General features: G+C 72.9%; 57 protein-coding genes, 1 pseudogene and 1 riboswitch (1 of these 59 only partly in view). Of the genes and pseudogenes, 18 read left to right on the top strand and 40 right to left on the bottom strand.

Annotated features, from left to right (window positions below; translation table 11 throughout):
- Positions 1-295 precede the first annotated feature (295 nt).
- Entirely contained in the window at positions 296-1,933 is a 1,638-nt protein-coding gene (locus ACZ38L_RS22160) for a DNA repair helicase XPB (protein ID WP_465696197.1), read from the top strand.
- Between the two features lie 18 nt (positions 1,934-1,951).
- On the opposite strand, the gene ACZ38L_RS22165 is transcribed toward ACZ38L_RS22160, so the two are convergent.
- Positions 1,952-2,170 (bottom strand): hypothetical protein, encoded by a 219-nt coding sequence (locus tag ACZ38L_RS22165; protein ID WP_465696199.1) that lies wholly within the window; start codon positions 2,168-2,170, stop codon positions 1,952-1,954.
- A gap of 311 nt (positions 2,171-2,481) precedes the next feature.
- Here ACZ38L_RS22165 and ACZ38L_RS22170 point away from each other — a divergent pair, with 311 nt between their 5' ends.
- A complete protein-coding gene (locus tag ACZ38L_RS22170; RefSeq protein ID WP_465696201.1) occupies positions 2,482-4,557 on the top strand; it encodes a HelD family protein in 2,076 nt (691 codons plus the stop codon).
- Positions 4,558-4,595: 38 nt separating this feature from the next.
- Here ACZ38L_RS22170 and ACZ38L_RS22175 read toward each other — a convergent pair whose 3' ends face one another.
- Together ACZ38L_RS22175 and ACZ38L_RS22180 are read right to left on the bottom strand one after the other, a co-directional pair.
- On the bottom strand, positions 4,596-5,282 hold the full coding sequence (locus tag ACZ38L_RS22175) for a copper homeostasis protein CutC (protein WP_465696203.1): 687 nt from the start codon (positions 5,280-5,282) through the stop codon (positions 4,596-4,598).
- Between the two features lie 51 nt (positions 5,283-5,333).
- Entirely contained in the window at positions 5,334-5,531 is a 198-nt protein-coding gene (locus ACZ38L_RS22180; RefSeq protein ID WP_465696205.1) for a hypothetical protein, read from the bottom strand.
- Here ACZ38L_RS22180 and ACZ38L_RS22185 point away from each other — a divergent pair.
- Positions 5,521-6,180 (top strand): annotated as a pseudogene (locus tag ACZ38L_RS22185) (HD domain-containing protein); the annotation flags it as partial. The gene ACZ38L_RS22180 and the pseudogene ACZ38L_RS22185 overlap by 11 nt on opposite strands.
- A gap of 14 nt (positions 6,181-6,194) precedes the next feature.
- On the opposite strand, the gene ACZ38L_RS22190 reads toward ACZ38L_RS22185, so the two are convergent.
- From ACZ38L_RS22190 to thrC, 6 genes are all read right to left on the bottom strand, one after another.
- Entirely contained in the window at positions 6,195-6,551 is a 357-nt protein-coding gene (locus tag ACZ38L_RS22190; RefSeq protein WP_465696207.1) for a hypothetical protein, read from the bottom strand.
- Between the two features lie 19 nt (positions 6,552-6,570).
- Positions 6,571-7,143, bottom strand: a complete 573-nt coding sequence (locus ACZ38L_RS22195) for a Uma2 family endonuclease (protein WP_465696323.1) — start codon at positions 7,141-7,143, stop codon at positions 6,571-6,573.
- A gap of 196 nt (positions 7,144-7,339) precedes the next feature.
- Positions 7,340-8,962 (bottom strand): chaperonin GroEL, encoded by a 1,623-nt coding sequence (gene groL, locus ACZ38L_RS22200; RefSeq protein WP_396566635.1) that lies wholly within the window; start codon positions 8,960-8,962, stop codon positions 7,340-7,342.
- A gap of 315 nt (positions 8,963-9,277) precedes the next feature.
- On the bottom strand, positions 9,278-9,481 hold the full coding sequence (locus tag ACZ38L_RS22205) for a cold-shock protein (protein WP_030289665.1): 204 nt from the start codon (positions 9,479-9,481) through the stop codon (positions 9,278-9,280).
- Between the two features lie 504 nt (positions 9,482-9,985).
- Entirely contained in the window at positions 9,986-10,264 is a 279-nt protein-coding gene (locus ACZ38L_RS22210) for a MoaD/ThiS family protein (RefSeq protein WP_465696210.1), read from the bottom strand.
- Positions 10,265-10,307: 43 nt separating this feature from the next.
- Positions 10,308-11,588 (bottom strand): threonine synthase, encoded by a 1,281-nt coding sequence (thrC, locus tag ACZ38L_RS22215; protein ID WP_465696212.1) that lies wholly within the window; start codon positions 11,586-11,588, stop codon positions 10,308-10,310.
- 17 nt (positions 11,589-11,605) lie between these two features.
- Positions 11,606-11,736: riboswitch (SAM riboswitch) on the bottom strand.
- A 162-nt stretch (positions 11,737-11,898) separates the two neighbouring features.
- On the opposite strand from thrC, the gene ACZ38L_RS22220 reads away from it, so the two are divergent.
- Both ACZ38L_RS22220 and ACZ38L_RS22225 read left to right on the top strand, forming a co-directional pair.
- Positions 11,899-12,879 (top strand): glucosyl-3-phosphoglycerate synthase, encoded by a 981-nt coding sequence (locus ACZ38L_RS22220; RefSeq protein ID WP_465696325.1) that lies wholly within the window; start codon positions 11,899-11,901, stop codon positions 12,877-12,879.
- 54 nt (positions 12,880-12,933) lie between these two features.
- Complete coding sequence (locus ACZ38L_RS22225; protein ID WP_465696214.1) at positions 12,934-14,388, top strand: alpha,alpha-trehalose-phosphate synthase (UDP-forming); 1,455 nt, start codon at positions 12,934-12,936, stop codon at positions 14,386-14,388.
- A 13-nt stretch (positions 14,389-14,401) separates the two neighbouring features.
- Here the strand turns inward: ACZ38L_RS22225 and otsB are convergent, their stop codons facing one another.
- The 4 genes from otsB to ACZ38L_RS22245 all read right to left on the bottom strand — a co-directional run bounded on the left by otsB (position 14,402) and on the right by ACZ38L_RS22245 (position 17,761).
- Complete coding sequence (gene otsB / locus ACZ38L_RS22230) at positions 14,402-15,259, bottom strand: trehalose-phosphatase (protein WP_465696216.1); 858 nt, start codon at positions 15,257-15,259, stop codon at positions 14,402-14,404.
- Between the two features lie 37 nt (positions 15,260-15,296).
- Positions 15,297-15,524 (bottom strand): DUF3263 domain-containing protein, encoded by a 228-nt coding sequence (locus tag ACZ38L_RS22235; protein WP_396566625.1) that lies wholly within the window; start codon positions 15,522-15,524, stop codon positions 15,297-15,299.
- Between the two features lie 28 nt (positions 15,525-15,552).
- Complete coding sequence (locus ACZ38L_RS22240; RefSeq protein ID WP_465696219.1) at positions 15,553-16,815, bottom strand: extracellular solute-binding protein; 1,263 nt, start codon at positions 16,813-16,815, stop codon at positions 15,553-15,555.
- A gap of 151 nt (positions 16,816-16,966) precedes the next feature.
- Positions 16,967-17,761: a DeoR/GlpR family DNA-binding transcription regulator gene (locus ACZ38L_RS22245; RefSeq protein ID WP_465696221.1), complete on the bottom strand. Its 795-nt coding sequence runs from the start codon at positions 17,759-17,761 to the stop codon at positions 16,967-16,969.
- A gap of 166 nt (positions 17,762-17,927) precedes the next feature.
- On the opposite strand from ACZ38L_RS22245, the gene ACZ38L_RS22250 reads away from it, so the two are divergent.
- The 4 genes from ACZ38L_RS22250 to ACZ38L_RS22265 all read left to right on the top strand — a co-directional run bounded on the left by ACZ38L_RS22250 (position 17,928) and on the right by ACZ38L_RS22265 (position 22,054).
- Positions 17,928-18,893, top strand: a complete 966-nt coding sequence (locus tag ACZ38L_RS22250) for an SIS domain-containing protein (RefSeq protein ID WP_465696223.1) — start codon at positions 17,928-17,930, stop codon at positions 18,891-18,893.
- Positions 18,894-18,982: 89 nt separating this feature from the next.
- Positions 18,983-19,930: an ROK family protein gene (locus ACZ38L_RS22255; protein ID WP_465696225.1), complete on the top strand. Its 948-nt coding sequence runs from the start codon at positions 18,983-18,985 to the stop codon at positions 19,928-19,930.
- On the top strand, positions 19,927-21,120 hold the full coding sequence (nagA, locus tag ACZ38L_RS22260) for an N-acetylglucosamine-6-phosphate deacetylase (RefSeq protein ID WP_465696227.1): 1,194 nt from the start codon (positions 19,927-19,929) through the stop codon (positions 21,118-21,120). Before ACZ38L_RS22255 ends, nagA begins: the two co-directional genes overlap by 4 nt.
- A 64-nt stretch (positions 21,121-21,184) precedes the next feature.
- A complete protein-coding gene (locus tag ACZ38L_RS22265) occupies positions 21,185-22,054 on the top strand; it encodes a class II fructose-bisphosphate aldolase (protein ID WP_465696229.1) in 870 nt (289 codons plus the stop codon).
- On the opposite strand, the gene ACZ38L_RS22270 is transcribed toward ACZ38L_RS22265, so the two are convergent.
- The gene (locus tag ACZ38L_RS22270) at positions 22,051-23,085 is read right to left on the bottom strand and encodes a carbohydrate-binding protein (RefSeq protein WP_465696231.1); all 1,035 of its coding nucleotides are present in this window, start codon (positions 23,083-23,085) and stop codon (positions 22,051-22,053) included. The two genes, ACZ38L_RS22265 and ACZ38L_RS22270, sit on opposite strands and share 4 nt — an antisense overlap.
- 76 nt (positions 23,086-23,161) lie before the next feature.
- Positions 23,162-25,138, bottom strand: a complete 1,977-nt coding sequence (locus ACZ38L_RS22275) for a GGDEF domain-containing protein (RefSeq protein WP_465696234.1) — start codon at positions 25,136-25,138, stop codon at positions 23,162-23,164.
- A gap of 301 nt (positions 25,139-25,439) precedes the next feature.
- On the opposite strand from ACZ38L_RS22275, the gene ACZ38L_RS22280 reads away from it, so the two are divergent.
- Positions 25,440-25,970, top strand: coding sequence for a flavin reductase family protein (locus ACZ38L_RS22280; RefSeq protein WP_465696327.1), 531 nt, complete (start codon positions 25,440-25,442; stop codon positions 25,968-25,970).
- Between the two features lie 5 nt (positions 25,971-25,975).
- Here ACZ38L_RS22280 and arfB read toward each other — a convergent pair whose 3' ends face one another.
- A complete protein-coding gene (gene arfB / locus ACZ38L_RS22285; protein WP_465696236.1) occupies positions 25,976-26,407 on the bottom strand; it encodes an alternative ribosome rescue aminoacyl-tRNA hydrolase ArfB in 432 nt (143 codons plus the stop codon).
- Between the two features lie 92 nt (positions 26,408-26,499).
- On the opposite strand from arfB, the gene ACZ38L_RS22290 reads away from it, so the two are divergent.
- Positions 26,500-26,994: a hypothetical protein gene (locus ACZ38L_RS22290; protein WP_396566605.1), complete on the top strand. Its 495-nt coding sequence runs from the start codon at positions 26,500-26,502 to the stop codon at positions 26,992-26,994.
- Between the two features lie 131 nt (positions 26,995-27,125).
- Entirely contained in the window at positions 27,126-27,701 is a 576-nt protein-coding gene (locus tag ACZ38L_RS22295) for a TerD family protein (protein ID WP_465696238.1), read from the top strand.
- A 69-nt stretch (positions 27,702-27,770) separates the two neighbouring features.
- On the opposite strand, the gene ACZ38L_RS22300 is transcribed toward ACZ38L_RS22295, so the two are convergent.
- From ACZ38L_RS22300 to ACZ38L_RS22330, 7 genes are all read right to left on the bottom strand, one after another.
- The gene (locus ACZ38L_RS22300; RefSeq protein WP_465696240.1) at positions 27,771-28,883 is read right to left on the bottom strand and encodes a hypothetical protein; all 1,113 of its coding nucleotides are present in this window, start codon (positions 28,881-28,883) and stop codon (positions 27,771-27,773) included.
- A gap of 134 nt (positions 28,884-29,017) precedes the next feature.
- Positions 29,018-29,524, bottom strand: coding sequence for a DUF3180 domain-containing protein (locus ACZ38L_RS22305; RefSeq protein WP_396566599.1), 507 nt, complete (start codon positions 29,522-29,524; stop codon positions 29,018-29,020).
- A 130-nt stretch (positions 29,525-29,654) separates the two neighbouring features.
- Entirely contained in the window at positions 29,655-30,254 is a 600-nt protein-coding gene (gene folK, locus ACZ38L_RS22310; RefSeq protein ID WP_465696242.1) for a 2-amino-4-hydroxy-6-hydroxymethyldihydropteridine diphosphokinase, read from the bottom strand.
- A gap of 85 nt (positions 30,255-30,339) precedes the next feature.
- Positions 30,340-30,699 carry a dihydroneopterin aldolase gene (gene folB / locus ACZ38L_RS22315; RefSeq protein ID WP_396566724.1) on the bottom strand — a complete coding sequence of 120 codons (360 nt, stop codon included), beginning with the start codon at positions 30,697-30,699 and terminating at the stop codon, positions 30,340-30,342.
- Positions 30,700-30,908: 209 nt separating this feature from the next.
- The gene (locus tag ACZ38L_RS22320) at positions 30,909-31,388 is read right to left on the bottom strand and encodes a nuclear transport factor 2 family protein (RefSeq protein ID WP_465696244.1); all 480 of its coding nucleotides are present in this window, start codon (positions 31,386-31,388) and stop codon (positions 30,909-30,911) included.
- 41 nt (positions 31,389-31,429) lie between these two features.
- Positions 31,430-32,284, bottom strand: coding sequence for a dihydropteroate synthase (gene folP / locus ACZ38L_RS22325; protein WP_465696246.1), 855 nt, complete (start codon positions 32,282-32,284; stop codon positions 31,430-31,432).
- 56 nt (positions 32,285-32,340) lie between these two features.
- Positions 32,341-34,191, bottom strand: a complete 1,851-nt coding sequence (locus ACZ38L_RS22330; protein WP_465696248.1) for a phosphatidylglycerol lysyltransferase domain-containing protein — start codon at positions 34,189-34,191, stop codon at positions 32,341-32,343.
- A 369-nt stretch (positions 34,192-34,560) separates the two neighbouring features.
- Between ACZ38L_RS22330 and ACZ38L_RS22335 the strand changes: the two genes are divergently transcribed.
- Positions 34,561-35,745, top strand: a complete 1,185-nt coding sequence (locus ACZ38L_RS22335; RefSeq protein WP_465696250.1) for an alpha/beta hydrolase — start codon at positions 34,561-34,563, stop codon at positions 35,743-35,745.
- Positions 35,746-35,752: 7 nt separating this feature from the next.
- On the opposite strand, the gene folE is transcribed toward ACZ38L_RS22335, so the two are convergent.
- From folE to dacB, 6 genes are all read right to left on the bottom strand, one after another.
- Positions 35,753-36,358, bottom strand: a complete 606-nt coding sequence (gene folE, locus ACZ38L_RS22340) for a GTP cyclohydrolase I FolE (protein ID WP_396566587.1) — start codon at positions 36,356-36,358, stop codon at positions 35,753-35,755.
- A gap of 115 nt (positions 36,359-36,473) precedes the next feature.
- Positions 36,474-38,525, bottom strand: a complete 2,052-nt coding sequence (ftsH, locus tag ACZ38L_RS22345; RefSeq protein WP_465696253.1) for an ATP-dependent zinc metalloprotease FtsH — start codon at positions 38,523-38,525, stop codon at positions 36,474-36,476.
- A gap of 262 nt (positions 38,526-38,787) precedes the next feature.
- The gene (gene hpt / locus ACZ38L_RS22350; RefSeq protein WP_465696329.1) at positions 38,788-39,327 is read right to left on the bottom strand and encodes a hypoxanthine phosphoribosyltransferase; all 540 of its coding nucleotides are present in this window, start codon (positions 39,325-39,327) and stop codon (positions 38,788-38,790) included.
- A gap of 55 nt (positions 39,328-39,382) precedes the next feature.
- A complete protein-coding gene (gene tilS / locus ACZ38L_RS22355; protein WP_465696255.1) occupies positions 39,383-40,534 on the bottom strand; it encodes a tRNA lysidine(34) synthetase TilS in 1,152 nt (383 codons plus the stop codon).
- A 202-nt stretch (positions 40,535-40,736) separates the two neighbouring features.
- Positions 40,737-41,936 carry a zinc-dependent metalloprotease gene (locus tag ACZ38L_RS22360; protein WP_465696257.1) on the bottom strand — a complete coding sequence of 400 codons (1,200 nt, stop codon included), beginning with the start codon at positions 41,934-41,936 and terminating at the stop codon, positions 40,737-40,739.
- A gap of 115 nt (positions 41,937-42,051) precedes the next feature.
- Positions 42,052-43,536 (bottom strand): D-alanyl-D-alanine carboxypeptidase/D-alanyl-D-alanine endopeptidase, encoded by a 1,485-nt coding sequence (dacB, locus tag ACZ38L_RS22365; protein ID WP_465696259.1) that lies wholly within the window; start codon positions 43,534-43,536, stop codon positions 42,052-42,054.
- A 76-nt stretch (positions 43,537-43,612) separates the two neighbouring features.
- Here dacB and ACZ38L_RS22370 point away from each other — a divergent pair, with 76 nt between their 5' ends.
- Positions 43,613-44,107: an inorganic diphosphatase gene (locus ACZ38L_RS22370; protein ID WP_465696331.1), complete on the top strand. Its 495-nt coding sequence runs from the start codon at positions 43,613-43,615 to the stop codon at positions 44,105-44,107.
- Positions 44,108-44,225: 118 nt separating this feature from the next.
- On the opposite strand, the gene ACZ38L_RS22375 is transcribed toward ACZ38L_RS22370, so the two are convergent.
- Together ACZ38L_RS22375 and ACZ38L_RS22380 are read right to left on the bottom strand one after the other, a co-directional pair.
- A complete protein-coding gene (locus ACZ38L_RS22375) occupies positions 44,226-45,182 on the bottom strand; it encodes an asparaginase (RefSeq protein ID WP_465696261.1) in 957 nt (318 codons plus the stop codon).
- A 56-nt stretch (positions 45,183-45,238) separates the two neighbouring features.
- Positions 45,239-45,793 carry an RsiG family protein gene (locus tag ACZ38L_RS22380; RefSeq protein WP_465696263.1) on the bottom strand — a complete coding sequence of 185 codons (555 nt, stop codon included), beginning with the start codon at positions 45,791-45,793 and terminating at the stop codon, positions 45,239-45,241.
- Between the two features lie 361 nt (positions 45,794-46,154).
- On the opposite strand from ACZ38L_RS22380, the gene dtd reads away from it, so the two are divergent.
- A complete protein-coding gene (gene dtd, locus ACZ38L_RS22385; protein WP_465696265.1) occupies positions 46,155-46,589 on the top strand; it encodes a D-aminoacyl-tRNA deacylase in 435 nt (144 codons plus the stop codon).
- Between the two features lie 18 nt (positions 46,590-46,607).
- Here the strand turns inward: dtd and ygfZ are convergent, their stop codons facing one another.
- From ygfZ to ACZ38L_RS22400, 3 genes are all read right to left on the bottom strand, one after another.
- Positions 46,608-47,573, bottom strand: a complete 966-nt coding sequence (gene ygfZ, locus ACZ38L_RS22390; protein ID WP_465696267.1) for a CAF17-like 4Fe-4S cluster assembly/insertion protein YgfZ — start codon at positions 47,571-47,573, stop codon at positions 46,608-46,610.
- Between the two features lie 10 nt (positions 47,574-47,583).
- Positions 47,584-48,039, bottom strand: coding sequence for a Fur family transcriptional regulator (locus tag ACZ38L_RS22395; RefSeq protein WP_465696269.1), 456 nt, complete (start codon positions 48,037-48,039; stop codon positions 47,584-47,586).
- 88 nt (positions 48,040-48,127) lie between these two features.
- Entirely contained in the window at positions 48,128-48,712 is a 585-nt protein-coding gene (locus ACZ38L_RS22400) for a heme-binding beta-barrel domain-containing protein (protein WP_465696271.1), read from the bottom strand.
- A 348-nt stretch (positions 48,713-49,060) separates the two neighbouring features.
- Between ACZ38L_RS22400 and ACZ38L_RS22405 the strand changes: the two genes are divergently transcribed.
- The gene (locus ACZ38L_RS22405; RefSeq protein WP_396566565.1) at positions 49,061-49,423 is read left to right on the top strand and encodes a DsrE family protein; all 363 of its coding nucleotides are present in this window, start codon (positions 49,061-49,063) and stop codon (positions 49,421-49,423) included.
- 4 nt (positions 49,424-49,427) lie between these two features.
- On the opposite strand, the gene ACZ38L_RS22410 is transcribed toward ACZ38L_RS22405, so the two are convergent.
- The 6 genes from ACZ38L_RS22410 to ACZ38L_RS22435 all read right to left on the bottom strand — a co-directional run bounded on the left by ACZ38L_RS22410 (position 49,428) and on the right by ACZ38L_RS22435 (position 52,459).
- On the bottom strand, positions 49,428-49,700 hold the full coding sequence (locus ACZ38L_RS22410) for a DUF3099 domain-containing protein (RefSeq protein WP_465696274.1): 273 nt from the start codon (positions 49,698-49,700) through the stop codon (positions 49,428-49,430).
- 71 nt (positions 49,701-49,771) lie between these two features.
- Complete coding sequence (locus ACZ38L_RS22415; RefSeq protein WP_465696276.1) at positions 49,772-50,062, bottom strand: DUF1416 domain-containing protein; 291 nt, start codon at positions 50,060-50,062, stop codon at positions 49,772-49,774.
- A gap of 34 nt (positions 50,063-50,096) precedes the next feature.
- Positions 50,097-50,939, bottom strand: a complete 843-nt coding sequence (locus ACZ38L_RS22420) for a sulfurtransferase (protein ID WP_465696278.1) — start codon at positions 50,937-50,939, stop codon at positions 50,097-50,099.
- Between the two features lie 217 nt (positions 50,940-51,156).
- A complete protein-coding gene (locus ACZ38L_RS22425) occupies positions 51,157-51,237 on the bottom strand; it encodes an Ms5788A family Cys-rich leader peptide (protein ID WP_354645012.1) in 81 nt (26 codons plus the stop codon).
- Positions 51,238-51,375: 138 nt separating this feature from the next.
- Entirely contained in the window at positions 51,376-52,068 is a 693-nt protein-coding gene (locus ACZ38L_RS22430; protein ID WP_465696280.1) for an LmeA family phospholipid-binding protein, read from the bottom strand.
- Positions 52,069-52,192: 124 nt separating this feature from the next.
- Positions 52,193-52,459, bottom strand: coding sequence for a MoaD/ThiS family protein (locus ACZ38L_RS22435; RefSeq protein WP_465696282.1), 267 nt, complete (start codon positions 52,457-52,459; stop codon positions 52,193-52,195).
- A gap of 359 nt (positions 52,460-52,818) precedes the next feature.
- Between ACZ38L_RS22435 and ACZ38L_RS22440 the strand changes: the two genes are divergently transcribed.
- Both ACZ38L_RS22440 and ACZ38L_RS22445 read left to right on the top strand, forming a co-directional pair.
- Positions 52,819-53,559, top strand: coding sequence for a response regulator transcription factor (locus ACZ38L_RS22440; RefSeq protein WP_465696284.1), 741 nt, complete (start codon positions 52,819-52,821; stop codon positions 53,557-53,559).
- Between the two features lie 73 nt (positions 53,560-53,632).
- Positions 53,633-54,129 carry the start of a LacI family DNA-binding transcriptional regulator gene (locus ACZ38L_RS22445; RefSeq protein WP_465696285.1) on the top strand. It continues 547 nt past the right edge of the window, so 497 of the gene's 1,044 nt are visible here — the first part of the coding sequence; the start codon lies at positions 53,633-53,635; the stop codon falls past the right edge of the window.

Genomic DNA, 54,129 nt, shown 5'->3' on the forward strand with positions numbered 1-54,129 from the left:
TACCCCACCAAACTCCCAGAAAGCGCCCCCGCGCTACCCAACACCACCAACGCGCCCGCTGATTGATCGGCTACACCACGAAGGGGGACATGACCCTGCCCTCGGGAAAGCACTCGCGTTTTTCATGCTGTCCTCGTCGTTATTTGGCGATACAGACCGCTTGACTGCATGTCTCTAGCAGTTTCACTCTTCAGCGTGAAGCGTCGATCGCGGGCTTCCGCCGCTCCTGAACCACCACGCGCCACCATGCGGGACACTGGAGGGTCTGCGCCGAACCGAGGGAGGACTGCTCACCGTGAACGACGGGCCACTGATCGTCCAGAGCGACAAGACCCTGCTGCTGGAGATCGACCACCCCAGGGCCGCCGACTGCCGCCGGGCCATCGCGCCGTTCGCCGAGCTGGAGCGGGCACCCGAGCACGTCCACACGTACCGGGTGACCCCGCTCGGGCTGTGGAACGCGCGGGCGGCCGGACACGACGCCGAGCAGGTGGTCGACGCCCTGGTCAGCTACTCCCGCTACCCGGTGCCGCACGCGTTGCTGGTGGACGTCGCCGACACGATGGCCCGGTACGGGCGGCTCCAGCTGCTCAAGCACCCGGTGCACGGCCTGGTGCTCAGCACCACCGACCGCCCGGTGCTGGAGGAGGTGCTGCGCTCCAGGAAGATCGCGCCGCTGGTCGGCGCCCGGGTCGAGCCGGACACCGTGATCGTGCACCCGTCCGAGCGCGGCCAGATCAAGCAGGTGCTGCTCAAGCTCGGCTGGCCGGCCGAGGACCACGCCGGGTACGTGGACGGCGAGGCGCACCCGATCGAGCTGGAGCAGGACGGCTGGCAGCTGCGCCCGTACCAGCGGCAGGCGGTCGAGGGCTTCTGGCACGGCGGCAGCGGCGTGGTCGTGCTGCCCTGCGGCGCCGGCAAGACGCTGGTCGGCGCGGCGGCGATGGCGGAGGCCAAGTCGACCACGCTGATCCTGGTCACCAACACCGTCTCGGCCCGGCAGTGGAAGCACGAGCTGGTGAAGCGCACCTCGCTGACCGAGGACGAGATCGGCGAGTACAGCGGCACGCGCAAGGAGATCCGCCCGGTCACCATCGCCACCTACCAGGTGATGACCACCAAGCGGAAGGGCGTCTACGCCCATCTGGAGCTGTTCGACGCCCGCAACTGGGGCCTGGTGGTCTACGACGAGGTGCACCTGCTGCCCGCGCCGGTCTTCAAGTTCACCGCCGACCTGCAGGCCCGCCGCCGGCTCGGGCTGACCGCGACCCTGGTCCGCGAGGACGGCCGGGAGGGCGACGTCTTCTCGCTGATCGGCCCCAAGCGCTTCGACGCGCCGTGGAAGGAGATCGAGGCCCAGGGCTACATCGCGCCCGCCGACTGCTGCGAGGTGCGGGTCACCCTGAGCGACTCCGAGCGGCTCGCCTACGCCACCGCCGAGCCGGAGGAGCGCTACCGGTTCTGCTCGACCACGGCGACCAAGCGCCGGGTGGTGGAGGCGCTGGTGAAGAAGCACGAGAAGGACCAGACGCTGATCATCGGGCAGTACATCGACCAGCTGGACGAGCTGGGCGAGGCGCTGGACGCCCCGGTGATCAAGGGCGAGACCAGCAACGCGCAGCGGGAGAAGCTCTTCGACGCGTTCCGAACCAAGGAGATCAGCGTGCTGGTGGTGTCGAAGGTGGCCAACTTCTCGATCGACCTGCCGGAGGCCACCGTGGCCATCCAGGTCTCCGGGACCTTCGGCTCACGCCAGGAGGAGGCCCAGCGGCTGGGCCGGGTGCTGCGCCCGAAGGCGGACGGGCACGCGGCGCACTTCTACTCGGTGGTGGCCCGGGACACCGTGGACCAGGACTTCGCCGCCCACCGGCAGCGCTTCCTGGCCGAGCAGGGCTACGCCTACCGGATCATCGACGCGGACGACGTCCGGTAGCGGGGGCCGAGCGGTGGGTCACATCCGGACGCCGTCGCGCCCGAGGAGGACCACGCGGGCGGCGGTGTCCAGCAGGATGCCGGTGTTGCGCACGGCCCGGGCCAGCGGGCCGTCGCGGTGGCCGGTGGCGGCGGTACTGCCGTGGGTCGGGGTGGGAACGGACTCGGACTGCTGCGGAGTGCGCGCCCGGGGGGTCTTGGTCGCTCCCGGGGACGCCGTCAGGTGAACGGAACTCATACCTCCACGGTAGTTTTCCACCCGGTCGGCGGCATCAGCCCGAAGTCCGGGGCCGCTCGTCCTGCGGAGGTACGGGGCCGACCGGGACCCCTACGGCAGACCCTCGGCCCGCGGGGGTGGCGACCGGAAACCGTTAGCGCCCGGAGCGGGCCGGGTCTATGCTGTCCGGTCTGCCCCCTCCCGAACCGTGGTGCCGCTCGTGGCAGCCGTGGGAGGCCCTGACCGCTCGGCAACCGGTCGGGTTCCCCTTTCACCGTGAGCTACGACGAGACCGCCGCGGCCCTGGACGGGCGCGGCCGGGAAGGTTCGCTGTGCACTCCCCCGTCACTTCCACCACCGCGCCGCTGCCCGCGGCGGCCGACCCCCTGCAGCGCGAGCGCGACCACCTCGCCTCCTCCCGCGCCGCGCTGCGCGCCATGCGCGAGGACGCCCAGGCGCTGGACATCTCCGACGTCGCCGGCACCTGGGTGACCGCCGAGATCCTGCGCAAGCAGATCGAGCAGCGGATCGCCTCGCTGGCCGACCTCGTGCACGCCCCGCTCTTCTTCGGCCGGCTGGACTACCTGCACGCCGTCTCCACCGAGGTGAGCGAGGGTTCCGGCGGGGAGCGGTTCTACATCGGCCGGCGGCACGTGCACGACGCCGACGGCGACCCGATGGTGATCGACTGGCGCGCGCCGGTCTCCCAGCCGTTCTACCGGGCCAGCCGCAAGGACCCGCTGGACGTCGAGCGGCGGCGTCGGTTCGGTTACACCGGCGGCGAGTTGACCGCCTACGAGGACGAGCACCTGAGCGACCCCGAGGAGACGGGGACCGCCTCCGCGCTGCTCGCGGCCGAGATCGAGAAGCCCCGCGTCGGCCCGATGCGCGACATCGTCGCCACCATCCAGCCCGAGCAGGACGAGATCGTCCGAGCCGAGATCGGCGGCACGGTCTGCGTCCAGGGCGCGCCCGGCACCGGGAAGACCGCGGTCGGCCTGCACCGGGTCGCCTACCTGCTCTACGCGCACCGCGAGCGGCTCGCCAAGTCCGGCACCCTGGTGGTCGGCCCGAACAGCTCGTTCCTCTCCTACATCGAGCAGGTGCTGCCCGCGCTCGGCGAGTTGGAGGTCGCCCAGGCCACCGTCCAGGAGCTGGTGGGCCATGTCGAGGTGCGCGGCACGGACGCCCCCGAGGCGGCCCGGATCAAGGGCGACGCGCGGATGGCCGAGGTGCTGCGGCGGGCCGTCCGGGCCGGCATCACGGTGCCCGACGAGCCCTGCGTGGTGGTCCGCGGCTCCCGTCGCTGGCGCGTTCCGGCCTACGAACTCGCGGAGATCGTCGAGGAGTTGGCCGCCCGCGAGATCCGCTACGGCGCCGCCATGGAGGCCCTGCCGCAGCGCATCGCGCACGCCGTCCTGCTGAAGATGGAGCAGAGCGGCGAGGCGCCGGACGACCGGGTGCAGGACGCGGTGGCCCGTTCGCCGCAGGTGAAGGCCACCGTCAAGGCCTGCTGGCCGGCGGTCGATCCGGTCAAGCTGGTGCACCGGCTGCTCACCGACGCGGAGTTCCTGGCCCGCTGCGCCGAGGGCGTGCTCGACTCCGAGGAGCAGCAGGCCATCAGGTGGCCGAAGCCCGGACGGTCCGTCAAGTCGGCGCCCTGGACGGCCGCCGACGCCGTGCTGGTGGACGAGGCGGCCGACCTGGTGCAGCGCACCCCCTCGCTCGGCCACGTGGTGCTGGACGAGGCGCAGGACCTCTCGCCGATGCAGTACCGCGCGGTCGGCCGGCGGTGCAGCACCGGTTCGGCCACCGTGCTCGGCGACCTCGCGCAGGGCACCACGCCCTGGGCGACCGGGAGTTGGCCGGAGGCACTGCTCCACCTCGGCAAACCGGACGCCCACATCGAGGAGTTGACCACCGGGTTCCGGGTGCCGGAGGAGGTGATCGGCTACGCCTCCCGGCTGCTGCCCGCGATCGCCCCCGGCCTGAACCCGGCCACCTCGATCCGCGGCGCGGCCGACTCGCTCGCCTTCGTGCACGCGCCCGGGGCACCGGAGCAGGCGGTGGTCGCGGCCTGCCGGGCCGCGCTGGAGCGCGAGGGCTCGACCGGCCTGATCGCCGCCGACGCCCGCATCCCGCAGCTCCGACAGGCGCTGGACGAGGCCGGGTTGGCCCACCTGGAACCCGGCACCGAGACCACCGCGCAGATCCGGCTCACCCTGGTGCCGGCCTCGCTGGCGAAGGGTCTGGAGTACGACTACGTGGTGCTCGACGAGCCAGCCGCGGTGGTGGCCGGCGAGCCCGACGAGCGGACCGGGCTGCGCCGGCTGTACGTGGCGCTCACCCGGGCGGTCTCCGGCCTGACGGTGGTGCACGCCGGGCCACTGCCGGCCCAGTTGGACTGATCGGCGGAGCGGCGGGGACGGTTCGTCCGTCCCCGCCGTCAGCCGTCGATCAGCACCCGCCAGCGCGCGACGGCCGCCGGGTCGACCGGGGCGTCCCAGCCGCCCGGGCGCACCGCGCCGCCGACGTGGAAGGCGTCGAAGCCCTCGGCACGCAGCTCCGGCAGGTGCTCGGCCAGCAGCCCGCCACCGATCAGGATCCGCGGCAGGTAGCCGGGCTCGCCCGCCTTCGCCAGCTCGCCGGTCAGCACCTCGCGCCCCGAGCCGACGCCGGCCGCCGCCCCCGCGGTGAGGAAGGTGTCCAGCCCCGGCAGCTCGGCGACCGCCGCCCGCAGCGCGGCGCGGTCGGCGCTGTGGTCGATCGCCCGGTGGAAGGTCCAGGCGCAGCCGTCGATCGCCGTCAGCACGGTCCGCACCGCCGCCAGGTCCACCCCGCCCGTGGCGTCCAGGAAGCCGAGCACGAACTCCTCCGCCCCCTCGGCCCGCAGCGCGGTCGCCCGGGCGCACAGTGCGTCCAGGTCACCCGGCGCGAAGCCGTCCCGGACCCGCAGCATCACCCGCAGCGGCAGCTCGACGGCCGCCCGGATCGCCGCGAAGTCCCGCACCGCCGGGGTGAGCCCGTCGGCGGCCATGTCGGCGACCAGTTCGAGGCGGTCGGCGCCACCGGACTGGGCGGCCCGGGCGTCGAGCGCGGTGAGTGCGATCACTTCGAACATTGGTCTAGACATGTGAGCTACCTTGCCACATGTCCGGGCCGTCCGGGAGAAGGCCCCGGCCGCTCAGCCCCGCGCCGCCCGGTCCGGCCGCCGCAGCCGCCGGCCGGACACCACCGCGACCAGCGCCAACGCCGCCGCCACGGGCAGCACGGCCAGCCAGAGCGTCGGGTACAGCGGCTCCCCGACGACGCCCACCATGCCGAACGGGCACAGCACGCCCCCCTGACCCCCGCTGTCCGACCCCGGCAGAATGGCGGTCATGGCGACCGAACCGCACCCGGCCACCGAGGCCCTGCTGACCCGCTGGACCGACCTGCTGACCCGCTGCGGCGCCCGCGCCGACCCGGCGCCCTACGGCCGCGCCCTGCTGGCCCGTTGGGCCGAACCCTGGCGTCGCTACCACACCACCGACCACCTGCTGGCGGTGCTGGACCAGGTGGACACACTCGCCGGGCACGCCGACGACCCGGACACCGTCCGACTGGCCGCCTGGTTCCACGACGCCGTCTACCGGCCCGACCGCACCGAGAACGAGGAGCGCAGCGCCCAGTTGGCGGTCCGCGCGCTGGGCCAGGCCGGGCTGCCGGCCGCACGCACCGACCAGGTGGTCCGGCTGGTCCGGCTGACCGTCGATCACCACCCGGCGCCCGGCGACCGGGACGGCGAGGTGCTCTGCGACGCCGACCTCGCGGTCCTCGGCGGCGCCCCGGAGCGGTACGCGGCCTACGCGGCCGCCGTCCGCGAGGAGTACGCCTTCGTCCCGGCCGAGGCGTTCCGCACCGGGCGCGCGGCCGTACTGACCCAGCTCCTGGCGCTCCCCGCGCTCTACCGCACCCCGACCGCCCACCAGCGCCACGAGCGGCAGGCCCGGGCCAACCTCGCCGCCGAGCTCGACCTGCTCAGCCAGTCACGGCGGGCCGGCGGTCACAGCGAGCCGACCGGCGCCACCACGACGCCCTCCTTGCCGCACACCCAGTGCGGATCCGCCCCCAGCTCCGGCTCCACGCTCAACGCGTGCGGGTCGCCCTCCACCGCACACCGCTCGCAGAGCGGCCACCGCCCATAGGCCTCCAGCAGCGCGTCCTGCACGTCCTGCGCCACCAGCCCGAGCACGAACTCCACCCCGTCCGGCCACTGCTCCAACCACCACCGCCGGTGCGTCACCGCGTCCTCCACCAGCGACACCACCGCCGCGTCCGCGACGTCCCGCGCCGACAGGTCAGCGAGAATCAACGCCCGCGCCTGGTGCAGCGCGGCTTCAAGATCAGGAGACTCAGCCACCTCCCTATTCTCCCGCAGCCTATTTGGCGGCCGGAAACGCCTCGGTGCTCAGCTCGATCCCGAACGGTTCGGGCAACACCACCGGCTGCCCGAAGGGCACCCGGGTGCTCCGCCGGTACGTCCCGCCCTCCGGCTCGGCGAAGAGCGTCACGGTCGGCCCCTCCGCGTCGAAGCGGTCGATCAGCAGGTAGAGCGGGACGGGCGCGTGGGCGTAGGCCCAGAGCTTCTTCGTCCGGTCGTGCCGGGCGTTGCCCTCCGAGGTGATCTCCACCGCCATCAGCAGCATCGCGGCGTCGACCGCGGCCTCCTGCGCCGACAGCAGTGCTTCATCCAGCACGGCCAAGTCCGGCACGTAGAGCCTCTCCAGCCGGACGATCTCCGTGCCCAGGGTCCGGTGGACCCCCACGCTGCGCGGCAGGCACTCGTTCAACGCCCGATCGACCCTTGCAGCGATCACGTTGTGTCCCACGCCGGGCGGCGGCACCACGTGGATCTCCCCCTCGTCGATCTCCGCGCGCCAGCCCTCCGGGACGTCCAGCTCCCGCCAGGTGTCCAGTAGGTAGCCCCAGTGCCGACCCAGCTCGATCGCCATCGCAGTCACCGCCGACCTCCCCTCATCCTCACGACCCTGTCCGTGCTCACCGTACGGGCCTTCGGGGCGCCGAAACCGTCCATGCACCCGGCGTCCCACGAACGGGTGATCGGCGCCCCGGAACGCCGCGAGGGCGGTCCCCTTCAACGGGGACCGCCCTCGCGGACGGGGTCGAACGACCGATCCTGAGGCAGGATCAGAAGTCCATGTCACCGCCCGGCATGCCGCCCGGGGCGCCCGCGGCGGCCTTCTCCGGCTTGTCGGCGATGACGGCCTCGGTGGTGAGGAAGAGCGCCGCGATGGAGGCGGCGTTCTGCAGCGCGGAACGGGTGACCTTGGCCGGGTCGATGATGCCCGCGCCGATCAGGTCGACGTACTCGTTGGTGGCGGCGTTCAGGCCGTGACCGGCGGGGAGGTTGCGCACCTTCTCCACCACGACGCCACCCTCCAGGCCGGCGTTGGTCGCGATCTGCTTGATCGGGGCCTCCAGCGCGACCTTGACGATGTTGGCACCGGTGGCCTCGTCGCCGTCCAGCTCCAGCTTGTCGAACGCGACACCGGCCTGCAGCAGGGCCACGCCACCGCCGGCGACGATGCCCTCCTCGACGGCCGCCTTGGCGTTGCGCACGGCGTCCTCGATGCGGTGCTTGCGCTCCTTGAGCTCGACCTCGGTGGCCGCGCCGGCCTTGATGACGGCCACGCCGCCGGCCAGCTTGGCGAGGCGCTCCTGGAGCTTCTCGCGGTCGTAGTCCGAGTCGCTGGTCTCGATCTCGGCGCGGATCTGGTTGACCCGGCCGGCGACCTGCTCGCTGTCGCCGCCACCGTCGACGATGGTGGTCTCGTCCTTGGTGATGACGACCTTGCGGGCGGTGCCCAGCAGGTCCAGGCCGGCGTTCTCCAGCTTGAGGCCGACCTCCTCGGAGATCACGGTGCCGCCGGTGAGGATGGCGATGTCGCCGAGCATGGCCTTGCGACGGTCGCCGAAGCCCGGAGCCTTGACGGCGACGGACTTGAAGGTGCCGCGGATCTTGTTGACGACCAGGGTCGACAGGGCCTCGCCCTCGACGTCCTCGGCGATGATCAGCAGCGGCTTGCCGCTCTGCATGACCTTCTCGAGGAGCGGGAGCAGGTCCTTGACCGAGCCGATCTTGGAGTTGGCGATCAGGATGTACGGGTCGTCGAACGACGCCTCCATCCGCTCCAGGTCGGTGGCGAAGTAGGCCGAGATGTAGCCCTTGTCGAAGCGCATGCCCTCGGTGAGCTCGAGCTCCAGACCGAAGGTGTTGCTCTCCTCGACGGTGATGACGCCTTCCTTGCCGACCTTGTCCATGGCCTCGGCGATCAGCTCGCCGATCTGGGTGTCGGCGGCGGAGATGGAGGCGGTGGAGGCGATCTGCTCCTTGGTCTCCACGTCCTTGGCCTGCGCCAGCAGCTGGTCGGAGACGGCCGCGACGGCCTTCTCGATGCCGCGCTTCAGGGCCATCGGGTTGGCGCCGGCCGCGACGTTGCGCAGACCCTCGCGAACGAGCGCCTGGGCCAGCACGGTGGCGGTGGTGGTGCCGTCACCCGCGACGTCGTCGGTCTTCTTGGCGACCTCCTTGACGAGCTCCGCACCGATCTTCTCGTACGGGTCCTCGAGCTCGATCTCCTTGGCGATCGAGACACCGTCGTTGGTGATCGTGGGGGCACCCCACTTCTTCTCAAGGACGACGTTGCGGCCCTTGGGGCCCAGCGTCACCTTGACGGCGTCGGCAAGCTGGTTCATGCCGCGCTCAAGGCCGCGGCGAGCTTCCTCGTCAAACGCGATGATCTTGGCCATCGGAAGTGGTCCTCCAGGACACGGTCGACTGCTCGGACCAGTGGCGCCCGCGACGGACGGCCCTGGTGTGCGGGGGTCCTGTCCCCTACCGCTCCCGGGGGCCTCACCGACCCGGTCCGTTTGTCACTCTCATGCTGCGAGTGCTAACGCCAATGATTAGCACTCCGGCATGGCGAGTGCAAGCTCCTGACCGCAAGCCACGACGAGCCGCGCGAACGGCGGCAGGCCCGCGCCACCCCCGGGAAGGGAGGTGGCACGGGCCTGCCGCAAGGGCGCCAGCTCGTGACCGAGCCGAGGCTCCGAGGTTCGGAAAGGTCAGACCGCCGCGCGGACCATGTCCGCCTGCGGGCCCTTCTGCCCCTGGGAAATCTCGAACTCGACCCGCTGGCCCTCCTCGAGGGTGCGGTAGCCGTCCATCTGGATCGCGCTGTAGTGGACGAACACGTCCGCACCACCGTCGACCGCGATGAAGCCGTAGCCCTTCTCCGCGTTGAACCACTTGACGGTGCCCTGAGCCATTCCGAACTCCCCTATTGCTGTGCTGGCCCTTCGACGGGTCCGCAGGTCGCGGACCCGGGTCTGATGGACCGGCCCGAGGAAACCCCCCTGGGCGCAGCCCTGCACGCCGCAGCGCCCCACCCCCGGGCACCTGACGGTGCCGGCGGAACAGACGAATGCGCCGACCGCGGCTGAATGTATCCGGATCGCCGCCCTGTGCAACAGGCCCACTGAACGCCAATTCGTCGGCGGCGCCAAGGGATAGGACGGGAGGAAAGCGACAGATCTCCGCAATGTGCGCGGGACATAGCGGACGAATACCGCGAATTGCCCAAATAATTCTGACACGTCGCCGACATGTTCGAACGAAACGCCAATGGGGCATGTCTCATGGGACGGACAAAGCCTATGCCCTGGCGCGGACGAATCAGACAACGCCACGCACGGCGCAGGGCGCCGCACCGCCCGACGGTCCGTCAGGGTGGTGCGGCGCCCTGCGCCCACGCGTGGTCGGCCCGGTGCGGCTCAGCAGCCGCCGGCCACCGCCGGGATGATCGACACGCCGGCGCCGTCCGCGATCTCGGCGGCCAGGCCGCCGGCGAAGCGCACGTCGTCGTCGTTGACGTAGACGTTGACGAAGCGGCGCAGCCGGCCCGCGTCGTCCAGGATCCGGGCCGAGATGCCGACGTGGTTCCGCTCCAGGTCCGAGATCACCTCGGCCAGGGTGGTGCCCTCGGCGGTCACCTCGGTCGCGCCGTCGGTGTAGGTGCGCAGGATGGTCGGGATGCGGACGGTGACGCTCATGACGGGGTTCTCCTCGCTCACGGAAGGGGGGATCGACGGGACCTCAGGACGCCAGGCCGGCGGCCCGGAACGACTCCAGGGAGGGTCGGATGGTCGCGGTCAGGCCGGCACCCGCGACCGCGTCCAGGGTCTTCAGGCCGTCTCCGGTGTTGATCGCGACGGTCTCCCTGGCCGGGTCCAGCACGCCGTCCTCGACCAACTTCTTCAGCACGCCGATGGTCACGCCGCCGGCGGTCTCCGCGAAGATCCCCTCGGTCCGGGCCAGCAGCCGGATCGCCGCCACCACCTCGGCGTCCGTCACGTCCTCCACCGCGCCGCCGGTGCGCCGGGCGATGTCCAGCACGTACGGGCCGTCCGCCGGGTTGCCGATCGCCAGCGACTTGGCGATGGTGTCCGGCCTGACCGGCCGGACCACGTCGTGCCCGGCCTTGAACGCGGCCGAGACCGGCGAGCAGCCGGCCGCCTGGGCGCCGAAGATCCGGTAGGGCCGGTCCTCGACCAGGCCGAGCTTGATCAGCTCCTGCAGGCCCTTGTCGATCTTGGTGAGCTGGGAGCCCGAGGCGATCGGGATCACCAGCTGCTCGGGCAGCCGCCAGCCGAGCTGCTCGCAGATCTCGTACGCCAGGGTCTTCGAGCCCTCGCCGTAGTACGGCCGGAGGTTGACGTTGACGAAGCCCCAGCCCTCGCCGGCCGGGTCGCCGATCAGCTCCGAGCAGAACCGGTTCACGTCGTCGTAGTTGCCCTCGATGCCGACCAGCTGGCCGCCGTACACCCCGGCCATCACGATCTTGCCCTGCTCCAGGTCGTGCGGGATGAACACGCAGGACCGGAAACCGGCCCGGGCCGCCGCGGCGCCCACCGCGCCGGCCAGGTTGCCGGTGGACGAGCAGGACAGGGTGGTGAAGTCGAACGCCCGGGCCGCCTCGATGGCGCAGGCCACCACCCGGTCCTTGAAGGAGTGGGTCGGGTTGCCTGAGTCGTCCTTGACGTGCAGTCGGGCGCTGAAGCCGAGTTCGCGGCCCAGGTTGTCGGCCTTGACCAGCGGGGTCCAACCGGGGTTCAGGTTGGGCTTGGCCGCCACGTCGGCCGGCACCGGCAGCAGCGGGGCGTAACGCCAGATCGAGGCCGGGCCGGCCTCGATCCGCTTGCGCAGCCCGTCCGCGTCGTAACCGCGGTAGTCGTAGGCGATCTCCAGCGGGCCGAAGCACTCCAGGCAGGCGAAGCTGGGACCGAGCGGGAACCGGGTGCCGCACTCGCGACAGGACAGCGCGGTCGCGGGGCCGAGGTCGACGGTGGAAACGGGTGCCCTGGTGTCAAGAGCCATGATGGCGGAGGCCTCTCTCCTCATCTTCCCCACCGCGCGGTCGCGCGGCGGGCCGGAATTGGCACCTGTCCCGCCGGGGCCTGCGCGGCCGGACGAGAAGGTTGCCGGGACGTCGACGGGCCGTTCCCTCAGTCCCTCTGGATGAGCTCTGTGAAGTTGTGGTCCTGCTCGGCGGCCGACCCCGGCGTGCGAAGGTCCGGCCGCTGTACGAAGACTGTAACCGAAGGCCCCGCGCCTGACCCCTGCCGTCCGATCCGCGAGATGGCCAGTCCATGAGGAGCCCGCCTTGTCCGTCGAGCCGATACCCGCGCTGCTCCCGGAGGTGGCGTCCTGGCTGCGCCGCCGCTCCTGGACCGCGGCCCAGCGCCCGGTCCGGGCGCTGCTCGACGCGAAGCGGGTGGCCGGGCCGGCCGGCACGGTCAGCGTGGTGCTGCCGGCCCTGGACGAGGAGGCCACGGTCGGCGGGATCGTCTCGGTGATCCGCCGCGAGCTGATGGAACGGCTGCCGCTGGTGGACGAGCTGGTGGTGGTCGACTCCGGCTCCGAGGACCGCACCGCGCAGTTCGCGGCCGAGGCCGGCGCCCGGGTGGTGCACCGGGACGACATCCTGCCCCGGCTGCCCGCGGTGCCCGGCAAGGGCGAGGTGCTCTGGCGCTCGCTGCTGGCGACCAGCGGCGCGATCGTCTGCTTCGTCGACGCCGACCTGCGCGAGTTCGACCCGGCCTTCGTCACCGGGATCGTCGGCCCGCTGCTCACCGACCCCGGGATCCAGCTGGTCAAGGCGATGTACGACCGCCCGCTCGAGACGGGAGGGGCGATCGTGCCGGCCGGCGGTGGGCGGGTCACCGAGCTGGTCGCCCGCCCGCTGCTCAACCTGCACTGGCCGCAGCTGGCCGGCTTCGTCCAGCCGCTCGGCGGCGAGTACGCGGCCCGCCGCTCGCTGCTGGAGCGGCTGCCGTTCCCCACCGGCTACGGGGTCGAGCTGGGCCTGCTGGTGGACGCGCTGGAGCTGGCCGGGCTGGACGCGCTGGCCCAGGTGGACGTGGGCGTGCGGCACCACCGCCACCAGGACGGCCAGGCGCTCGGCCGGATGGCCGCGACCATCTACCGCACCGCGCTGGAGCGGCTCGACCGGAGCCACCGGCTGAAGGCCGCCGACGACCTGGCCCGCCCGGTGCTGACCCAGTTCTCCCGGGACAGCACCGACGGCGGTTTCACCGGCCACAGCCACCCCGTGCCCGCCCTGGACCGCCCGCCGATGGTCGACATCCCGGAGTACCGCAAGCCGTGACCGGCACAACCCCCCGGGGGTTTGCCACCCGCCGGCCCCGGCAAGGGTGGAGATATGGCCGATCAAACGACCGCACGCATCCTGGTGGCTTCCAACCGGGGTCCGGTCTCCTTCAGCAAGGCACAGGACGGGTCGCTGACCCTGCGGCGCGGCGGTGGCGGGCTGGTCTCCGGACTGTCCGCGATCGACGATCCGAACGCTGTCTGGGTCTGCGCGGCGCTGGGCGAGGCGGACCGCGAGGCGGCCCGGCGTTCCCCGTCCGGCCGGCTCGACCGCGGCGGCTTCGACGTCGGCGGACAGGCCGTCCGGATGCTGGACATCGACCCCGGGACCTTCGACCGCGCCTACAACGGGGTGGCCAACTCCACCCTGTGGTTCGTCCACCACCTGCTGTACGACACGCCGGTCTCCCCCGCCTTCGACGCCGACTTCCGGGACCAGTGGTCCGCCTTCGAGGCCTACAACGCCGCGTTCGCCGAGGCGCTGGCCGTCGAGGCCGCGCCGGGCGCCGCCGTGCTGGTGCAGGACTACCACCTCGCGCTCGTCCCGGCACTGCTCCGGGTGCTCCGCCCGGACCTGCGGATCGGCTACTTCTCGCACATCCCCTGGGCCCCCGCCGACTACTTCCGGCTGCTGCCCGACGACGTGGCCGCCGCGGTGCTCACCGGCGTGCTCGGCGCCGACCGCGCCGGCTTCCACACCCGGCGCTGGGCCACCGCCTTCGCCGACTGCTGCGCCGACCTGCTCGGCGCGGAAGTCGACCGGGCCGACCTCTCGGTCAGCTTCCAGGGCCGGACCACCCGGCTCGGCGTGCACAGCCTGGGCGCGGACGGCGAGTTCCTGCGCGAGCGCTCCCACCGGCCGGACGTGGACGAGCGGCTGGCCGGCCTGCGCGCGGCGGTCGGCGACCGCCGAACCATCGTCCGGGTGGACCGCACCGAGCTGAGCAAGAACATCGTCCGCGGTCTGCTGGCCTACCGCCATCTGCTGCGCACCCGGCCCGAGTGGCACGAGCGGGTGGTGCACATCGCCTTCGCCTACCCGTCCCGGCAGGACCTGGCCGAGTACCGCTCCTACACCGCCGAGGTGACCCGGCTCAGCGCGGAGATCAACGCCGAGTTCGCGACGGACGGTTGGCAGCCGCTGATACTCCAGGTCGAGGACGACTTCGCCCGCTCGCTGGCCGCCTACCGGCTGGCCGACGTGGCGCTGGTCAACCCGATCCGGGACGGCATGAACCTGGTCGCCAAGGAGATCCCGGTGGTCTCCGAGGCCGGCTGCGCGCTGGTGCTCTCCCGCGAGGCCGGCGCCTCCCACGAACTGGCCGAGGACTCCCTGGTGGTCAACCCGTACGACGTGGTGGGCACCGCCGACGCCCTGCACCGCGCCCTCGCCATGCCCGTCGACGAACGCACCGAGCGCACCAAGCGCCTCGCCGCGGCGGCCACCGCCCTCTCCCCCCAGCAGTGGTTCCTCGACCAGCTCGCCGAACTCACCGAGCGGAGCTGACCGCGTAGGGCTCTCACCGAGCGGGGATCACCGAGCAGAGCCGCTCCAGCAGCGCCACCACGCCGGCCGGGCCGGGGACCACCAGGTCGGCCCGGTCGGCGAGTTCGCGCACCGGCGGCTCGCCGGTGACCGGGCCGCTGCACACCAGCAGGCCGGGCAGGCCGTCCGCGCGCAGCTTCTCGACCGTCGCGTAGGCGGCCAGGTCGCCCAGGTCGTCGCCGGCGTAGAGCACCGAGCGGGCACCGCGCTCACGCAGGAAGTCGGCCAGCGCGGCGCCCTTGTCGACGCCCGGCGGGCGCAACTCGACCACCATCCGGCCCGGTTCGACCGCCAGGCCGTGCGCGGCGGCCAGCCGGGCGAGCGGTTCGCGCAGCGCGGCCAGGGTGCCGTCCGGGTCGGCGGTACGCCGGGTGTGCACCGCCACCGAACGACCCTTGTCCTCCGTCCAGGTGCCCTCCGGGGCGTTCGACTCGGCGAGCAGGCGCGGGAGTTCGGCCCGGACGGCGGGCACCCCGGGGTGCACCGGCGGTTCCACCAGCTCGCCGGTGGCCGCGTCCCAGCGCTCGGCGCCGTAGTGGCCGAGCACCACCAGGTGCTCCAGCCCGGGCACGTCGGCGAAGCCGCCGAGGCGCACCGCCGTCGCCGCCGGCCGCCCGGTCAACACCAGCACCGCACCGAGCCGCGGCGCCAGCCGGGCCAGCACCGGGACCGCCCCGGGGTGCGCCCGGGCCTGCTCGGGGTCGGCCACGATCGGGGCCAGCGTGCCGTCGAAGTCCAGCGCGACGACCGCCCCGGCGGGTGCGGCGAGCAGCGCGGCCAGCCCGGCCCGGCCGGCCGGGGTGTGCGGTTCGGTGGTGTCGGAGGAGCCCATGGCCCGGACCCTACCCACGGTGCCCGGACGCTAGTCGTCAGCGCTCGGCCCGGCGCGCCTCGCGGATCCGGCGCAACCGGTTGACCAGCACCGGGTCGTGCGCCAGCGCCTCCGGGCGGTCGAGCAGGCGGTTCAGCAGCTGGTAGTAGCGGGTGCTGGAGATGCCCAGCTCCTCGCGGACGGCCTGCTCCTTGGCGCCCTGGGTGTGCCAGGGCCGGGCCTCCAGGGCCAGCACCGCGAGGTCGCGCTCGGTCAGACCGGTCATCCGCCCATTGTGCCGCGACCGGGCGCCCCTACTGCGGCCGGTCCTGCTTGCTCCGCTCGACCGCGAAGTCCTGCAGCTGACCGAGGACCGGACCCGGGTCGCCCTCGACCGCCTTGCCGATGTCCTGCTTGATCCGGGCGCTGACGGCGTCCCAGGCCAGGTCGCCGACCGGGTAGAAGTTGGCCGTGGGCAGCGCGTCCAGGAACGGCTTGAGGTCCGGGTGCTTGCCGCCGCCGGTCATGTCGTCGAGGGCGTCCTGGGTGACCGGCAGCAGGTTGTACTCCCCGTCGAACCCGAGCACGTTCTCCTTGCTGTACACGAAGCTGAGGAACGGGCGGATCTGCGCCCGGTGGCCGTTGGCACTCAGCGCCATCATCCAGTCGGCCACGCCCAGCGTGGTGGGCTTGGCCGAGGCGTCCTTGCGCGGGATCGGCGCGGTGCCGTAGTCGACCTTCCCCTGGACCTGCTTGATCAGCGAGGGGTGGCCGTTCAGCATGGCGACCCTGCCGGCCGCGAAGTCGTCGAAGGCGTTCTGCCGGTTGACCGCGCCCGGGTGGGCGTAGGTGTAGCCGGGGGTCACCAGGTTGTCGCGCAGCCAGGAGAAGGTGGCGACGTTCCGCTTGCTGTCGATGGTGTAGGTGTCCGCCGAGTCGGCCAGCCCCCCGCCGCCGCTCATGGTCCACATCATCGTCTCGGCCGGGGCCTCCTCGGGGCCGAGCGGCAGCCCGTACGGGGTCACGCCGGGCACCCTGGCCCTGATCAGCGCCGCGTCCGCCCTGAGGTCGTCCCAGGTGGTGGGCGGCTGGCCGATGCCGGCCTGCTTGAAGATCGTCTTGTTGTAGAAGAAGGTCCGCGAGGAGGAGACGAACGGGATCCCGTACTGGGTGCCGAGCACCTGGCCGGCCTGCGCGAAGCTGTTCGGGAAATCCGCCTCGGTGTCCAGGGTGAGCACGTCCCGGGCGGGGTAGAGCTGGTGGGCGGCGACCTTGTCGGCGAAGCCGACGCTCTCGACCAGGTCCGGCGAGTCGCCGGCCTTGATCATCGCGCTGACCTTCTGGTCGATCTCGGTCCAGGGGTAGACCTGGACGTTCACCTTGATCTTCGGGTTGGCCTGCTCGAAGCGCTGGACCAGGTCGTCCCAGTAGTGCTGGGTGCTGGTGGCCGGGTGGTCGCCGTAGTCGGCGGCCACCAGCTTGAGCGTGACGTCGCCGTTCGAGCCGAGGCCGAGCACTCCGCAGCCGGAGAGGAGCAGGGTGCTCGCTGCCAGGACAGCGCAGGATCGGGACTTCACCGCGGGGACCGCCTTCGCACGCACGAGGCCTCGCCGGAGTGGTCCGAGGCGCCCGTCAGACTCGCAAATCGGACCCCCAGTGGTCCACACCAGTCGGGACGGCCGGCAGACCGTTACCGAACTGGCGGACGACGTTGCACGGCGTGCAACGTCAGACCGTCAGCACGGTGACGCCGGCCTGCTCGAAGCCCGCCACCTGCGCCGGGTCGGCCGCCTCGTCGGTGACCAGGGTGCCGATCCGTTCCAGGCCGCAGATCCGGGCGAAGGCCCGGCGGCCGAGCTTGGAGGAGTCGGCGGCGACCACCACCCGGCGGGCCCGCTCGGCGAGCAGCCGGTTGACGCTGGCCTCGCCCTCGTGGTGCGCGGTGGCGCCCGTCCCGGCGTCCAGCGCGTCCACCCCGAGCACCGTGACGTCCAGGGTGAGCTCGCCCAGCACGGCGGCGGCCAGCGGCCCGATCAGCTCGTACGACTGCGGCCGGGCCACCCCGCCGGTCACCACGATCTTCACCGCCGGGCGGACGGTCAGCTCGTTGGCGATGTTGAGCGCGTTGGTGACCACGGTGAGGCACTGCACCGCGCCGGCCTCGGCCCGCTCGGCGAGCTCGGGACGGACCGCGAGCGCCCGGGCCACCTCGGTGGTGGTGGTGCCGCCGTTCAGGCCGACCACCTCGCCGGGCGAGATCAGCGCGGCCACCGCGGTGCCGATCCGCTGCTTGGCGTCGGCGTTGCGGGCGGTCTTGTACCGCAGCGGGAGGTCGTACGAGACGTTGTGGGCGACCGCGCCGCCGCGGGTCCGGGTGACCATCTGCTGGCGGGCCAGCTGGTCGAGGTCGCGGCGGATCGTCGCGGCCGAGACGCCGAGCGCGGTGGCCGCCTCCTCCACCTCCAACTTGCCCTGCTCGGCGAGGAGTTCGAGCAGACCGTTCCACCGCTCATATCTGGACACGCCGTACCACCCCTTCGCCCGGACCACCGCTGCCCGGACAGCGTCGCACAGAGCCGGACCGGGGAGGGGCCGGACCCGGATCCCCGTTCGGGCTATTGCGCATTGCTGCGCGAAACAGCTATAAATCAATCAGTTTCACGCAGTCAGCCGAAGGGAGCCGTACCGCATGACCACCACGGACCGCCCACTGACCGCCCAGGAGCTGGCCACCCAGCCCGCCTGCTGGCGCCGCGCGGCCGGGTCGGCCGCCCAGGCCGCGCCCGTCCTGCCGCAGCGCGGCGAGCGGGTCGCCGTGGTCGGCTGCGGCACCTCCTGGTTCATGGCCCAGGCCTACGCCGCGCTGCGCGAGGCGGCCGGGCACGGCGAGACCGACGCCTTCGCCGCCTCCGAGTTCCCCACCGGCCGCCAGTACGACCGGGTGCTGGCGATCACCCGCTCCGGCACCACCACCGAGGTGCTCACCCTGCTCGGCCGGCTGCGCGGCGCCGTCCCCAGCACCGCGCTGACCGCCGACCCGGCCACCCCGGTGCGGCAGGCCGCCGACCAGCTGGTGGTGCTGGACTTCGCCGACGAGCGCTCGGTGGTGCAGACCCGGTTCGCCACCACCGCGCTCGCGCTGCTCCGCGCGCACCTGGAGACCGAGGGGGCACTCGCCCCCGGCGTGCGGAGCGTCGCCCGCGCCGCCGCGGACGCCGACCGCGCGCTCGCCGCACCGCTGCCGGCCGGCCTGCTCGACGTCGAACAGCTCACCTTCCTCGGCATCGGCTGGACCACCGGCCTGGCTCTGGAGGCCGGACTCAAGCTGCGCGAGGCGGCCGGCGCCTGGACCGAGGCCTACCCGGCGATGGAGTACCGGCACGGTCCGATCGCGATCACCGCCCCCGGCCGGGCCACCTGGATGTTCGGCACCCTGCCGGCCGGCCTGGCCGAGGACGTCGCCCGCACCGGCGGTCTGCTGGTGGCCGACTCGCCGGACGGCTCCCGGGGCGACTCCGGGGCCGGCGGGCCGGACGGCGGGCTCGACCCGATGGCCGACCTGGTCCGCGCCCAGCGGCTCGCGGTCGCCCTGGCCGAGGCACGCGGCCTGGACCCGGACCACCCGCGCGCGCTGACCAGGTCGGTCCAGCTCTGACCCGGGGCGACCAAGCTCATCTCCATTGGAGCAGACCAATACAGCAAGTGGACTAGACCTCTCTCCTCGGGCAAGGGAAACTGTCCCCCGTGAAGCACGTCATCGCACTCGATGTGGGCGGTACCGGCATGAAGGCCGCACTGCTCGCCCAGGACGGCTCGACGCTGTTCGAAGCCCGCCGCCCGACCGGGCGGGAGCTCGGCACCGACGCCGTCGTCGCCGCCATCCTCGACTTCGCCGCCGACCTCGCCGACGAGGGCCGCCGCCGCTTCGGCCGCGCGCCGCTCGCCGCGGGGGTCGCGGTGCCGGGGACCGTCGACGAGCGGAACGGGATAGCGGTCTTCTCGGCCAACCTCGGCTGGCGCGACCTGCCGCTGCGCAAGCTGCTCGGTGAGCGGCTGGCCGGAGCGGACGGCGGCCCGGTGCCGGTCGCCCTCGGGCACGACGTCCGCTCCGGCGGGCTGGCCGAGGGACGGCTCGGGGCGGGCCGCGGCGTCGAGCGCTTCCTGTTCGTCGCGCTCGGCACCGGCATCGCGGGCGCGATCGGGATCGGCGGCCGGATCGAGGCCGGCGCGCACGGCTACGGCGGCGAGATCGGCCACGTCGTGGTCCGACCCGGCGGCCCGGCCTGCGGCTGCGGCGCCCGCGGCTGCCTGGAGACCCTGGCGTCGGCCTCCGCCGTCGCCCGGGCCTGGGCGGCGGCGAGCGGCGACCCGGCGGCGGACGCGGCCGACTGCGCGCGGGCCGTCGAGGCCGGCGACGAACGGGCGCTGACGGTCTGGCACCAGGCCGTGGACGCCCTCGCGGACGGCCTGGTGCTGGCCCAGAGCCTGCTCGACCCGGCCACCGTGATCGTCGGCGGCGGGCTGGCCGAGTCCGGTGACACGCTCTTCACACCCCTGCGCGCGGCGGTGGCCGAGCGGCTGACCTTCCAGATGCCCCCGAAGGTCGTTCCGGCCATGCTCAAAGACACCGCCGCGTCCCTGGGCGCGGGCCTGCTCGCCTGGGACCTGCTCTCCATGGAGGTGACCGCGTGACCACCGCGCGAAATCGAACAACGGCTCCGCGGCGGGGCGTCACCCTGGCCGGGGCCCGCCTGGTGCTGCCCACCGGCGTCGTCGAGAACGGCCGGCTGACCTTCGCGGGCAGCACCATCGAGTCGATCGGCGGCGAGCGCGCCGTCGGCGACCTCGACCTCACCGGCTGCACGGTGGTGCCGGGCTTCGTCGACCTGCACGTGCACGGCGGCGGCGGAGCCTCCTACGCGTCCGGCATCGCCGAGGAGGCGCTGACCGTGGCCAGGACCCACCTGGAGCACGGCACCACCACCACGGTCGCCTCCACCGTCACCGGCGAGATCGACGAGGTCTGCCGGCAGGCCGCGGTCCTCTCCGAGCTGGTCGAGGACGGCGTGCTGGCCGGCGTGCACTTCGAGGGCCCGTTCATCTCGCACCACCGCTGCGGCGCGCACCGGCCCGACCTGCTGCGCGACCCGGACCCGGCGGTGGTCCGCAAGCTGGTGGACGCCGCGCGCGGCCACGCCCGGATGGTCACGCTGGCCCCCGAACTGCCCGGCGGCCTGGAGTCGGTCCGGATGCTGGCCGACCTCGGCGTGATCGCCGCGGTCGGCCACACCGACGCCGACTACGCCCGGACCCTGGAGGCGGTCGAGGCCGGCGCCACCGTCGCCACCCACCTGTTCAACGCGATGCCGGGCATCCAGCACCGCGCGCCCGGCCCGATCGTCGCCCTGCTGGAGGACGAGCGGGTCACCGTCGAGCTGATCAACGACGGCACCCACCTGCACCCGTCCGTGCTCGACCTGGCGTACGGCACGGCCGGCGCCGAGCGGGTCGCGCTGATCACCGACGCGATGGGCGCGGCCGGCATGGGCGACGGGCTCTACCCGCTCGGCCCGCTCCAGGTGCGGGTCGAGGACGGGGTCGCCCGGCTGGTCGAGGGCGGCGCGATCGCCGGCTCCACGCTCACCCTGGACATCGCGTTCAAGCGCTCGGTGACGGTCAACCGGCTGAGCCTGGCGCAGACCGTGCAGTCCATCTCCACCACCCCGGCCCGGCTGCTCGGGCTGGCCGACACCGTCGGAACCCTGGAGGTCGGCAAGCTCGCCGACCTGGCCGTCCTCGACTCCGCCACGTACGACCTGCTCGCCGTGGTCCGCCACGGCCATTGGATCACCGGCGCGGACCGGTTCACCCCCGCGGTCTGAGAACCGTTCGAGTTCCTCAGGGGATGTGCGGCGGTCCCGCCCCGACACCCCCTGAGGAACCGCCATGCCCCTGGCCCGTACCGCCGACCTGCTCGCCGCCGCCGTCCAGGCGCGCCGCGGCCTGCCCGCGTTCAACGTGATCACCCTGGAACACGCCGAGGCGATCACCGCCGGCGCCGAACGGGCGGGCGCCGCCGTGGTGTTGCAACTCAGCCAGAACGCGGTCGCCTACCACGGCGGCCGGGTGCTGCCGCTGGCCCGCGCCTGCGCCGAACTGGCCGCCGCCGCCCGGGTTCCAGCCGCCCTGCACCTGGACCACGTCGAGGACTTCGAGCTGCTCCGGGCCGCCCCGGCGGCCGGCTTCTCCTCGGTGATGTACGACGCCTCCCGGCTGACCCCGGCGGAGAACGTCAAGGCCACCGCCCGGGCCGTGGAGTGGGCGCACCGGCACGGGCTCCAGCTGGAGGCCGAACTCGGCCGGATCGGCGGCAAGTCGGGCGAGCCACCGCTCGGCGCGCACGCCCCCGGCACCCGCACCGACCCCGCCGAGGCCGCCGGTTTCGTCGCCGACACCGGCGTGGACGCCCTCGCCGTCGCGGTCGGCAGCAGCCACGCGATGACCACCCGGACGGCCGTCCTGGACCACGCGCTGATCCGCCGGCTGGCCGCCGCCGTGCCGGTCCCCCTCGTGCTGCACGGCAGTTCGGGGGTGCCGGACACCGAGCTCAGCGCCGCGATCACGGCCGGCATGGTCAAGATCAACATCGGTACGGCGCTGAACACCGCCGGCACGGCGGCGATCCGCGCCGAGCTCGGCGCCCACCCCGAACTCGTCGACCCCAGGCGCTACTTGACCCCGGCCCGGGAGGCGATGACCGGGGTGGTGGCCGAGCTGGCCGCCCTGGTGGCCAACTCATTGGCCGAACAGGCCTAGTTGGCCGCAGGAGCACCGGACGGGTAGGAGTTGGAGCTCTGCGGAGTGAGCACCACCTGGTCGATCAGGATCGTTCCGGTCGGGGCCGACACCGTGATGGTGTTGGTCCCGGCCTGGAGCACCGGCCAGAAGTTGCTGGTGTACCAGGACTGCGACTGGTCACCACCGGAAGCGCCGTAGTTCTGGAACTTCGCACCGGGCCCGAAAGGCTGGCCGTTGACGGTGACCGAGGCGGTGACCGTGCCGCCGTTGTTGTTGTAGTGGAACCAGAGCTTGTAGGTGCCGGCCGAGGGGACGTTCACCGTCCAGGTCAGCGAGGATCCCGACTGGAAGCTCACGTAGCTCCCGTCGGAGGAGACCGCCCCCTTCACCGAGTTGCCCGAAGGGGCGTTCTGCGCCTGGGCCTTGGAGGCGTCCTGGCTGGTGTTCGGGGCGAGCGCGGGCCCGCCCGACGCCGACGGTGAGGCCGAGGGCGACGCCGACGAGGGACCCACCGACGGCGAGCTGGAGTGGCTCCCCGTAGTCGTGGCCGGGGTGCCGCCCGAGGCCCTGTTGTCGGTCCTCCCGCCGCCCCCGGACAGCGCGATCCCCCCGCCGATCGCCACCGCCGCGATCACCGCGACGATGCCGATCACCGGCCCCTTGCCGCGCCGGCGCGGGGCGTCCTCGCCGGGCTGCGGGCGGGAGCTCTCCGCGTACCGGGGCTGCTGGTGCGGCAGGCTCCCCGGTGCGCCGGGCCCACCGGGCCCCGGCCCCTGCGGCCGGTACGGCTGCTGCTGGAACGGCGGCGGCCCCTGCGGCGGGTACTGCTGCTGCGGGTACTGCCCGTACTGCGCCCGGCCGACCTCCATCGGCCGCGCGTACGAGGTGCGCGGCACGCCCGGGGTGCGCTCGGCCGCGGGGGCCTCGCCACTCTCCGGACGGTAGAGGTACGCGAAGGGGTCGTCGTCCTGCCCGGCCCCGCCCTCGGGCGCTCCGCTGCTGCCGTCCGTCATCGCGGTGGTCAACTCCCCAATGCCGTCTCTGGACACGTGGCCATGGTGGACACCCGTACGCAGGGCACCCTACCCAAAGCACCAGACAAGGGGGAAAGCAAGCCCGCCGGCCTCAGACCGCGCGGCGGTGCGACCGCTCGCCGCGGGCGCCGCGGACCGCGCCACCGCGCGCCCGCTTCTCGTCGTACATCCGCTTGTCAGCGGCGTGCAGCACCTCTTCGATGCTCATCCCGCAGCCCGCCCAGCCGATCCCCAGGCTCACGCCCACCCGCATCACCCGGTCGCCGATCCGCATCGGCGGGATGATCGCGTTGCGCAGCCGTACCGCCAGGTCGGCGGCCTCCTCCGCGGCTATCCCGTCGGCCAGCACGACGAACTCGTCACCGCCCAGCCGGGCCACCGTGTCGCCCTCCCGGACCGCGCCCTGCAACCGCTGGGCCACCTGCACCAGCACCGCGTCCCCGGCGTTGTGGCCGAACCGGTCGTTCACCGACTTGAAGCCGTCCAGGTCGCAGAAGATCACCGCGAGGCCCTTCTGCTGGGCCGGCCCACCGCTCGCCCTGCCGGCGGGCCCGCCACCCGACCGGCGCGGCCCGGTCCAGGTCTCGGGGTCGGCCGGCACCACCGCGTGCACGTGCTCGGGGGACGGCTCGCCGTAGCCGCCGTAGCCGGCTCGCTCGGGGTAGCGCTCGTGGTCGCCGTACCCGTGCACCACGGCGGTCAGCGCGCCGGTGCCGTACGCGCCCTCCAGCACCCCGTAGCCGCCCCCGGCGGCCGGCGACGCCCCGGGCCCGCCCGGCGGGCCCGCCGGGCCGTCCAGGGCCGGTGGGCCGCTGCGCGGGCTGTGCGGTCCGTACGAGCCGGACGGGTTGTGCGGGGCGGCGGCGCCCTCCAGCGCGCAGGCCGCCGTGCCGTACGCGGTCGGACCGTACGGCTGTGTCGCGCCGTACCCCTCCGGGCCGTACGCCACCGCGCCGTGCGCCGCCGCGCCGCCGGGCCCCTGCGGCAGCGAGCAGAGCCGACGGGCCAGCCGGGCCCGCAGCTCGGCGCCGTTCGGCAGGCCGGTGAGCGCGTCGTGGCTGGCCCGGTGGGCGAGTTGGAGCTCGTGGCGCTTGCGGTCCTCGATGTCCTCGACGTGGGTGAGCAGGAAGCTCGGGCCCTCGACCGCGTCCGCCACGATCGAGTTGCGCAGGCAGACCCACTGGTAGCCGCCGTCCCGCCGGGCGAGCCGCAGTTCGGCCCGGCCGCTCTCGGCGCTGGTGCGCTCCAGCAGGCCACGGTCGTCCGGGTGCACCAGGTCGAGGAAGCTCTGCCGGCGCAGCGAGGCGCGTGGGCGGCCGAGCAGCCGGCAGAGCGCGTCGTTGACGCGGGTCAGCTGGCCGCGCGAGGCGCCGTGCAGCTCGGTGATGGCCATCCCGCTCGGGGCGTACTCGAAGGCCTGACGGAAGCTCTCCTCGCTGGCCCGCAGCGCCTGTTGCTCCTTCTCCAGCCGGGCCAGCGCACGCTGCATCTCAGCCCGCAGCCGGGCGTTGCCGATCGCTATGGAGGCCTGGAGCGAGAACATCTCCAGCGCCTCACGGGTCCACGCGCCGGGCCGCTTGCCGCTGCGCGGGCGATCCACCGAGAGCACCCCGAGCAGGTCGCCGCCGGCGCTGTACATCGGGGCGAGCAGGCTGTCCTCGGGGTGCCAGTCGTTCTCGTAGACGGGTTGCGGGCCGTCGCCGGTCCAGCGCGGGAGGTCGGGCTGCACCGCCCAGGCCCGGTCGTGCGGCAGGAACCGCAGGGTGCCCCAGTGGTCGCTGACGGCCAGGATCCGGTCCCAGGACTCGCGCGAGCCGATCTGACCGAGCAACACCGCCGGGCCGCCGTACTCGCGTTCCTCGTACTCCCAGACCGCGGCCACCACCAGATCGCCGTCGGGCCGCACCAGGCTCACCGCGGCCGCGTCGAAGCCGAGCCCGTGCACCGAACCCTCGACGACGGCCTGCAGGGTGCCCGCCAGGCTGCGGGCAGCGTTGAGGTCCGCCACGACCCGGTGCAACGTGCGGAGGGTCGCGAGGCGGACGTACGGCTCCGACTCGGCTTCCATGCGGGGGCTCCCCGGCTTCTTCGGATAGGTCTTGATGGTTATCGTCCGATTGCCAGAAGAACTGAATCACAGCGAGCACAACGATCGGCACGCTCGGTCAACAATAGGTCGTCACTTGTGACTCAAATCACACAACCCATAGACGGGCGAATCCGGTTCATCTCGGTCATGCCCGGACACGATTCCGCGATGACCCCCTTCACGGTCGCCCGCCACGGGTCGGACCGTGATCGGGACCGGTCCTAAGACCACCGTCTGATGTCCGATCCCCCACCCGCCGACTACCGTGCAGTACGTGTCCATGTCGCCGCAGCGCGCTGCTGCCCCCCTCGCCACGCCGGACGAGTTCCGGGCCGCCCTCTCCCAGCTCGCCGCCGGGGTGGCACTGCTGACCGTGCTCGACCGGGACGACCTGGGCCCGGGCGAGGCCGCCGGGATGACCGCGACCTCGTTCCTGTCCGTCTCGCTGGAGCCGCCGCTGGTGCTGGTCTCGGTGCGGGAGGACTCCCGGATGGACGAACTGCTCTCCCGCAACGACCTCTGGGCGGTCTCGCTGCTCGGCGAGGAGCACCGCACGATCGCCTCCCGGTTCGCCATGAAGGGGCGGCTCAGCGACCGGCTACTCTTCGCCGACACCCCGCACCAGGCCGGGCCCACCACCGGGGCGCCGCTGATCACCGGTGCGCTGGCCACCGTCGAGTGCCGCACCGAGCGGCGGATAGCCGCCGGGGACCACACCCTGCTGATCGGCCGGGTGCTGGAGGCCCTGGTGCCGGCGCCGGACGCCCGCCCGCTGCTCTACTTCCGCGGTGGCTACCGCAAGCTGGGCTGAGCCGGCTACTCGCCGCGCGGCACGCTCCGGCCGCGCTTCAGCTCCGCGCGGTGCTTCTTGTTCGCCAGCCGCCGCTCGACCGTCCCCCGGCTGGGCTTGGTCGCCCGGCGCGCCTTGGGCGGCGGCGCCGTCGCCTCACCCAGCAGCGAGGCCAGCCGGGCCGCGGCCACCTCGCGGTTGCGCCACTGCGAGCGGTGCTCGGAGGCGCGGACCACCAGTACCCGGCCGTCCACCAGCCGGCCGGCCAGCCGCTCCAGCGCGCGCTGCTTCCACACCTCGGGCAGCGCGGTCGAGGCGGCCAGGTCGTAGCGCAGCTCGACCTGGGTGTCGGAGGTGTTCACGTGTTGTCCGCCGGGACCGGAGGACCGGGAGAAGCGCCAGACGAGCTCGGCGTCCGGGACGGTCACCGAGCCCCGAACGCGCAGGGGCTCGGGCATGCCCCCATCATCCCCGGGCCGCGCCCCGGCCGTCACCCGGTTATCCGCCCCACGTCGGTCCGGGGTCGGTCGCGGGTCCGCGGTGCCGGACAATGGCCTGCGTGATCGAGCTCGGCTACTCCCTCTCCAACCGCTTCCCCGACCCACCGCAGACCGACTACCGCACGGCGTCGGTCCGCTCGCTGCGGTACGACCTGTTCTGCGGCGACGTCTTCCTGGACGCGGACGACCAGGACCTGTCGACCGCCTGGGGGTGGGTGCCGGTGCTCGACTTCGCCTGGGCGCTCTGCGACATCGTCGAGCGGCTGGACGAGTCCCCGCACGGCAGCCGCGCCGCCGCGGTGCAGACCGCCGACCTGGACTTCACCCAGTCCACCGAACTGCTGCGGTTCGCCCGCCGGTTCGGCTGGGTGGAGATCTCCGCGACCTGGCTGGACGGGCCACCGGCCGTGGTCCGCCACCAGGAACTGCGCCGGGAGGCCCGGGACTTCCTGCAGGACGTGCTGGCCGACCTGACCGACCTGCATCCGGAGCTGGCCGACAATCCGAACATCTGGACGGTTCAGGGTCGCTTTCCCCGAGTCTGAACCACCCCGGGATCCCTTGACCTTCCCATGGGATTTCCTTGACCCGCCAGGAACCCGGCGCCCGGCCCGCGTCGTTCTTCCCGACAACGTGCCGACGGCGGCACCTCGTCGTGGAAGGGACCCCAGACACCATGCCAGTGAGCCTCACCAAGGGTGGCAACGTCTCGCTGACCAAGGCGGCCCCCGGGCTGACCTCGGTCACCGTGGGCCTCGGATGGGACGCCCGGACCACCACCGGCGCCGAGTTCGACCTCGACGCCAGCGCGATCGTACTGGACGCGAGCGGCAAGGTGCTCTCCAACGCCCACTTCGTCTTCTTCAACAACCTGCGCACGCCCGACGGCACGGTCGAGCACACCGGCGACAACCGCTCCGGCGACGGCGCGGGGGACGACGAGCAGATCAGGGTCAGCCTGGCCGGCCTGCCCGCCGAGGCGCACCGGATCGCCTTCCCGGTGTCGATCTACGAGGCGGACACCCGCCGGCAGAGCTTCGGCCAGGTCCGCAACGCCCACATCCGGGTGCTCAACTCCGACGGCGGCGCCGAGATAGCCCGCTACGACCTGTCCGAGGACGCCGCCACCGAGACCGCGATGGTCTTCGGGGAGCTCTACCGCAACGGCGAGGACTGGAAGTTCCGCGCCATCGGCCAGGGTTACGCCTCCGGGCTGCGCGGCATCGCGCAGGACTTCGGCGTCGCGTTCTGACGCACCCCGGCCGGGCGGCGATTCCGCGCCGCCCGGCCACTTGTCCGACACCCCTCGTTCACCGAGTGTTCACCCGCGCCGGGTGCGCAGCTCCGGCAGGTCCAGCAGCTCGGTCTCGTCCTCCGGGGTCAGGTCGACCGCCGCCGGACGCTCGGCCGCGACCTCGTCCCCCAGCACGTCCGCCAGGTCCTCGTCGGCCGCCACCGGGGCCGCCGGCCCGGCCTCCTGCTGCTGGGCCAGCTCCGTGACGCTCCCCACCGCCGGCGCCGGCGCGGCCGCCCGGACCGCCGCGCCCGCCGCGGCACCGCGCCCGAAGAAGCTGAAGCCGCCGGGACGCGCCCCGGCCGGCTGCGGACGCGGGCGCTGCCGCTCGACCGGCAGCACCGCGCCGCCCGTCGCCTCGGCCGGCCCGGTCAGCACCGCGCGCACCGGCGGCGCGGCCACCGCGGGGCGCGCGCCCGCCGACGGGCGCGACGGCTGCTCGTCGACCGGCTCCAGCCGCCCGATCCGCGCGGTGGGCGGCTGCACCTGCTCGACGGCGGCAGCCCGCTGCCGCTCCCGCTCGCTCGCCTCCCGCCGCTCGCGCTCCGCCCGCTCCGCGCGCTGCCGCTCCCGCTGCGCCAGGGCCGCCCGCTGTGCCCCGGCCGACTCCGCCCGCCGCTCCAGGTGCCGCAGCGCGTTCGCCGCCCGCAGGTAGGCCACCGCGCTGACCGGGTGCTTGGGCCGGGCCGCCTCGATCGCCCGCTGAGCCGCCTCGGCCTCCTTCAGCGCCTGCTCGGCCGCCTGCACCGCGCGCTCGCGCAGCAGCCGGGCGATCTCCGTCTCGGCCTTCGCCAGCCGCGACTTCTCCGCGGTCAGCCGCCGGCCGAGCCGGGTGGCCCGCTCCTCGGCGACCTCGGCGGCGTACTCGGCCTCGGCCAGCTGCTCCTCGAACCGCTCCTCGTCGCGGATCCGGCGCACCGCCGCCAGGTCGGCCGCGGCCTGCGCGGCGCGGTCGCGCTGCCGGAGCACCAACACGATGCCCAGCACGGCCAGCACCGCGGCGATCCCGATCGAGCGGACCACCATCGTGTCGCCGCTCGCCACCAGGGCGGTCAGCGCGGCGGCCCCGACCAGGACCGCTGCGGCGGGCGGCAGGGCCCGGCTGAGAAGAGAGGATTGACGGTGGCGTCCGCGTGGCATGCACAAGAAACTAGCGTGCGAATCGGCGCCCTGTCAGCCTGCGGTCCGATGTGGACCTTGACAGTGCGACATGCTTACCGAGCGTATGCGATCTTCCGCCGGCCGCCACCCTGCGTGGCCGGATCCGGCTGGGCTCAGCGCGCGCCCCGCGCCGCGTCGCCACGGCCGGTCCCGCCCGCCCCGCCGGAACCGTCCTCCGGCAGCCGGCAGACGTGCTGCAACCAGAGCGCCGCCGCGATCACCCCGGCGCCGGCCACCACCGCCAGACCCGCGGTGATCACCGCGTCCCGGTGGACACCGAAGTCCGGCAACGTGCCCAGGAAGATCCCCAGGCCCGCGTAGATCCCGGTGACCACCGCCGAGACCAGCGCGCTGGCCTGCCCGAGCACCACCGCCCGGGCCGCCCCCAGCGGGTCCACCCCCTTGGCGCCCGGCTGCCGGTCACGGACCGCCTTGAGCCGCGAGCGCAGCGAGAAGGCGGTCGCCGCCAGCACCACCGCGATCACCGCCAGCACCACCGGCGCGGCGGCCGGCACCCCGGGCGGCGCGTCCAGCGAGTTCCACAGCTTGGCGGCAGCCCAGGCCAGCGCCGTCGAGACCACGACGATGCCGAGCAGCAGGCGCAGACGGAGCAGCTTCACGCGGAGAGGGTCCTTCCCGACGAACGGTGCGCGTTGGCGGCGCCAGGCCACCGTACCGGCCGCCCGGACGCCCCTCCGATTCGTACGGCTGGGGAGCCTCCCGGAGTTCCCCGGCCGGGCCGCGCCGCCGCTACTCCGGCAGGCGCAGCTCGATGTCCGAACGGCGTAGCACGCCCTGCGCGCCCTCCCCGCCCAGTTCCTTGAGCAGGTCGGCGACCGGGCCCAGGCCCGGCAGCTCGCCGGCCGGGTCGGCGTCCGCCCAGGGCGCCAGCACGAAGGCCCGCTCGTGCGCCCGCGGGTGGGGCAGCAGCAGCACCGGGTCGGAGCTGGTCACGCCCTCGTAGCTGAGGATGTCCACGTCCAGCGTGCGGGCGCCCCAGCGGACCTCGCGGACCCGGCCGAAGGCGTCCTCGATCGCGTTGGCCCGCTCCAGCAGCGAGTACGGCGGCAGCGTGGTGCGCACCACCACCACCGCGTTGTAGAAGTTCGGCTGTTCGCCCGGGCCCCCGAGGGCCGGGGTCTCGTAGACCGCGGAGACCGCGGTGATCTTCAGGCCGGGGGTGTCGGCCAGCGCGTCGACGGCTCCCTGCAGGGTCTCCAGCCGGTTGCCCAGGTTGCTGCCCAGGGCCACCACGGCCGAGCGCGGGTTCTGCAGGGTGGAGTCGACGCTGTCGAGCCGGTGCTCCAGGTCGAAGGCGGTCGGCTGGGCGGTCGGGTCGCTGGTGCTCATCGGGTTCCCTCTGCGGCTGGAGCGATCGGACACTGCGTCGGAAGCGCGCTCTGACACGCCTCCCGGGGGGACCGGAACCGGACGGTCATTCGCGGCCCCGGTGGATGGTGATGGTCACATCGTCGAACGGCACCGTGATCGGTGCGTCCGGCTTGTGCACGGTGACCTCGACCTCTTCGACCGCCGAGTGCTTGAGGCACTGGTCGGCGATTCGCTGGGCCAGGGTCTCGATCAGGTCCACCGGCTCGCCGGCGATGATCGCGGTGACCTCCTCGGCCACGATCCCGTAGTGGGCCGTGCGGGTGAGGTCGTCGCCGGATGCGGCGGGTCGGGTGTCCAAGTAGAGCACAAGGTCGACCACGAAGGTCTGGCCCTCGAGCCGCTCGCGTTCGAACACGCCGTGGTGGCCGCGGGCACGCAGGCCCCGCAGGGTGACGCGGTCCAGCAACTGAATCACTGCTCCCGATCGTGGAACGGCAGGCGCCCTCGCCCGTCGTCCGTCGAACATACCCGCGACTCATAACAAATCGGCGCCGGGGTTGGAGCGCTCCTACCCGCCCGCCGTGACCGCCACGCCGGGCACGGCGACGCGCAGGGGTGAACCTTGGGTGACCGACGGGACATTCCCGCCGAGCCGCTCGGCAAACCCGCGACTCAGTCCTCTTCCTCGTCATCTCCGCTGGTCAGCACGGGGGAGCCATGGTGCGACCAGAGCCGCCAACCGGCCGCGGTGCGCCGGAAGAGGTTGCTGGAGACGACCTTGCCGCCGATCAGCGGACCCAGCTCGCCCTCCTCCTCGGCCTCGCCGCCGGAGAGGATGTTCTCGGTGCAGGTGACAAGTGCCACATCGCCCTGCACCTCGACCTCGACGTCGGTCAGGAAGAACTGGATGTACTCCGTGTTCATCATGATCAGCATGTACGAGCGGGTGACCTGGGCCCGCCCGCGCAGCACCGGCCAGCCCGGGTGGACGCAGACCACCCCGTGCTTGTCGTCGGCGTCGGCCGCGGACAGCCAGACGTCCTCGACGGCCTCCAGGTCGCCGGTCTCCAGGGCCTCGTAGAGGCGCCGGTTGGCCGCCAGAACGGCCTCCCGGTCCGCCTCCAGCGAGCCCGCCGCCGCTCCGTTGCTCAACGCGCCGTCACCTGCCACGCCACCACCCACTCCCGTAAGGCTCAGCTCGGCCCGGCGGCCCGCCAGGCCGCCACTACCCGTACGGCGTCCGCCGTCCCCGCCACATCGTGCACCCGCACGGCCCAGGCGCCGGCCCGCGCCGACAGCACCGAGACCGCCGCCGTCGCGTCGTCACGCTGCCGGGCCGGCCGCGGCTCCCCGGTTTCCGGGTTGGCGAGCAGCGTACCCAGGAAGCGCTTGCGCGATGCCGCGACCAGCACGGGTCGCCCCAAGGCGGTCAGCGCGTCCAAACCTCCGAGCAGCGCCCAGTTGTGCTCGCTGGTCTTGGCGAAGCCCAGCCCGGGGTCGAGGATCAGCTGCTCCTCCTTGACGCCGGCGGCCAGCAGCGCGCCCATCCGCTCGGCCAGCTCGGCCACCACGTCGGCCACCACGTCCCGGTAGACCGCCATGCGCTCCATGTCGACCGACTGCCCGCGCCAGTGCATCACCACGAACGGCGCCCCGGAGTCGGCCACCACCCGGGCCATCGCCGGGTCGGCCAGCCCGCCCGAGACGTCGTTCACCAGCCGGGCGCCGGCCGCCAGCGCCCGCTCGGCCACCCTGGCCCGCATGGTGTCCACCGAGACCACGACCCCGGCCGCTGCCAGCTCGCGGACCACCGGCAGCACCCGGCGCAGCTCCTCCTCCTCGGTGACCCGCCGCGCCCCGGGACGGGTGGACTCGCCCCCGACGTCCACCAGGTCGGCGCCCCGGGCCACCAGCTCCAGACCGTGCACCACCGCGGCCTTCGGCTCCAGCCAGAGCCCGCCGTCCGAGAACGAGTCGGGCGTGACGTTGACGACGCCCATCACAGCGCAGCGGTCGAAATGCGGGAGGCCGGGCAGTGGGTTGCTCATGGGCCCATTATCGGCCCGCCCACCGCCCGGCCTCCGGGCCGGACCAGCTCCGCGGCTCACGCGGCCGGCGCGACCTCCGAGCCGTTCGCCGGGGTCGGCATCAGCCCCTGCCGCTGGCGCTTGCGGCCGAACCGCGGCATCCCGAGCGTGATGAAGGCCTCCGCCTGCATCGCGGCGAAGCCGATCCGGGGCAGGTCCCGGGTGCTCGGGTAGACCAGGAACCGCGGCTCCCACTCCGGCTGGAACTTCGCGTTGAACTTGTACAGCGACTCGATCTGGAACCAGCGCGACAGGAAGACCAGCAGCCCGCGCCAGGCCCGCAGCACCGGCCCCGCGCCGATCCGCTCACCGCGGGCCAGCGCCGAGCGGAACATCGCGAAGTTCAGCGACACCCGCCGCACGCCCATCGCCGGCACGGCCTGCAGCGCCGCCACGATCAGCAGCTCGTTGAGGCCCGGGTCGGCGGTCCGGTCGCGGCGCATCAGCTCCAGCGAGATGCCGTCCGGCCCCCAGGGCACGAAGTGCAGCACCGCCTTGAGGTCGTCGGCGGCGCCACCCGAGGGCTCCCCCTCCTCCGGGGCCTTGTGCGCGGTGACCACCACGCAGTCGTCGTCGCCCGGGTCGCCGAACCGGCCGAGCGCCATCGAGAAGCCGCGCTCGGTGTCGGTGCCGCGCCAGCGCGCGGCGGCGTCGGCGATCCGCCGCTTCTCCTCCAGGCTCAGCTCGGACACCCGGCGGACCTGGCAGGAGTAGCCGTTGCGCTCGATCCGCTTGACCATCTGGCGGACGTTGCGCATCGCCCGGCCGGCCAGCGAGAAGGTGCTGGCGTCCACGATCGCCTCGTCGCCCAGCTCCAGCGCGTCCAGCCCGGCCTCCCGGGTCCACACCTCGCCGCCGACCTCACTGCAGCCCATCACGGCCGGCACCCAGGCGTGCTCGCGGGCCTGCGCCATGAAGGTCTTGATCGCGCCCGGCCAGGCTTCCACGTCACCGACCGGGTCGCCGGAGGCGAGCATCACGCCGGAGATCACCCGGTAGGAGATCGCCGCCTTGCCGGTCGGCGAGAAGAGCACGCTCTTGTCCCGGCGCAGCGCGAAGTAGCCCAGCGAGTCGCGGTCACCGTGCCGCGCCAGCAGCGCGCGCACCTTGGCCTCGTCCTCGGCGGTCAGCACCGGCTCCGGCTTGCCCGGGCGCAGCGCCAGCCAGGCGCTGCTGAAGGCGGTGAGCAGGCCGAGCGCGGCCAGCGAGTACGCCACCAGGTCGCCGGTCCGCTCGGTGCGGTAGTCGACCGGGCCGTCGAAGCCGAAGAGACCCCAGATGGTCTCCTGCAGCCGCTCCAGCATGGTCGGGTTGCCCATCTCCGAGTCCGGGTGGGCGCTGACGATCAGCAGCCCGAGCCCGACGCTGATGGCACCCATCACGACCAGGTTGAGCAGCGCCCGCCAGCGGGTCCGCGGGTCGGCCTCGGCGTAGAACTCGCGGCGGTGCACCAGCACCACGGCGAAGAGGCCGAGCCCGACCACGGCCGGACCGATCTGGTGCCAGCGCACCAGGTGCAGCGCGGCGCTGACCGGCAGCAGCACGCAGACCATCCGCCAGGCCCGGCGCTTGCGCCGGCGCAGCGCGTGCGCCAGCAGCACCAGCAGGATGCCGACCACCAGGGTGCCGGCCGCGGCCAGCGTGGTGGTGGTGCCCGGGAGCTGGCCGGCCCAGGAGTGCACCCGGGTACGGCGCAGCCGCGGGAAGATCGCGCTGGCGATGTCGACCAGACCGATCAGCAGGCAGGCGTAGCCGGCCGCGCCCGGGAGCCACGCCCGGGGCACGGCGGCGGCTTGGGTACGCAGCGTCGTCTTGAGCCCGCCACGGCGGGTGGTGGGGGACGGATCAGCGGACACGGGAACGCTCATGGAAGTTCAGCGTAGGGGCAGTCGAGGAGGGAACGGTCACCCTGTGGGATGAGCCGTGATGGTCCTTCATGCTTATTCCTTACCTTGACAACACGAACGTCAAGAGCGGGTAATCCATTGATCCGGGCGCTTTCGTCCCCGCCGGGCAGAGCCTGCCAGGCCCTGTGGGAACTGCGACGCCGAATTCTAGAGCCTTGGTTCCTGTGGGTGAAGCCGCCTCGCGGTGGCCGCCCGCACCCGTGCCGGGAGCCGTTCCCCGGGCGTTGCCCCGGACGTCGGGAGCGGAGCAGCTCCGGTGGCCGCGACTGAGGTGGTCTCGGATGATGGACCGACAGTATTGCCGCCACCGCGCAGGGGGAGGCCCTCGCCATGGAACTCACCAGCAGCGGACTGGTGTTCACCCTGATCATCGTCGCCGTGCTGGCTCTGCTGGGCACGCTCTGGTGCTGGCCCAGGCTGGCCCCGCAACGCCCGCTGCCGGTGCTCGGCCGGCTGGGCCTGCTGACGGTGAGCCAGCTGGCCGTGCTGTCCGTCTGCGCGCTGAGCCTGAACAACGCCTACGGCTTCTACACCTCGTGGGACGACCTGCTGCGGCCCGGCCGCAGCCAACTGGCGCTGGCCCCGGTGGGCTCCGGCGCCAAGGCCGGGCCGCCGAAGAGCGACACGCTGGTCCAGCCGACCACCGAGGGCGGCCTGGAGACGGTGACCGACCTGCCGCAGGGAAAACCCGAGGAGGTCGGACGGGTGGACTCCATCCGGGTGACCGGCAAGGCCTCCGGCCTGTCCGACCAGATGTTCATCTATCTGCCACCCGAGTACTTCAATCCCAAGTACGCCCGCGAGCGCTTCCCGGTCCTGCTCACGCTGGCCGGCTACCCCGGCCCCTCCCTCCACCTGATCTCCGAGCTGCACACCCCGCAGACCGCCTGGGAGCTCCAGCGCACCGGCAAGATGGCGCCGACCATCGTGGTGATGGCCCGACCCACGGTCGCCGCGCCGCGCGACACCGAGTGCGTGGACGTCCCGAACGGCCCGCAGACCGAGACCTGGTTCGCCAAGGACGTGCCGGCCGCACTGCGCTCGGCCTACCGGGTGAGCCACTCCGCCGACTCCTGGGGGGTGCTCGGCTACTCGACCGGCGGCAGCTGCGCGCTGCGACTGGCGCTGCGCTACCCCGACGCCTACCGCTCGGCGGCCGGACTGCACGCCGAATACCACATGGTGCCCGACCAGTGGAACAGCGGCGACCTGTTCGGCGGCAACCAGGAGCTGGCCCAGCAGTACGACCTGGCCTGGCGGCTGCAGAACCTGCCGGTGCCCAAGGCCAACCTGCTGGTGGTGAGCACCCGGACCGAGGACGACTACCAGTCCAGCCAGGACTTCCTGAACACCGCCAAGCAGGTGACCGCGGCGCACTCCGAACTCACCGTCGACTCGCTCTTCCTGCCCGACGGCGGCCACAGCTTCGACACCTGGCGCCGCGAACTGCCCGCCTCGCTGGAGTGGATCAGCGACCACCTGGCGCCGCCGCCGGACCGCGAGCCGCGCGACTGACCGCGGGTCAGCGGCCGATGATCAGGCCCATCGCCTCGGCCCGGGTGGCCGCGTCGCGAAGCTGGCCGCGCACCGCGGAGGTCATGGTCTTCGCGCCGGGCTTGCGGATCCCGCGCACCGACATGCACATGTGCTCGGCCTCGATCACCACGATGGCCCCGCGCGGCTCCAGGATCCGCATCAGCGAGTCGGCGATCTGGGTGGTCAACCGTTCCTGCACCTGGGGGCGGCGGGCGTAGACGTCGACCAGCCGGGCCAGCTTGGAGAGTCCGGTGATCTTGCCGCTGACGGCCGGGATGTAGCCGACGTGCGCCACCCCGTGGAACGGCAGCAGGTGGTGCTCGCAGCAGGACACCACCTCGATGTCCCGGACCAGCACCATCTCGTCGTGGCCGAGGTCGAAGGTGGTGGTCAGCACCTCCTCCGGGGTCTGCCAGAGGCCGGCGAAGATCTCCTTGTAGGCCCGCGCCACCCGGGCCGGCGTGTCGCGCAGCCCGTCCCGGTCCGGATCCTCCCCGATGGCCAGCAGCAGCTCGCGGACCGCGTTCTCGGCCCGCTTCTCGTCGAAATCCTTCGCCGCGCCGACGGCCTCGAAGGTCACCGGGTCGATCATGCGAGCCTCGCTTGTGCTGGGAGGGAAAGGGCTGAGCAGCACGGATGCCGCGCCTCCAGGGTACAAACCCGGGTGACGCGGCATCCATTCCGTACGGCCCGCGGGGGCCGGGGGCTCAGCTCTCAGCCGACTCCCCGGTGGCCGGGGGCAGCTTCACGATGTCCACCGGAGCGGCGTCCACCGAGGCGGCGGCGCCGTTGGTGAGCGCCAGCTCCTTCGGCGACTGCACCGGCGGCCGGGTGGACGGGGTGCGGCGGGCCGAACCCGTCCAGGCCGGGCGGGCCGGGCGCTTCACCACGGGGGCGAAGATCTCGGCGATCTGCTCCTTGTTCAGGGTCTCCTTCTCCAGGAGCTCCAGGACCAGGTTGTCGAGCACGTCCCGGTTCTCGACCAGGATCTCCCAGGCCTCGTTGTGGGCGTTCTCGATCAGCTTCTTGACCTCTTCGTCCACCAGCCCGGCGACCTCTTCCGAGTAGTCGCGCTGGTGACCCATCTCGCGGCCCAGGAACGGCTCGGAGTTGTCCGTGCCGAACTTGATCGCGCCGAGCCGCTCGGTCATGCCGTACTGGGTGACCATGGCCCGGGCGGTGGCGGTGGCCTTCTCGATGTCGTTCGAGGCGCCGGTGGTCGGGTCGTGGAAGACCAGCTCCTCCGCCGCGCGGCCGCCCAGCATGTAGGCCAGCTGGTCGAGCATCTCGTTGCGGGTGGTGGAGTACTTGTCCTCGTCCGGCAGCACCATGGTGTAGCCGAGAGCCCGACCACGGGACAGGATGGTGATCTTGTGCACCGGGTCGGCGTTCGGCGAGGCCGCCGCGACCAGGGCGTGACCGCCCTCGTGGTACGCGGTGATCTTCTTCTCCTTGTCGGACATGATCCGCGTGCGCTTCTGCGGACCCGCCACGACGCGGTCGATCGCCTCGTCCAGGATGCCGTTGTCGATCAGCTTCTTGTCCGAGCGGGCCGTCAGCAGCGCCGCCTCGTTGAGGACGTTCGACAGGTCGGCACCGGTGAAGCCGGGGGTGCGCTTGGCGACGGCCGACAGGTCGACGTCCGGCGCGATCGGCTTGCCCTTCTGGTGCACCTTGAGGATGTCCAGTCGGCCCTGCAGGTCGGGGCGCTCGACCGCGATCTGCCGGTCGAAGCGGCCCGGGCGCAGCAGCGCCGGGTCCAGGATGTCCGGCCGGTTGGTCGCCGCGATCAGGATCACGCCGCCCTTGACGTCGAAGCCGTCCATCTCGACCAGCAGCTGGTTGAGGGTCTGCTCGCGCTCGTCGTGACCGCCACCGAGGCCCGCGCCACGGTGCCGGCCGACGGCGTCGATCTCGTCGACGAAGACGATCGCCGGGGCGTTCGCCTTGGCCTGCTCGAAGAGGTCGCGGACCCGGCTGGCGCCGACACCGACGAACATCTCGACGAAGTCCGAACCGGAGATCGAGTAGAACGGCACCCCGGCCTCGCCGGCCACGGCCCGGGCCAGCAGGGTCTTACCGGTACCGGGCGGCCCGTAGAGCAGCACGCCCTTGGGGATCTTGGCGCCGACCGCCTGGAACTTGGCCGGCTCCTGCAGGAACTCCTTGATCTCGTGGAGCTCCTCGACGGCCTCGTCCGCACCCGCGACGTCCGCGAAGGTGGTCTTCGGGGTGTCCTTGGTGAGCAGCTTGGCCTTGGACTTGCCGAACTGCATGACCCGGGAGCCGCCGCCCTGCATCTGGTTCATCAGGAACAGGAAGACCAGCACGATGACCACGATCGGCAGCATCGACAGCAGCAGGCTGACGAAGGTCGACTGCTTCTCGGGGCTGATCGTGTAGCCCTGCGGCAGGGTGCCGTTCTCCACCTGCGTCTGCAGCTTGGCGGCAATGGTCTGACCCTGGCCCTGGTCACTGAGGTACGAGGCCTCGAACTTGCTGCCGGACGGGCTCTTGCCACCCGAACCGGCACTGGTGAGGGTCTCGCCGGGCTTCAGCTCGATCTTGACGGTGTTCGAGTCACCGGTGGTGAGCTGGGCCTGCTTCACCTGGCCAGCGTCGATCGCCGCCACCACCTGGCCGGTGTCCACCGTCTTGTAGCCGTTCGAGTCCGAAACGACCTGCATCAGCACAATGACGGCGACGACTGCCAGGAGGATCCATGCGATCGGCGCGCGGAAGTATCGCTTGACGTCCATCCATGCGGGGCGTTGCCGCCCCGTCCCTCCTGCCACTCAACAGCGCTGCTCGGCCTCGGGCCGGCGGCGCAATCCGGTATGTGCGCTCGTTGCACCCCGCTCCGGGTCGGCTGTGAGTCGTACGAAGAGCGGGTAATTTGACCGTACAGCAGGCACCCCCCGCTCTGCGGAAGCGTGACGCTGCGGTCTATGGAGTTGTCCATCCGCCGACTCCAACGGGTGAAGTCGGCGGACTGTTCCCCCCGGTCCTCGACTGCTGGGCTCAGCCGCCGTACACGTGTGGGGCGAGCGTACCGATGAACGGCAGGTTGCGGAGCTTCTCCTGGAAGTCCAGCCCGTATCCCACGACGAACTCGTTGGGGATGTCGAAGCCGGCGTACTTGACGTCGATCTCGACCTTCGCGGCGTCCGGCTTGCGCAGCAGGGTGCAGACCTCCAGCGAGGCCGGGCCACGCGAGCCCAGGTTGCCGAGCAGCCAGGACAGCGTCAGACCGGAGTCGATGATGTCCTCGACGATCAGCACGTGCCGGCCGGCGATGTCGGTGTCGAGGTCCTTGAGGATCCGCACCACACCGGAGGACTTGGTGCCCATCCCGTAGGAGGAGACGGCCATCCAGTCCATGGTCACCTGGGTGTGCAGGGCCCGGGCGAGGTCCGCCATGACCATCACGGCGCCCTTGAGGACGCCGACGATCAGCAGGTCCTTCCCGGCGTAGTCCCGGTCGATCCGCTCGGCCAGCTCAGCGAGCTTGGCGTCGATCTCGTCCTTGCTGACGAGCACCTTCGCCAGGTCGGTGCCCATGTCGTTCTCGTCCACCGGGAGTACGTCCTCAAGTGTTCGTGGTCCTGTGCCGGCGTCAGTCGCCCTGGCGCCGAAACACCAGGTTGCCACACCGCCGGGTGACCTCGACGCCCCCGGGTAGGTGCAGCGGCCCCTGACCGCGCCAGCCGGTGATCAGCTGGTCGACCGTCTCCAGGTGGCGCGCGAACAGGTCACCGGCCGGGCAGCCCGTGCGCAGCGCGGCCCGGCGCAGTACCCGGCGGCGCACGGCGGGCGGCAACTCGGCCAGCCGACCGGCGTCCAGGATGCCCGCACTGTCGCGCGGATCACTCCGGTAGAGGTCCTTCTCGGCGAGCGCGGCCCACTGGTCGAGGGCGTCCGCGTCGTCGCGGAACAGCCGGGCGGTCCGGGCCAGCGCCTCGACCACGCCGCCGCCGAGGTGTTTCTCCAGCACCGGCAGCACCTCGTGCCGGACCCGGGCGCGGGTGTAGGCGGCGTCGAAGTTGTGCGGGTCGTCCCAGACCGGGATCGCCTGCGCGGTGCAGGCCTGCCGGGTGGCCGCGCGGTCCAGGTCGAGCAGCGGGCGGCGGTAGCGGCCCTTCTGCGCGGGCATCCCGGCCAGTGAACGGGCGCCCGAGCCGCGGGCCAGCCCGAGCAGCACGGTCTCCGCCTGGTCGTCCCGGGTGTGGCCGAGGAAGACGGCCAGCGCCTGGTGCCGCTCGGCGGCCTCGTCCAGCGCGGCGTAGCGGGCGTCCCGGGCGGCGGCCTCCGGGCCGCCCTGCCGGCCGACCCGGACCGGGACGGCCTCCACCGGGTCCAGGCCGAGCGCCCGCAGCCGCTCGGCGACCTGCCGGGCGCGGTCGGCGGAGCCGTCCTGCAGCCCGTGGTCGACGGTGACCGCGCCGACCCGCAGGCCGAGCTTGGGGGCCTCGAAGGCGGTGGCGGTGGCGAGCGCCATGGAGTCGGCGCCGCCGCTGACGGCGACCAGTACCAGCGGGGAGCCGGGTGCGGCGGGGGTGCGCGGCAGGCCGGAGGGGTGGCGGCGGGCGTTGCCGATCAGCACGGTGGCGGGGGCGGCGGTCGGCGCGAGGGCGGCCACGGCGGGGGGCGCGGGCCGGGCGGCGGGCGCGGTGAGGGCGGTACCGGCCTCGGCGGCCTCGGCCGCGAGGTCCATCAGAGCGCGGCGGACGGCCAGGCGTATCGCCGCGACGGCGGGGTGTGGGCCCACGGTGGAGCAGCTCCTCTGTCGGGGGAGGACGGGCGGGTGACCAGGGGATCCGATGGCGACCCGTGACCGAGTGCTCACAGATCGTCGCAGAAAGGGAGCACTGGCCGAGCCACCCGCGCCACCGGTACGACCACCGTCCCACGGACGGGTGAATGGAGAAACGTTTCAGCGCCACAACGCTTCACTCGTCCGGGGGCTCCGACTAGGACTGGTGTCCGACTCGGGCCACCCAGGCGGCCGGGTTGTGGATCTCCTCCTTGGTCGGGAGGGTGTTCGGCGAGGTCCACACCCGGTTGAAACCGTCCATCCCGATCCGGTCCACCACGCCGCGCACGAAGGCCGCGCCGTCCTGGTACTGACGCAGCTTGGCGTCCATTCCGAGCAGCTTGCGCAGCACCAGGTCGAGCCGGTTGGCGCCACGGTCGCGGCGGCGCTGGAACTTCTCCCGGATCTCGGCCACGCTCGGCACCACGGCCGGGCCGACGCCGTCCATCACCACGTCGGCGTGGCCCTCCAGCAGCGACATCACGGCGGTCAGCCGGCTCAGGATCTCCCGCTGGTTGGGCGTCTGGACCACGTCGAGCAGGGTGGTGCGCGGCTCGGGGGCGGTCTGCGGGGCGTCCGCGTCCGACCGCGACCGGTCGGCCGGCGACAGCACCTCGCGCAGCCGCTCCAGCAGCGCGATCGGCTCCACGTCGGTCTCCGCCAGGAAGGCCTGCACCTCGGACTGCACGTGGTCGCGCAGCCATGGCACGGCGCTGAACTGGGTGCGGTGGGCCTCCTCGTGCAGGCAGACCCAGAGCCGGAAGTCGTGCGGATCGACGTCCAGCTCGCGCTCGACCTGGACGATGTTCGGCGCGACCAGCAGCAGCCGGCCCGGGCCGGCGGGGGCGCTGCCGGGCCGCGGATCGTCGAGGAAGTCGGCGGGGGTGTCGGGGACGGTCAGCGTGCCGGCGGGCTCGGTCCCGGTCTCGGCGAAGGTCTCGTACTGACCGAGCACCTTGCCGGCCAGCAGCGCCAGCACCGCGCCCACCTCGACCCCGGTGACCTTCTCGCCGACCGTGCCGAGCACCGCGCCGCCCGGGGTGTCGGCCCGGCGGGCGGCCAGCTTCCGGGTCAGCGGCCCGATCACCGCGCGGAAGCCCGCGACGTTGGCCCGCACCCAGCCCGCCCGGTCCACCACCAGGACCGGCGCGGCGCCGCCGTCGGCCAGGCTGGTGGAGCGCATCCCGGTGTACTCGCGCACCGCGCCCTCGGCGGCCAGCGCGTGCCGGCGCAGCTCGGCCACCACGGTGCGCGCCTCGTCCCGGGTCACCTGCGGGCCCGGACGGACCAGCCGGGTCGCGGTCGCGACCGCGAGATTCCAGTCGACCATGTCTGAACCGCTGCTCGCGCTCGTCATGCCCTCACGGTACGTGCTCCGGACCGCCCCCGGCAGCCGTCGGGCCGGGGCCGGCCACCGGGTCCGGCCGGGGGCGGGGGCGGGTCGTGGGGTGGACGGCTGCCCGGCGTGCCCGCTACCCGCAGCCGCACGTGGTCAGGCGGGCGACGATGCGGTCCACCGCGGCGCGGGCGTTGGCGGCGTCGGCCGGGGTCCTGGTCATCAGGGCGAAGACCAGCAGCCGGCCGTCCGCGTCGACCACCGTGCCGGCCAGCGTGTTCACCCCGCTGAGGCTGCCGGTCTTGGCACGGACGACGCCGGCGCCGGCCGCCGAGCCCTGGGCCGCGGTGAAGCGCTGCTCCAGCGTGCCGGTGAAGCCCGCGATCGGCAGCGCGGTCAGCAGCGGGCGCAGCTCGGGGTGGGCGGGCGAGGCGGCCAGCGCCAGCAGGTCGGCCAGGACCAGCGGCGGGACGGTGTTCTGGACGTTCAGCCCGCTGCCGTCGTTGAGTGACACGCCCGCCATCGGGACGCCCAAGGCGGCCAGCGTCCGGGTGACCGCGGCGGCCGCGCCGTCGAAGCTCGCGGGCTGGTACGCGGCCAGCGCCACCTGCCGGGCCACCGCCTCGGCCAGCGTGTTGTCCGAGGCGGTGAGCATCCGCTCGATCAGCCGGGCCAACGTCGGCGAGGTCACCTGCCCGAGCACGGCGCTGCTCCCGGTGCCGGCGGCCACCGGCGCGGCCACCGTCGGCCCGGAGCCCGCCGGGGCGCCCGCCGGCACCGGCGGACCGGCCACCGTGATGCCCTGGCCGGCCAGGGCGGTGGCGAAGTCCCCGGCCGCCTGGGCCGCCGGGTCGGCCACCCGCTGCGGCGCGTCGTCCTGGGAGCGCGGATCGACCCGGCCCTCGTCCGCCATCAGCGGCGTGACGGCGGCGATGTTGGTGGCGTCGTAGTACTTGTGCCAGGGCGTCCCGGTGTAGAGCGAGGTGTCGTAGCCGAGGTGGACGGTGGTGGTACCGGCCGCCTCCAGCGCGGCCGCGGTCTGCCGGGCCAGCGCACCCAACGACGCGGGCGCGGTGTCGGCGCCGACCGGCTGCCCGCCGATCCGGACCTGGTCGACGGGCAGCGAGGTGAGTGTCGGGTCACCGCCGCCGACCAGCACGATGTCGCCGGGCCCGGTGCCGCGGACCACCTTGGTGGTGATCCGGGCGTCGGCCGGCAGCAGGCTGAGCGCGGCCGTCGCGGTGGCCAGCTTGGTGGTGGAGGCGGGAGTGGCGGGCTGGGTCTCCCCCGAGCCGAGCAGCAGCCGGCCGGTGCCGCCGTCGGAGATCGCGAAGTCCAGCGTGCCGAGCGCCTTGTCCTGCAGCAGCGGACCGAGCGCCGCCCGCAGCCCCGGCGTGCTGGGGACCGTCCCGGGGCCGGCCAGCACGGCGGGCAGGAGCACCGGCGGCGCGGGCGCGGGCTGCGTACCTCCGCCCGCCGCGGCCGCCCCCGCGGACGAGGAGGCGGCAGCCGGCCCCGGCGCCGCGGCGACCAGCAGCACCGCCAGCGCCGCCGCGACCCCGCCCCGCGGCTGCCCGCCGACCCGCTCCCGGCCGTCCGTCGCCGCCCCAGCCCCTGCCACCCGCCGGCCCCTTTCCACAGCACTCCCCCACGTAGGAGACACTTGGATTCTGTCAGTCCCTACCTTGGAGGAACCGTTGGAGTTCGACGTCACCATCGAGATCCCGAAGGGCTCCCGCAACAAGTACGAGGTCGACCATGAGACCGGTCGCCTCCGTCTGGACCGGATGCTCTTCACCTCGACCCGCTACCCGGCCGACTACGGCTTCGTCGAGGGCACTCTCGGCGAGGACGGCGACCCGCTGGACGCGCTGGTCATCCTGGACGAGCCGACCTTCCCCGGCTGCCTCATCAAGTGCCGCGCGATCGGCATGTTCCAGATGACCGACGAGGCCGGCGGCGACGACAAGCTGCTCTGCGTCCCGGCGACCGACCCGCGCTGGGAGCACCTGCGCGACATCCACCACGTGTCGGAGTTCGACCGCCTGGAGATCCAGCACTTCTTCGAGGTCTACAAGGACCTCGAGCCCGGCAAGTCGGTCGAGGGTGCCGCGTGGGTCGGCCGCCTGGAGGCCGAGGCCGAGATCACCGCTTCGATCAAGCGCCTGCAGGAGTCCGGCGAGGCTCACTGAGCACCGCCCGGCTGAGTCGTTCTCGTTCTTTCGAGGCGTTCTGACGGCAGCTGGCCCGGAGGCCGGGGCCGGGGGTCACTCCCCGGCCCCGGCCTCCGGCGCGTCCGGCGGCTGATCGTCAGAACGCCGCGCGGATCTCCCCGACCACCGCGTTGCCGCCGGTCAGCGGGGCGGCGGCGAGCCGGTCGAGCACCTCGTCGGCCAGCCCGATCCGGCGCAGCACCGCGGCCAGCACGGGCCCGAGGGCGCGCGCGTTCCCATCGTCGATCTTGAAGGCCAGTGCCCGCCCGTCCGGCAGCGCCACCGCCTGGACGGCCTCGGCGCCCATCTTGGCGAGCGTGCCCGGCACGGCCCGCATCAGCCAGGTGTCCGGACGACGGGTGCCCGCCACGTACTGCGGGTGGGCGCGCATCGCGTCGGCGACCCGGCGCTGCGGGGTGCCCGGCTCGGCCCGCAGCAGCGAGCGGTAGCCACGGGCCAGGCCGACCAGCGAGACGGCGTGCAGCGGCGCGCCGCAGCCGTCCGTCCCGACCGCGGCTATCGACTCGCCGGACGCCTCCTCCAGCGCCTCCTTGGCGAGTCGCTGGATCGGGTGGGCCGGGTCGAGGTAGCTCGCGGTCTCCCAGCCGTTGGCCACGCTCGCGGCCAGCCAGGCGGCGTGCTTGCCCGAGCAGTTCATCGTGAGCGAGGCCCGGGCGCCGCCGCCGGCCAGGTACCGCTCGGCCTCGGTGAGGTCGAGCGGGAGGTCGGCCGGGGTCTGCAGGGCCCGCTCGTCCAGGCCGGCACCGGCGAGGATGGTCCGGACACCGTCCAGGTGAAACGTTTCTCCGGAGTGGCTGGCCGCCGCCAGCGCCAGCAGCTCACCCTCGATCGGCAGCCCGGCCCGCAGTGTGGCCACCGCCTGGAACGGCTTGTTGCACGAGCGCGGGAAGACCGGCCGCTCGGGCTCGCCGAGGGCGAACTCCACCGAGCCGTCGGGAGCGAGCACCACCAGCGACCCCCGGTGGTGGCCTTCGGTGAACCCGGAGCGCACCACCTCGGCGAGGACGGGCAGGACAACGGCGGAGTCGGGCATGGGAGGCAGCCTTCCGGTAACGCAGGGAGGGAGCGGCGGCCACCGTCTCCCGGGTCTCAGTCGGGCAGCGGGCCGCCGGCGAGCAGGTCGTCGACCCGCGCTTCCCCTTCACGGTACCGCCGGGTGATTTCCGCGCTGCACCCGTCCGCCGTGCGCTGCAGAAGCTGACGACGCCCGGAGACCTCGCGCTCGTGCGCCGTGAGCCGGTCGAGCGCCGCCAGCAGCTCCGCGGAGGCGTGCGCGGCGAGGTCGGCCAGCTGGACGTCGCCCATCAACGCGTCCGCCTGCGCCCGGCACTGCTCGCCGCGCGGCGGGCCGAGCGTCACGTGCCGGGCCGAGCTGCGCACCGGCGAGGGGGCGTCGGCCAGGATCTGCGGCAACCGGTGCAGCAGGGTGTCCGGCCGGACCGGGCACAGTCGACGGTCCAGGGTGCGGCGGTCGAGCTCGGCACGCAGGATGTCCACCCGCCCCTGGAGCAGCCGGCGCAGGTAGGAGAGGTCGGCCTCCTGCTCCAGGGCGTCCCTGCGCAGGGTGCGCAGCTCGTCGAGGCCCAGTGCCTCCAGCGCGGTCCCCGCCGGTGCGGGCTCGCGCGGCACCCTGTTCGTGTCCATCGACCAACCACCTGCCGTCGTCCTGGTCCCGCCCTGTCGGCCCCGCCCCCTTCTGGCACGCCCGACGGCCCCCCGGGGTTCCCCCGGCCGACCGGCGCCACCCGCCCGGGCGAGCAGGGCCGAAACGGGCGTTCGATCGACTGGAACGGACGATCGCGCCCGGTGCGGCCCGGTGCCGACCCGAATCGTGCCACCCCCCGAGCGCCGGTGCGGCGTGGATGCACCCGAACGGCCGTCTGGCGAACCCGCCTGGCTGATATGAGTCGGCAGCGGCCGCCAGGTTCGGCGGCCGCCCGGCCACTGGGGGCGCACCCCGCCGGCGCGTACCACCGGCCCGCGCGCCCAGGGCAGAATGGCGCGCATGCGAGCAGTGGTGCAGCGGGTCAGTGCGGCCTCGGTGACGGTGGCCGGGGAACAGGTGGGCGCGATCGACGGGCCGGGGCTCTGCGTCCTGGTCGGGGTCACCCATCACGACACCGAGCAGCAGGCCGCCCAACTGGCCCGCAAACTCTGGGGACTTCGGCTCTTCGACGGCGGCGACACCGAGCTGTCCTGCTCGGACCTGGCCGCGCCGCTGCTGGTGATCAGCCAGTTCACCCTCTACGGCGACGCCCGCAAGGGCCGCCGCCCCACCTGGCAGGCCGCCGCCCCCGGACCGCTCGCCGAGCCGCTGGTCGACGAGGTGGTGGCTCAGCTGCGCGCGCTCGGCGCGACGGTGGCGACCGGCCGTTTCGGCGCGGACATGAAGGTTTCGCTGGTGAACGACGGACCGTTCACCGTGCTGCTGGAGGTCTGACGCCGGGTCGGCGCGACGCTACGGCGCGACCACGACCTCCTGCGAGGCCGGCACCCCGCCGGCCCGCAGCACCGCGTCCACCGGGACGTTCCGCTTGACCAGCGCCAGCGCGATCGGGCCGAGCTCGTAGTGCCGGGCCGAGGAGGTCACGAAGCCCAGCGCCCGCCCGTCCGGGCCGTCCGCGGCGAGCCGGACCTCGGTGCCGTGCGGGGGCAGCACCTCCTCGGTGCCGTCCAGGTGCAGGAAGACCAGCCGGCGCGGCGGGCGGCCCAGGTTGTGCACCCGGGCCACCGTCTCCTGGCCGCGGTAGCAGCCCTTCTGCAGGTGCACGGCGGTGCGCAGCCAGTCCACCTCGTGCGGGATGGTGCGGTGGTCGGTCTCGAAGCCGAGCCGCGGCCGGTGCGCCTCGATCCGCAGCGCCTCGTACCCCCAGATGCCGGCTGGCGAGCCCAACTCGGCCGCTCGCTCGGCGAGTTCGGCGCGCGGCAGGAACAGGTCACGGCCGTACGGGAGTTCGCGCACCGCGGCGGCGCCGTCGGCCGGCGCGGTGGACCCGGCGGGCACGTGCACCACCGCGAACTCCTCGGTGGCGTCGGCGATTTCGACCCGGTACATGAACTGCATCTTGCGCAGGTACTCGATCAGCGCGCCCTGCGTTCCGGGCTCGACGTGCACCCAGGTGGTGGTGCCGTCGTCGACCAGGTAGAGGGCGTGCTCGACGTGCCCGTGCGGGGAGAGGATCAGCGCCTCGGTGGCCTGCCGCGGCGGCAGCTCGCTGACGTGCTGGGTGAGCAGCAGGTGCAGCCAGCTCAGCCGGTCGGGACCGGAGACCGTGACCACGCCGCGGTGCGAGAGGTCGGTGAAGGCCCGGCCGGCCGCCAGCTCCCGCTGCTCGCGGAAGAGGTCGCCGTAGTGGGCCGCGACGCCCTCGTCGGGCCCCTCGGCGGGGACGGCACCGGGCAGGGACAGCAGCGGGCTCCTCATGCCCGCAAGCTTACGACCCGGTCGGCGGGAGCTTGGCGGTGCAGTCGGCGCAGCGGCCGAAGATGGCGAAGTGCTTGAGGTCGGTGTCGAAGCCGTGCTGGGCGCGCAGGCTCTCGATCAGCGGCGCGGCGATCGAGGTGTCGGTCTCGGTGACCTTCTCGCAGTCCCGGCAGACCAGGTGCAGGTGGGTGTGCCGGCCGGCCAGGTGGTAGGTGGGCGCGCCGTGGCCCAGATGGGCGTGCGAGACCAGGCCGAGCTCCTCCAGCAGCTCCAGGGTGCGGTAGACCGTGGAGATGTTGACGCCGCTGGCGGTCCGCCGGACCTGGCCGAGGATCTCGTCCGGGGTGGCGTGGTCGAGCGCGTCGACCGCCTCCAGAACCAGCTGCCGCTGCGGGGTGAGCCGGTACCCGCGCTCGCGCAGATCGGCCTTCCAGTCGGACGAGGCGGCCGTCCCGTTGTTCGTCACGTTGTCGTCCCTGCCCAGGTCGAGGTCCTGGGACCAGTGTAGGGACGACAACGTGCGGCGGGGGCCGGCGCGAACGGTCGACCGGTCCTCAGCGGAAGAACGCGATCCCGTCGTCCGGCAGGTCGTTGACGTCCTTGATCAGCTGCGCCGGGCTGAGCACCTTCTTGAGCTGCGCGGACATGTACGGGCGCAGCGGGACCTCGGGGGCGGTCTTCTCGCCGACCCAGAGCAGTTGCTCGTTGACGAAGCCGTAGAGCCGCTTGCCGCCGCTGTACGGCGCCGAGCCCTCGATCCGGGCGACCGCGTCGGTGGCGACGTCGATCTGCGGCTTGCCGTCCGCCAGGGTGCCGTACCAGATCTCCACCGTGCCGTCGTCGCGCACCATGGAGATCTCCACCCCGCGCTCGCCGCTGGTGCCCTGGGCGTTGCTGGTGATCCGCCAGAAGCCGTGCTCGTTCTCCAGCGGGCGGACCTTCTCGCCCTCGTTGTTCAGCACCCAGGTACGGGACCGGAACTCCAGGAACGGGCGGCCGTCGTGCCGGAAGACGATCTCCTGGCCGAAGTTGCACTTCTCGGAGCCGGGGAAGTCGAAGACGCCCGCCCCCTCCCATGTGCCGAGGAGGAAGGCCAGCGAAACGACGTCCTTGTGGAGGTCGGAGGGAATCTCGATCATGGTCCTGGTCGCAGTCGGGGGCGTTTTGGCTACCTCAACCGTACGGGAGGGGTCAGCGCTGCCCCTGGTACAGCTTCATCACGGAGAAGGCGGCGAACCAGACGATCAGCACGGCCATCAGGGCCAGCAGGCTGTCGAAGAACCATTCGAGACCGGACACGAGGCGCTCCCGGGGGGCGGAGGTAAGCGGACAGACGATGACGGCGCGAGTCTATCCGGCACCGCCCCGGTGTTCGCGGTGAGGCCCGGACTCGACCGAAATCCGCGTCGCGGCGTCCCGGGGCGGGCCGGGGCGGGCCGGGGCGGGGCGGGGCGGGGCGGGGCGGGCCAGGGCATAGGGTTTGGCACGTGTCGAAGAAGCTCGTCATCAAGGTCACCGCCGGAGCCGACGCCCCCGAGCGCTGCTCGCAGGCCTTCACCGTCGCCGCGGTCGCGGTCGCCAGCGGGGTCCCGGTCTCGCTCTGGCTGACCGGGGAGTCCTCCTGGTTCGCGCTGCCCGGCCGGGCAGCGGAGTTCGAGCTGCCGCACGCGGCGCCGCTGCCCGAGCTGCTGGAGTCGGTGCTGGCGGCCGGCACGGTCACGCTCTGCACCCAGTGCGCGATGCGGCGTGGCATCGAGCAGGCCGACACCGTCCCCGGTGTCCGCATCGCGGGCGCTCAGGTCTTCCTCAGTGAGATCATGGCCGACGACACGCAGGCCCTGGTCTACTGAGCCGCTACTGGCGCGGCTCGTGGTCCGGCTTGTCCCGGTCGTGGCCGGGCTGCTCCCAGTGCGGGTCGTCCCAGCGCGGGTCCCGCCACCAGTCGTCCTCGGGGTCCCGCTTGTTGGCGAAGATCGCCGCCAGCGGCGGGATCACCATCGCGAAGAGGCACATCCCGATCGCGGCCGGCACCGAGAAGAACCGCACGACTCCCCAGGCCAGGACGAAGAGCCCGAGGCAGACGCCCATCATCGCGAAGTAGAGGCCGTGCCGGCGCCGTTGCTGCACCCTTCCACGGTACGGCGAGAGCCCCCGCCGACGGCAGGGGCTCTCGGGACGTCCGGGCGGGCGCACGCGGGTCAGACCGCGATCGACACCTCGGCCTGGCCGCCCTGGGAGGCGACCACCACGCGGTCCACCGACCGGCCCGGCACCAGCGCGCGCACCGTCCACTTGCCCGGGGCCGCGAAGAAGCGGAACTGCCCGGTGGCCGAGGTGGGCACCTCGGCGGTGAACTCGCCCCGCTCGTCGAGCAGCCGCACGTAGCCGTTGACCGGCTCGCCGTTCCGGGTCACCGAGCCCTGGATGATCGTCTCGCTCGCCACGTCAACTCCTGCCAGATCCGGGCCGCCGGCCTTCGCACCACACATGTCTCGGTCTCCTTCCTACGGGTACTGCGGGTGCTCAGTTGGCGCCGAGCTCGATCGGCACGCCGACCAGGCTGCCGTACTCGGTCCAGGAGCCGTCGTAGTTCCTCACGTTCTTCTGGCCGAGCAGCTGGTGCAGCACGAACCAGGTGAGCGCGGAGCGCTCGCCGATCCGGCAGTAGGCGATGGTCTCCTTGGACAGGTCCACGCCCTCGGACGCGTAGAGCTCCTTGAGCTCCTCGTCCGACTTGAAGGTGCCGTCGTCGTTGGCGTTCTTCGACCACGGGATGTTGCGGGCGCTCGGCACGTGGCCCGGGCGCTGCGACTGCTCCTGCGGCAGGTGGGCCGGGGCGAGCAGGCGGCCGGAGAACTCGTCGGGCGAGCGGACGTCGACCAGGTTCTTGCTGCCGATCGCGGCGATCACGTCGTCGCGGAAGGCGCGGATCGAGCTGTCCTGGGCCTGCGCCTGGTACCGGGTGGCCGGGCGCTGCGGGACCTCGGAGCCGTCGACCAGGTCGCGCGAGTCCAGCTCCCACTTCTTGCGGCCGCCGTCCAGCAGGCGGACGTCGCGGTGGCCGTAGAGCTTGAAGTACCAGAAGGCGTAGGAGGCGAACCAGTTGTTGTTGCCGCCGTAGAGCACCACGGTGTCGTCGTTGGCGATGCCCTTGGCGCTGAGCAGCGCCTCGAAGCCGGCCTGGTCGACGAAGTCGCGGCGGACCGGGTCCTGGAGGTCCTTCTTCCAGTCGATCCGGACGGCGTTGCGGATGTGGTTCTTGTCGTACGCGGAGGTGTCCTCGTCGACCTCGACGACGACCACCTTGGGGTCGTCCAGGTGGGCCTGGACCCAGTCGGCGTCGACCAGGACGTCGCTGCGGCTCATGTGCTGTTCTCCATCCGGGGGCGGTTGGCGGAAGGTGGGGTGCCCGGCGGGGCCCCGAGCGCTCGTATCACTTTTCCGAACAGGTGTCCGGATAATGGGACGGGTGGGGCCGGCGGTGCCAACGGGCGGTGCATCGGAACGGCCGCAGACGGAAACCGCCTGTTCAGGCCGGGGAGCGGGCGTGCGGCGGGTCAATTCTGCCGAAGCAGGCCGCCGATCAGCGCATTCGACACAGGCAGGTGGCCACGCGGCAGAGGTCCACCGCCCGCCGCTTCGTGAGATCCGCCTGTCGCTTCATGGGGACGATGCTAGGGAGCCGGACGCGACCCTGTCATCAACGTATCGAATCGCGAGACGAAATCATCCAGATAGCGAGATTTGGGCCGCCCTTGGCCTTTCGCCCTCGGCGGGAAGGCGGGACCGTCCGCGCCGGTCCTCAGGTGCCGACCAGCTGCACATGGCTGCCCTGGAACGAGAGCGCCAGCCCGTCCGGCTCCGGCGTCACCTGGCTCAGCGCGAGACCCACCGGCAACCCCTGCAGCGCGAAGCTCCTGGAGTCCACCGCCGAACTGATCATCCCGCCGAGGCCCGGCAGCGCGCCCACCCCGGCCAGCCCGCTCACGTCGGCCACCTGCACCTGGTTGCCGTTGACCCGCAGCTTGACCATGGCGCTCAGGGTCTGCCCCATCAGCTGGTAACCGACCTTGAGCTCCCCGGGCCCGCCGTACCCCAGGGTGACCTGGGAGCCGAGCCCGAGCAGCTGCTCCACCTCCTGGTACGGCAGCCGGCCCGACCCGGTGCCGGAGTCCACCGTCGCCGAGGTGTAACCGCTGTTCACCTGAACCCCGCTCAACCGCGCGGAGAAGGCGTTCAGTTGGACCGTCTGACCGGCACCCGAGACGTTCACCGAGTCCGCCGAGAGCCGAACGTCGTCGAACTTCTTGTCGATCACCTGGGTGAGGAAGGGGAAGCCCTCGATGGTCACCGACGGGCGGCCGCTGATCCCCTGCTTGTTCGCCAGCCGGTCCGCGGCCTGGCCCTCGGCGACCGACAGTGCGATCCGATCGGCCCCGCCCAGCAGCCCGCCGAGCACCAGGACGGCGACGGCCGCTTTGATCAAGGTCCGCATCGGAGTGTCCTTCCGTCCATGGTCAGCAACGCCATCAACTGTCTGTGGTACGACGATCTGACCATGGGCATGGTTCCAGCCGGCAACTCGGCCGGAACCCGAGCCCGAACCCGAACCGGAACCGTCAGCCCCCGGCGAAGGGCGGCAGCACCTCGACCGTGCCGCCCTCGGTCAGCTCCACCGTGGCGTGGTCCCGGGCGCCCACCGGCTCGCCGTCCACCAGGAACGAGCAGATCCCGAGCACCCGGGCGAACCGCGGCCGCTCGACGTGCCGGCCGCGCGCCTGCGCCAGCGCCTCGGCCAGCGTCGCGGCCCGGTACGGCTCCTCGGCCACGCCGGCCTCCGCCTTGGCGGCGGCCCAGTAGCGGATCGTGCCGGTCACCACGGCCATGGGGGTACCTCCCGGCCGAAGGCCGGGGGACGGTTCGGTGGTCGCGTTCATGACGGCCCCTTCTCGAAGGTGTGCACCCAGGGTGCCGGTCGGTGCCGTGCTCCATGATGCCCGGGGCCCACCCGGGCCGGGAACCCCGCAGGTCGGCCCGGTCGGCGCCGGGGCGCACGGGCCTCCGGCGCGAGCTTGATCACGCCCGCCGGCCCTGCGCCGGGCGGGTGCGGTGGGCTATCCTGGTCCGTCAAGGGATCCGGGCAGAGTCGCCCCCGGGTCCTTTTGTGCTTTCAGGACCCCGATACGGAAGTCCTTGCGAGTGGTAGGCCACCCGTCCAGTTGTTGGAAAGGGGACGACCCGGGTTATGAGCTCCCTCCTCCTGCTCACCAACGCGCTGCAGCCGTCGGCGGAGGTGCTGCCGGCCCTCGGGCTCCTGCTGCACCAGGTACGGGTCGCCCCGGCCGAGGGCTCGGCGCTCGTCGACACGCCCAGCGCCGACGTGATACTGGTCGACGGCCGTCGCGACCTCCCGCAGATCCGCAGCCTCTGCCAGCTGCTGCGCTCCACCGGCGTCAGCGCGCCGCTGATCCTGGTGGTCACCGAGGGCGGCCTGGCCGCGGTCACCGCCGACTGGGGCGTCGACGACGTGCTGCTGGACACCGCCGGCCCGGCCGAGGTGGAGGCCCGGCTGCGGCTGGCGACGGGTCGCAAGCAGCAGGTCGCGGTCGACGACAGCCCGATGGAGATCCGCAACGGCGACCTCTCGGTGGACGAGGCGACCTACTCCGCCAAGCTCAAGGGCCGGGTGCTCGACCTCACCTTCAAGGAGTTCGAGCTGCTCAAGTACCTCGCCCAGCACCCCGGCCGGGTCTTCACCCGGGCCCAGCTGCTGCAGGAGGTCTGGGGCTACGACTACTTCGGCGGCACCCGCACGGTGGACGTGCACGTCCGCCGGCTGCGGGCCAAGCTCGGCGTCGAGCACGAGCAGCTGATCGGCACCGTCCGGAACGTGGGCTACCGCTTCGTCGTGCCCTCCCAGGGCGACAAGGCCGAGCGGGCCGCCGTCGAGGAGCCGGACGGTCCCGCGCTGGTCCGCGAGGGCTGACCCCGCCGGGCCCGGCCGAACGGCGTCGGGCCCGGCCGCTCCGGTACTGGGCCGACACGCGTAGACTCCCCCCGTGGCCAAGGTGACGCGCGACGATGTAGCCAGATTGGCTGGGACCTCGACCGCGGTCGTCAGCTATGTCATCAACGACGGACCGCGACCCGTCGCGCCCGCGACCAAGGAGAAGGTGCTCGCCGCGATCGAGCAGCTCGGCTACCGGCCGAACAGCGTCGCGCAGGCGATGGCCTCCCGCCGGACCAACCTGATCGGCATGGTCGTGCCGGACGCCCGGCAGCCCTTCTTCGCCGAGATGGCGCACGCCGTCGAACGGGCCGCCTCCGACCGCGGCAAGCTGGTGCTGATCGGCAACTCGGACTACGCGGACGACCGCGAGGTGCACTACGTCCGGGCCTTCCTCGGGATGCGGGTCTCCGGTCTGATCCTGGTCAGCCAGGGCCCCTCGCAGCGCGCCGCCGAGGAGTTCGCCGCGATGGAGGGCGCCAAGGTGGTGCTGCTGCACCGCCGGCCCGAGGCGATCGACGACGTCGCGGTGGTCACCGATGACGTGGG

It is taken from the genome of Kitasatospora sp. NPDC024654 (assembly GCF_055559155.1).

What these genes read in the sequence shown, in the direction of transcription:
- ACZ38L_RS22180 (WP_465696205.1), bottom strand. Translation starts at nt 5,531, where the DNA reads ATGACCGCCATTCTGCCGGGGTCGGACAGCGGGGGTCAGGGGGGCGTG.
- ACZ38L_RS22280 (WP_465696327.1), top strand. Translation starts at nt 25,440, where the DNA reads ATGTCGCCGCAGCGCGCTGCTGCCCCCCTCGCCACGCCGGACGAGTTC.
- ACZ38L_RS22235 (WP_396566625.1), bottom strand. Translation starts at nt 15,524, where the DNA reads ATGACCGGTCTGACCGAGCGCGACCTCGCGGTGCTGGCCCTGGAGGCC.
- ACZ38L_RS22205 (WP_030289665.1), bottom strand. Translation starts at nt 9,481, where the DNA reads ATGGCTCAGGGCACCGTCAAGTGGTTCAACGCGGAGAAGGGCTACGGC.
- ftsH (WP_465696253.1), bottom strand. Translation starts at nt 38,525, where the DNA reads ATGGACGTCAAGCGATACTTCCGCGCGCCGATCGCATGGATCCTCCTG.
- thrC (WP_465696212.1), bottom strand. Translation starts at nt 11,588, where the DNA reads ATGGCTCTTGACACCAGGGCACCCGTTTCCACCGTCGACCTCGGCCCC.
- ACZ38L_RS22265 (WP_465696229.1), top strand. Translation starts at nt 21,185, where the DNA reads ATGCCCCTGGCCCGTACCGCCGACCTGCTCGCCGCCGCCGTCCAGGCG.
- ACZ38L_RS22425 (WP_354645012.1), bottom strand. Translation starts at nt 51,237, where the DNA reads ATGAAGCGACAGGCGGATCTCACGAAGCGGCGGGCGGTGGACCTCTGC.
- ACZ38L_RS22330 (WP_465696248.1), bottom strand. Translation starts at nt 34,191, where the DNA reads ATGAGCGTTCCCGTGTCCGCTGATCCGTCCCCCACCACCCGCCGTGGC.
- ACZ38L_RS22380 (WP_465696263.1), bottom strand. Translation starts at nt 45,793, where the DNA reads ATGGACACGAACAGGGTGCCGCGCGAGCCCGCACCGGCGGGGACCGCG.
- groL (WP_396566635.1), bottom strand. Translation starts at nt 8,962, where the DNA reads ATGGCCAAGATCATCGCGTTTGACGAGGAAGCTCGCCGCGGCCTTGAG.
- ACZ38L_RS22435 (WP_465696282.1), bottom strand. Translation starts at nt 52,459, where the DNA reads ATGGCCGTGGTGACCGGCACGATCCGCTACTGGGCCGCCGCCAAGGCG.
- ACZ38L_RS22295 (WP_465696238.1), top strand. Translation starts at nt 27,126, where the DNA reads ATGCCAGTGAGCCTCACCAAGGGTGGCAACGTCTCGCTGACCAAGGCG.
- ACZ38L_RS22290 (WP_396566605.1), top strand. Translation starts at nt 26,500, where the DNA reads ATGGCCTGCGTGATCGAGCTCGGCTACTCCCTCTCCAACCGCTTCCCC.
- ACZ38L_RS22440 (WP_465696284.1), top strand. Translation starts at nt 52,819, where the DNA reads ATGAGCTCCCTCCTCCTGCTCACCAACGCGCTGCAGCCGTCGGCGGAG.
- otsB (WP_465696216.1), bottom strand. Translation starts at nt 15,259, where the DNA reads ATGGGCTCCTCCGACACCACCGAACCGCACACCCCGGCCGGCCGGGCC.
- ACZ38L_RS22375 (WP_465696261.1), bottom strand. Translation starts at nt 45,182, where the DNA reads ATGCCCGACTCCGCCGTTGTCCTGCCCGTCCTCGCCGAGGTGGTGCGC.
- folK (WP_465696242.1), bottom strand. Translation starts at nt 30,254, where the DNA reads ATGAGCACCAGCGACCCGACCGCCCAGCCGACCGCCTTCGACCTGGAG.
- ACZ38L_RS22195 (WP_465696323.1), bottom strand. Translation starts at nt 7,143, where the DNA reads ATGGCGATCGAGCTGGGTCGGCACTGGGGCTACCTACTGGACACCTGG.
- ACZ38L_RS22210 (WP_465696210.1), bottom strand. Translation starts at nt 10,264, where the DNA reads ATGAGCGTCACCGTCCGCATCCCGACCATCCTGCGCACCTACACCGAC.
- ACZ38L_RS22275 (WP_465696234.1), bottom strand. Translation starts at nt 25,138, where the DNA reads ATGGAAGCCGAGTCGGAGCCGTACGTCCGCCTCGCGACCCTCCGCACG.
- dtd (WP_465696265.1), top strand. Translation starts at nt 46,155, where the DNA reads ATGCGAGCAGTGGTGCAGCGGGTCAGTGCGGCCTCGGTGACGGTGGCC.
- ACZ38L_RS22175 (WP_465696203.1), bottom strand. Translation starts at nt 5,282, where the DNA reads ATGTCTAGACCAATGTTCGAAGTGATCGCACTCACCGCGCTCGACGCC.
- ACZ38L_RS22360 (WP_465696257.1), bottom strand. Translation starts at nt 41,936, where the DNA reads ATGACGAGCGCGAGCAGCGGTTCAGACATGGTCGACTGGAATCTCGCG.
- arfB (WP_465696236.1), bottom strand. Translation starts at nt 26,407, where the DNA reads ATGCCCGAGCCCCTGCGCGTTCGGGGCTCGGTGACCGTCCCGGACGCC.
- folE (WP_396566587.1), bottom strand. Translation starts at nt 36,358, where the DNA reads ATGATCGACCCGGTGACCTTCGAGGCCGTCGGCGCGGCGAAGGATTTC.
- ACZ38L_RS22250 (WP_465696223.1), top strand. Translation starts at nt 17,928, where the DNA reads ATGACCACCACGGACCGCCCACTGACCGCCCAGGAGCTGGCCACCCAG.
- ACZ38L_RS22430 (WP_465696280.1), bottom strand. Translation starts at nt 52,068, where the DNA reads ATGCGGACCTTGATCAAAGCGGCCGTCGCCGTCCTGGTGCTCGGCGGG.
- ACZ38L_RS22420 (WP_465696278.1), bottom strand. Translation starts at nt 50,939, where the DNA reads ATGAGCCGCAGCGACGTCCTGGTCGACGCCGACTGGGTCCAGGCCCAC.
- ygfZ (WP_465696267.1), bottom strand. Translation starts at nt 47,573, where the DNA reads ATGAGGAGCCCGCTGCTGTCCCTGCCCGGTGCCGTCCCCGCCGAGGGG.
- ACZ38L_RS22400 (WP_465696271.1), bottom strand. Translation starts at nt 48,712, where the DNA reads ATGATCGAGATTCCCTCCGACCTCCACAAGGACGTCGTTTCGCTGGCC.
- ACZ38L_RS22300 (WP_465696240.1), bottom strand. Translation starts at nt 28,883, where the DNA reads ATGCCACGCGGACGCCACCGTCAATCCTCTCTTCTCAGCCGGGCCCTG.
- ACZ38L_RS22225 (WP_465696214.1), top strand. Translation starts at nt 12,934, where the DNA reads ATGGCCGATCAAACGACCGCACGCATCCTGGTGGCTTCCAACCGGGGT.
- ACZ38L_RS22165 (WP_465696199.1), bottom strand. Translation starts at nt 2,170, where the DNA reads ATGAGTTCCGTTCACCTGACGGCGTCCCCGGGAGCGACCAAGACCCCC.
- hpt (WP_465696329.1), bottom strand. Translation starts at nt 39,327, where the DNA reads ATGGGCACCGACCTGGCGAAGGTGCTCGTCAGCAAGGACGAGATCGAC.
- ACZ38L_RS22415 (WP_465696276.1), bottom strand. Translation starts at nt 50,062, where the DNA reads ATGTGTGGTGCGAAGGCCGGCGGCCCGGATCTGGCAGGAGTTGACGTG.
- folP (WP_465696246.1), bottom strand. Translation starts at nt 32,284, where the DNA reads ATGAGCAACCCACTGCCCGGCCTCCCGCATTTCGACCGCTGCGCTGTG.
- ACZ38L_RS22335 (WP_465696250.1), top strand. Translation starts at nt 34,561, where the DNA reads ATGGAACTCACCAGCAGCGGACTGGTGTTCACCCTGATCATCGTCGCC.